Origin of the sequence: Mesorhizobium sp. M0011, from assembly GCF_040324155.1 — a bacterium.
Classification (GTDB): domain Bacteria; phylum Pseudomonadota; class Alphaproteobacteria; order Rhizobiales; family Rhizobiaceae; genus Mesorhizobium.
In genome coordinates, this window is the sequence record NZ_JAMYVQ010000001.1 from 452,287 (window position 1) to 506,919 (window position 54,633).

General features: G+C 63.0%; 45 protein-coding genes (1 of these 45 only partly in view). 34 read left to right on the forward strand and 11 right to left on the reverse strand.

Annotation, left to right across the window (positions count from 1 at the left end):
• A protein-coding gene (locus tag NKK51_RS02185; RefSeq protein ID WP_023808707.1) for a TetR/AcrR family transcriptional regulator crosses the window boundary here: on the reverse strand, positions 1-270 show its 5' portion. Its footprint begins 321 nt before the window's first position; only the first 270 of its 591 coding nucleotides appear in the window; it begins with the start codon at positions 268-270; its stop codon lies beyond the left edge, outside the window.
• Positions 271-513: 243 nt separating this feature from the next.
• Here NKK51_RS02185 and NKK51_RS02190 point away from each other — a divergent pair, with 243 nt between their 5' ends.
• The 3 genes from NKK51_RS02190 to NKK51_RS02200 are packed head-to-tail and all read left to right on the forward strand — an operon-like array spanning position 514 to position 5,105.
• Complete coding sequence (locus NKK51_RS02190; protein WP_023808708.1) at positions 514-768, forward strand: hypothetical protein; 255 nt, start codon at positions 514-516, stop codon at positions 766-768.
• Positions 762-3,938, forward strand: coding sequence for an efflux RND transporter permease subunit (locus NKK51_RS02195; RefSeq protein WP_352550919.1), 3,177 nt, complete (start codon positions 762-764; stop codon positions 3,936-3,938). The genes NKK51_RS02190 and NKK51_RS02195 overlap by 7 nt, the downstream gene beginning before the upstream one ends.
• Positions 3,939-3,953: 15 nt before the next feature.
• A complete protein-coding gene (locus NKK51_RS02200) occupies positions 3,954-5,105 on the forward strand; it encodes an efflux RND transporter periplasmic adaptor subunit (RefSeq protein ID WP_352550921.1) in 1,152 nt (383 codons plus the stop codon).
• Positions 5,106-5,127: 22 nt separating this feature from the next.
• On the opposite strand, the gene NKK51_RS02205 is transcribed toward NKK51_RS02200, so the two are convergent.
• Positions 5,128-6,060, reverse strand: coding sequence for a LysR substrate-binding domain-containing protein (locus NKK51_RS02205; protein ID WP_352550923.1), 933 nt, complete (start codon positions 6,058-6,060; stop codon positions 5,128-5,130).
• Between the two features lie 102 nt (positions 6,061-6,162).
• Here NKK51_RS02205 and NKK51_RS02210 point away from each other — a divergent pair, with 102 nt between their 5' ends.
• From NKK51_RS02210 to NKK51_RS02245, 8 genes are all read left to right on the forward strand, one after another.
• On the forward strand, positions 6,163-6,951 hold the full coding sequence (locus tag NKK51_RS02210) for a HalD/BesD family halogenase (RefSeq protein WP_352550925.1): 789 nt from the start codon (positions 6,163-6,165) through the stop codon (positions 6,949-6,951).
• Between the two features lie 106 nt (positions 6,952-7,057).
• On the forward strand, positions 7,058-7,750 hold the full coding sequence (locus NKK51_RS02215; protein WP_023808713.1) for a GntR family transcriptional regulator: 693 nt from the start codon (positions 7,058-7,060) through the stop codon (positions 7,748-7,750).
• Positions 7,751-7,785: 35 nt separating this feature from the next.
• Positions 7,786-8,892 carry a mandelate racemase/muconate lactonizing enzyme family protein gene (locus NKK51_RS02220; protein WP_352550927.1) on the forward strand — a complete coding sequence of 369 codons (1,107 nt, stop codon included), beginning with the start codon at positions 7,786-7,788 and terminating at the stop codon, positions 8,890-8,892.
• A gap of 1 nt (position 8,893) precedes the next feature.
• Positions 8,894-10,078 carry a mandelate racemase/muconate lactonizing enzyme family protein gene (locus NKK51_RS02225; RefSeq protein WP_352550928.1) on the forward strand — a complete coding sequence of 395 codons (1,185 nt, stop codon included), beginning with the start codon at positions 8,894-8,896 and terminating at the stop codon, positions 10,076-10,078.
• Between the two features lie 237 nt (positions 10,079-10,315).
• Positions 10,316-11,980, forward strand: coding sequence for an ABC transporter substrate-binding protein (locus NKK51_RS02230; protein ID WP_352440022.1), 1,665 nt, complete (start codon positions 10,316-10,318; stop codon positions 11,978-11,980).
• 71 nt (positions 11,981-12,051) lie between these two features.
• Positions 12,052-13,005, forward strand: coding sequence for an ABC transporter permease (locus tag NKK51_RS02235; protein WP_352440115.1), 954 nt, complete (start codon positions 12,052-12,054; stop codon positions 13,003-13,005).
• Positions 13,002-13,880 (forward strand): ABC transporter permease, encoded by an 879-nt coding sequence (locus tag NKK51_RS02240; RefSeq protein WP_352440023.1) that lies wholly within the window; start codon positions 13,002-13,004, stop codon positions 13,878-13,880. The genes NKK51_RS02235 and NKK51_RS02240 overlap by 4 nt, the downstream gene beginning before the upstream one ends.
• Complete coding sequence (locus NKK51_RS02245) at positions 13,873-15,903, forward strand: dipeptide ABC transporter ATP-binding protein (RefSeq protein WP_352550930.1); 2,031 nt, start codon at positions 13,873-13,875, stop codon at positions 15,901-15,903. Before NKK51_RS02240 ends, NKK51_RS02245 begins: the two co-directional genes overlap by 8 nt.
• Positions 15,904-15,929: 26 nt before the next feature.
• Here NKK51_RS02245 and NKK51_RS02250 read toward each other — a convergent pair whose 3' ends face one another.
• Positions 15,930-16,832, reverse strand: a complete 903-nt coding sequence (locus NKK51_RS02250; RefSeq protein ID WP_023808720.1) for a LysR family transcriptional regulator — start codon at positions 16,830-16,832, stop codon at positions 15,930-15,932.
• Between the two features lie 113 nt (positions 16,833-16,945).
• On the opposite strand from NKK51_RS02250, the gene NKK51_RS02255 reads away from it, so the two are divergent.
• The 6 genes from NKK51_RS02255 (at position 16,946) to NKK51_RS02280 (ending at position 24,870) form a co-directional block, all read left to right on the forward strand.
• A complete protein-coding gene (locus NKK51_RS02255; RefSeq protein WP_023808721.1) occupies positions 16,946-18,601 on the forward strand; it encodes an ABC transporter substrate-binding protein in 1,656 nt (551 codons plus the stop codon).
• Between the two features lie 89 nt (positions 18,602-18,690).
• Positions 18,691-19,488, forward strand: coding sequence for a DUF427 domain-containing protein (locus tag NKK51_RS02260; protein WP_245273042.1), 798 nt, complete (start codon positions 18,691-18,693; stop codon positions 19,486-19,488).
• A gap of 79 nt (positions 19,489-19,567) precedes the next feature.
• The gene (locus tag NKK51_RS02265; RefSeq protein WP_127291028.1) at positions 19,568-20,332 is read left to right on the forward strand and encodes an SDR family oxidoreductase; all 765 of its coding nucleotides are present in this window, start codon (positions 19,568-19,570) and stop codon (positions 20,330-20,332) included.
• Between the two features lie 420 nt (positions 20,333-20,752).
• Positions 20,753-21,727, forward strand: a complete 975-nt coding sequence (locus NKK51_RS02270) for an ABC transporter substrate-binding protein (protein WP_127291030.1) — start codon at positions 20,753-20,755, stop codon at positions 21,725-21,727.
• Positions 21,728-21,805: 78 nt separating this feature from the next.
• Positions 21,806-22,891, forward strand: coding sequence for a quaternary amine ABC transporter ATP-binding protein (locus NKK51_RS02275; RefSeq protein WP_352550932.1), 1,086 nt, complete (start codon positions 21,806-21,808; stop codon positions 22,889-22,891).
• On the forward strand, positions 22,888-24,870 hold the full coding sequence (locus NKK51_RS02280) for an ABC transporter permease (RefSeq protein WP_352550934.1): 1,983 nt from the start codon (positions 22,888-22,890) through the stop codon (positions 24,868-24,870). Before NKK51_RS02275 ends, NKK51_RS02280 begins: the two co-directional genes overlap by 4 nt.
• A gap of 11 nt (positions 24,871-24,881) precedes the next feature.
• On the opposite strand, the gene NKK51_RS02285 is transcribed toward NKK51_RS02280, so the two are convergent.
• Complete coding sequence (locus tag NKK51_RS02285) at positions 24,882-26,240, reverse strand: trimethylamine monooxygenase (RefSeq protein WP_128302438.1); 1,359 nt, start codon at positions 26,238-26,240, stop codon at positions 24,882-24,884.
• Positions 26,241-26,556: 316 nt separating this feature from the next.
• Between NKK51_RS02285 and NKK51_RS02290 the strand changes: the two genes are divergently transcribed.
• Entirely contained in the window at positions 26,557-27,273 is a 717-nt protein-coding gene (locus NKK51_RS02290; protein ID WP_127270283.1) for a helix-turn-helix domain-containing protein, read from the forward strand.
• A 166-nt stretch (positions 27,274-27,439) separates the two neighbouring features.
• Here NKK51_RS02290 and NKK51_RS02295 read toward each other — a convergent pair whose 3' ends face one another.
• Genes NKK51_RS02295 through NKK51_RS02310 form a run of 4 tightly spaced genes read right to left on the reverse strand, consistent with a single transcriptional unit; the run spans position 27,440 to position 31,223 of the window.
• Positions 27,440-28,480, reverse strand: coding sequence for a heme-dependent oxidative N-demethylase family protein (locus NKK51_RS02295; protein ID WP_352550937.1), 1,041 nt, complete (start codon positions 28,478-28,480; stop codon positions 27,440-27,442).
• 9 nt (positions 28,481-28,489) lie between these two features.
• The gene (locus tag NKK51_RS02300; RefSeq protein WP_352550939.1) at positions 28,490-29,455 is read right to left on the reverse strand and encodes a PDR/VanB family oxidoreductase; all 966 of its coding nucleotides are present in this window, start codon (positions 29,453-29,455) and stop codon (positions 28,490-28,492) included.
• Positions 29,452-30,048 carry a dimethylamine monooxygenase subunit DmmA family protein gene (locus NKK51_RS02305; protein WP_128302436.1) on the reverse strand — a complete coding sequence of 199 codons (597 nt, stop codon included), beginning with the start codon at positions 30,046-30,048 and terminating at the stop codon, positions 29,452-29,454. The genes NKK51_RS02300 and NKK51_RS02305 overlap by 4 nt, the downstream gene beginning before the upstream one ends.
• A 41-nt stretch (positions 30,049-30,089) precedes the next feature.
• Positions 30,090-31,223 (reverse strand): aminomethyl transferase family protein, encoded by a 1,134-nt coding sequence (locus NKK51_RS02310; protein ID WP_352550941.1) that lies wholly within the window; start codon positions 31,221-31,223, stop codon positions 30,090-30,092.
• Positions 31,224-31,509: 286 nt separating this feature from the next.
• Here NKK51_RS02310 and NKK51_RS02315 point away from each other — a divergent pair, with 286 nt between their 5' ends.
• The 16 genes from NKK51_RS02315 to NKK51_RS02390 all read left to right on the forward strand — a co-directional run bounded on the left by NKK51_RS02315 (position 31,510) and on the right by NKK51_RS02390 (position 49,080).
• On the forward strand, positions 31,510-31,797 hold the full coding sequence (locus NKK51_RS02315) for a hypothetical protein (protein WP_128302434.1): 288 nt from the start codon (positions 31,510-31,512) through the stop codon (positions 31,795-31,797).
• A 12-nt stretch (positions 31,798-31,809) separates the two neighbouring features.
• Entirely contained in the window at positions 31,810-32,187 is a 378-nt protein-coding gene (locus NKK51_RS02320) for a hypothetical protein (protein ID WP_013532899.1), read from the forward strand.
• A 35-nt stretch (positions 32,188-32,222) separates the two neighbouring features.
• The gene (locus NKK51_RS02325) at positions 32,223-32,384 is read left to right on the forward strand and encodes a hypothetical protein (protein WP_013532900.1); all 162 of its coding nucleotides are present in this window, start codon (positions 32,223-32,225) and stop codon (positions 32,382-32,384) included.
• Between the two features lie 14 nt (positions 32,385-32,398).
• The gene (locus NKK51_RS02330) at positions 32,399-33,802 is read left to right on the forward strand and encodes an APC family permease (protein ID WP_352550944.1); all 1,404 of its coding nucleotides are present in this window, start codon (positions 32,399-32,401) and stop codon (positions 33,800-33,802) included.
• Positions 33,803-33,847: 45 nt separating this feature from the next.
• On the forward strand, positions 33,848-34,537 hold the full coding sequence (locus tag NKK51_RS02335; protein WP_352550946.1) for a hypothetical protein: 690 nt from the start codon (positions 33,848-33,850) through the stop codon (positions 34,535-34,537).
• Positions 34,534-34,857 (forward strand): hypothetical protein, encoded by a 324-nt coding sequence (locus NKK51_RS02340; RefSeq protein WP_352550947.1) that lies wholly within the window; start codon positions 34,534-34,536, stop codon positions 34,855-34,857. Before NKK51_RS02335 ends, NKK51_RS02340 begins: the two co-directional genes overlap by 4 nt.
• Before the next feature lie 103 nt (positions 34,858-34,960).
• Positions 34,961-35,857: a class II glutamine amidotransferase gene (locus tag NKK51_RS02345; protein WP_352550949.1), complete on the forward strand. Its 897-nt coding sequence runs from the start codon at positions 34,961-34,963 to the stop codon at positions 35,855-35,857.
• 4 nt (positions 35,858-35,861) lie between these two features.
• Positions 35,862-36,587, forward strand: coding sequence for a GltB/FmdC/FwdC-like GXGXG domain-containing protein (locus tag NKK51_RS02350; protein WP_128302431.1), 726 nt, complete (start codon positions 35,862-35,864; stop codon positions 36,585-36,587).
• A 6-nt stretch (positions 36,588-36,593) separates the two neighbouring features.
• The gene (locus NKK51_RS02355; protein WP_023808740.1) at positions 36,594-37,922 is read left to right on the forward strand and encodes an FMN-binding glutamate synthase family protein; all 1,329 of its coding nucleotides are present in this window, start codon (positions 36,594-36,596) and stop codon (positions 37,920-37,922) included.
• A gap of 63 nt (positions 37,923-37,985) precedes the next feature.
• The gene (gene glnT, locus NKK51_RS02360) at positions 37,986-39,293 is read left to right on the forward strand and encodes a type III glutamate--ammonia ligase (RefSeq protein ID WP_023808741.1); all 1,308 of its coding nucleotides are present in this window, start codon (positions 37,986-37,988) and stop codon (positions 39,291-39,293) included.
• Positions 39,294-39,329: 36 nt separating this feature from the next.
• A complete protein-coding gene (locus NKK51_RS02365) occupies positions 39,330-40,583 on the forward strand; it encodes a sarcosine oxidase subunit beta family protein (protein ID WP_352550950.1) in 1,254 nt (417 codons plus the stop codon).
• Positions 40,584-40,600: 17 nt separating this feature from the next.
• Positions 40,601-40,876 carry a sarcosine oxidase subunit delta gene (locus tag NKK51_RS02370; protein ID WP_352550951.1) on the forward strand — a complete coding sequence of 92 codons (276 nt, stop codon included), beginning with the start codon at positions 40,601-40,603 and terminating at the stop codon, positions 40,874-40,876.
• On the forward strand, positions 40,876-43,857 hold the full coding sequence (locus tag NKK51_RS02375) for a sarcosine oxidase subunit alpha (RefSeq protein ID WP_352550952.1): 2,982 nt from the start codon (positions 40,876-40,878) through the stop codon (positions 43,855-43,857). The genes NKK51_RS02370 and NKK51_RS02375 overlap by 1 nt, the downstream gene beginning before the upstream one ends.
• Positions 43,835-44,479 carry a sarcosine oxidase subunit gamma gene (locus NKK51_RS02380; protein WP_352550954.1) on the forward strand — a complete coding sequence of 215 codons (645 nt, stop codon included), beginning with the start codon at positions 43,835-43,837 and terminating at the stop codon, positions 44,477-44,479. The genes NKK51_RS02375 and NKK51_RS02380 overlap by 23 nt, the downstream gene beginning before the upstream one ends.
• Positions 44,480-44,616: 137 nt before the next feature.
• The gene (locus NKK51_RS02385; protein ID WP_352550956.1) at positions 44,617-46,986 is read left to right on the forward strand and encodes a trimethylamine N-oxide demethylase; all 2,370 of its coding nucleotides are present in this window, start codon (positions 44,617-44,619) and stop codon (positions 46,984-46,986) included.
• Positions 46,987-47,370: 384 nt separating this feature from the next.
• Complete coding sequence (locus NKK51_RS02390; protein ID WP_023808746.1) at positions 47,371-49,080, forward strand: trimethylamine N-oxide permease; 1,710 nt, start codon at positions 47,371-47,373, stop codon at positions 49,078-49,080.
• A 68-nt stretch (positions 49,081-49,148) separates the two neighbouring features.
• Here NKK51_RS02390 and NKK51_RS02395 read toward each other — a convergent pair whose 3' ends face one another.
• The 3 genes from NKK51_RS02395 to NKK51_RS02405 all read right to left on the reverse strand — a co-directional run bounded on the left by NKK51_RS02395 (position 49,149) and on the right by NKK51_RS02405 (position 54,310).
• On the reverse strand, positions 49,149-52,295 hold the full coding sequence (locus NKK51_RS02395; RefSeq protein WP_352550958.1) for an efflux RND transporter permease subunit: 3,147 nt from the start codon (positions 52,293-52,295) through the stop codon (positions 49,149-49,151).
• A 199-nt stretch (positions 52,296-52,494) separates the two neighbouring features.
• Positions 52,495-53,646, reverse strand: a complete 1,152-nt coding sequence (locus NKK51_RS02400; RefSeq protein ID WP_352550959.1) for an efflux RND transporter periplasmic adaptor subunit — start codon at positions 53,644-53,646, stop codon at positions 52,495-52,497.
• Between the two features lie 58 nt (positions 53,647-53,704).
• Positions 53,705-54,310 (reverse strand): TetR/AcrR family transcriptional regulator, encoded by a 606-nt coding sequence (locus NKK51_RS02405; protein ID WP_352550961.1) that lies wholly within the window; start codon positions 54,308-54,310, stop codon positions 53,705-53,707.
• Positions 54,311-54,633 lie beyond the last annotated feature (323 nt).

Consider the following 54,633-nt stretch of genomic DNA (forward strand, 5'->3'; position numbering starts at 1 on the left):
GGCATGCAGCTGGGCAAGCTTGTCACCAGGAAATTCGGCATCGAACGCATCCCACATAGCGCCGGCCTTGGCCGCATTGGCGCGCAGGCATTCGACGATCAGTTCGTCCTTGGATTCGAAGTGACGATAGAGCGTCATCTTGTTCGTGCCGGCAGCTTCGGTGATGGCGTCGACGCCGACGCCCTTGATGCCATGCTTGTGGAACATGTCGCGTGCCGTCTCCAGGATCCGATCCCGGGGACGAGAGCGCTCCACGATGCCGTCTGTCATCATGATCTCCTTTCGTTTCCAAAAAACCCTCGGCCACCTCTTGACTAGGGTGTTACCGGTCTGTAACTTCCAGAATGTTACTTACTGGTAACACCTATATCGTCCACCGTCAATAACAAGGCCGTGAACGGCCCTGCCAGACGAGAGGGGCGAGAAACTGCCAATCATGCGGCCTCGGCCGGTGAAGAGATTAAAAACGGTTCGCGAGCATGGGCTGCGAATCGACAGACAAGGAGCCGGCCAATGCCACAGCGCCGCGATCTTACCATAGATGAGGCCGTCCGGGATCCGATGATCCGGCTGGTCATGAAAGCCGATGGCGTCGACCCGCGCGCCTTCGAGACGATGCTGCGCTCGCTTGCCGATGCGCAGCGCAACGAGGTGCCGTTGCTGCATTCGCGGGACGACCTCGGTGACAAGCGCGGTCAAAGACTGTCCAGCGTCGCCAGCGCCTTCGGGCGGGCAAGAGCAGCCGGGGAGGCTTGCGTCTCGTGGTAAACTTTTTCATCCACCGTCCGATCTTCGCCTCGGCGATCGCCATCATCATGGTGCTCGCCGGGTCGATTTGTTATTTCCTGCTGCCCGTCTCGCAGTTTCCCGACATCACGCCACCGCAGGTCGTGGTCAGCGCCCACTATCCAGGCGCCAGCGCACAAGTGGTGGCCGATACGGTGACGACGCCGCTGGAGCAGCAGATCAACGGCGTGCAGGGCATGACCTACATGTCGTCGACGAGCTCCAATGACGGCTCCTCGACCATCACCATCACCTTCGATGTCGGCTATTCGCTGAGCACCGCCGCCGTCGACGTGCAGAACCGCGTCTCGCAGGCGGCTTCGTCGCTGCCGGCGATCGTCAACCAGGGCGGCGTGACGATCAAGAAGCAGAATCCGAACTTCGTCCTCATCGTCAACCTGACCTCGCCCGACAGTTCGGTCGATCCGGTGGCACTGAGCAACCTTGCCTATCTGCAGGTGGTCGATCCGCTGAAGCGGCTGCCCGGCGTCGGCGATGTGCAGATCTTCGGCGAGCGGCGCTATTCGATGCGCGTCTGGCTCGATCCCGACAAGCTCGCCAATCTCGGCATCACCGCCGTCGATGTGCAGAACGCCATCGCCGAGCAGAATGTCCAGGTGGCGGCCGGCAAGATTGGCCAATCGCCGGCCCCGGCCGGCACCGCCTTCGAGATGCAGGTCAACGCCGTCGGCCGGTTGAGCGATCCAAAGGAATTCGGCGACATCGTCGTGCGCGCCAATACCGACACCGGCTCGCTGGTCAGGCTGCGCGACGTCGCCCGCATCGAGCTCGGCGCGCTGCAATATTCGTCGTCGGCCTTCTTCGGCAAGGACCCGACCGTGGTGCTTGCCGTCTACCAGATGCCCGGCTCCAACGCGCTCGATCTGCAGCAGCGCGTCAAGGACAAGATGCAGGAGCTGTCGGGCCGCTTCCCGAAGGGCGTGTCCTATGCGATGCACTACGACACGACGCGCTTCGTCTCGGCATCGATGCATGACGTGCTGATCACGCTCGGCGAAGCGCTGGTGCTGGTCGTCGCCGTGGTGTTCCTCTTCCTGCAAAGCTGGCGCACGACGATCATCCCGACCATCGCCATTCCGGTGTCGCTGGTGGCGACGCTGGTCGTCATGGAGATGCTCGGCTTCTCGCTCAACATGCTCTCCCTGCTCGGCATGGTGCTGGCGATCGGCCTCGTCGTCGACGACGCCATCGTCGTGGTTGAGAATGTCGAACGACAGCTGGAGGCCGGGCTCAAGCCGCTTGCGGCGACCAAGGCCGCAATGCGCGAGGTCACCGGACCGATCATCGCCACCACCGCGGTGCTGATGGCGGTGTTCGTGCCGGTCGCCTTCATTCCCGGCGTCTCCGGCAAGCTCTACAACCAGTTCGCGCTGACCGTGGCGATCTCCGTCGGCATCTCCGCCTTCAACTCATTGACGCTCAGTCCCGCGCTCAGTGCGGCCTTCCTGCGCCATCGCGGCGAGACGCAGTTCGCCCCGTTCCGCTGGTTCAACGCCGGCTTCGACAGGCTATCGCACGCCTACGCCAATGGCGTACGCATTCTCGTCCGCTTGCGCTGGATCATGCTCGGCCTGTTCGCGGCCGGCCTGGTCGCCACCTACTTCGTCTGGCAGCGGCTGCCCTCGACCTTCCTTCCGGTCGAGGACCAGGGCTATTTCTTCGTCGTCATCCAGTTGCCCGACGGCGCGTCGCTGGAACGCACCGACGCGGTGGCGCAGAAGGCGCGCGACATCCTGCAGGCGACGCCCGGCGTCGAGATTGTCGGCTCGATCAGCGGCCTGAATTTCCTGACCAGTGCGGCGCAGTCGAATTCGGCGGTCGAATTCGCCATCCTGAAGCCCTGGGAGGAGCGCGGCCCCGACCAGAGCGCGTCGAAGCTCGTCGCCGATGTGCGCGGCAAGCTGATGCAGATCCCGGAAGCTTTCGCGCTGAGCTTCGATCCGCCGTCTATCCCGGGTATCGGCACCACAGGCGGCTTCGAATTCGTCGTCGAGGATCTGACCGGCCGCGGCAGTTCAGCCCTCAACGATGCGACGCAAGCCGTGATTGCCGAGGCGCGCAAGCAGCCGGAAATCAACCCGCAGCAGCTGTTCTCGCCGTTCTCGACCTCGACGCCGCAGTTCAACTACGACCTCGACCGCAGCAAGGCCAAACTGCTCGGCCTCAACCTGCCCGATGTCTTCAACACGCTGCAGATCTATCTCGGCTCGCTCTACGTCAACGACTTCAACCTGTTCGGCCGCACCTTCCGGGTGACCATCCAGGCCGACAAGGATGCACGTGCGGGTGCCGCCGACATTTCGCGGCTCTATGTGCGCAATGCCTCCGGCGGCATGGTGCCGCTCTCGACGCTGGGCAAACTCGTGCCCTTCGTCGGCCCGGAGACCGTCCCGCATTACAACAACAATGCCTCGGCCTCGATCAATGGCGGTGCCGCACCCGGCTTTTCCTCAGGCCAGGCGGTTGCCGCGATGGAACGGGCCGCTGCCATTGCGCTGCCAAGGGATTTCGGTTTCGAATGGACCGGCATCACCTTCCAGGAGCTCAAGGCAGGATCGATCGCGTCCGTCGTCTTCGGCCTCGCCATCGTCTTCGTCTTCCTGATCCTGGCGATGCAATATGAGAGCTGGGCGATGCCGTTCATGGTGCTGTTGGCGGTGCCACTGGCCCTGTTCGGCGCCTTCGTAGCCTTGTTGCTGCGCGGCATGCAGATCGACGTCTACTCGCAGATCGGCTTCGTCATGCTGATCGGCCTGGCGGCCAAGAACGCGATCCTGATCGTCGAGTTCGCAAGGCGACGGCGCGAGGAAGGCCTCAGCATCGTCGACGCGGCGATGGAGGCGGCACGGCTCAGGCTGCGGCCGATCCTGATGACGGCCTTCGCCTTCATCCTCGGCGTGCTGCCGCTGATGTTTGCGACCGGCGCCGGTGCGGCAAGCCGGCAGTCGATCGGCACCACTGTGTTCGGCGGCATGGTCGCGGCGACCATCCTGTCGCTGGTGTTCGTGCCGGTGTTCTACGCGGTCATCGAACAGCTGCGCGAACGCCGCGGCAGTGACGAGCCCGCCTCTCAAGATAATGAACCAACGACTGAGCACGCTATCCCGCCCCTGGCGGAAGCGGCCGAATAAGATTGGAGACTGATCATGCGTAAATGGAAAATCGCGTTGGGAACGGCTGTCGCGCTGGGAGCGATCTCGGTGGCCAGCGTCCATCTGCTCGACATGGGCAACCTCAGCCTCAATGCCGGCACGGCCGCGGCGACGCCTGCTCCGGCGGCATTCGTCATGCCTGTGCCGGTGGTCAGTGTCGTCAAGAAGACGATCCCGATCTACCTGGACTATGCCGCGCGGACGGAACCGATCCGCAGCATCACCTTGCAGGCCAGGATTCCGGGCTATCTGCAGGAGCAGACCGCAGCCGACGGCGTCGACGTCCGGCAAGGCGACCTTCTCTACAAGATCTCGCCTGACGACTTCCAGGCGGCTCTCGACCAGGCCAAGGCGCAAGTGCAGCGCGACACGGCGACGCTCGACTATGCCCGGTCCAATCTCGGTCGCGGCACCGAGCTCGCCAAGAGCGGCTACCTCGCCAAGGACGGGTTCGACCAGCGCACCAGCACCTTGCGCGAAGCGCAGGCGTCGCTGGCGGTCAACCAGGCGGCGGTCCGCACGGCAGAGCTCAATCTGGGCTATGCCGAAATCCGCGCGCCGTTTGGCGGGCGCCTGGGCCGCAACCAGGCCTCGGTCGGAACGCTGGTCAGCGTTGCCGGTACCGTGCTCAACACGCTGGTGCAGCTCGACCCGATCTACGTCACCTTCAACCCGAGCGAGACGGATCTGGCCGAGATCGAGCAAGCCCGTGCCAACGGCCCGATCGAAGTGGAGGTCCTGCTCCCCGGCCAGACCGAGGCCAGCCAAAAGGGTGAGCTTACCTTCATCGACAATTCGATCGACCGCTCGACCGGCACCATCACAGCGCGCGCGACGATCGGCAATGGCAAGTTCACGCTGCTGCCGGGCCAATATGTTCGTGTCCGGCTGCATGTGAGAGAGCAGGCCGACGCGCTGATGGTGCCGCAGACGGCGCTGGGCTCGAGCCAGCTCGGCAAATATCTCTATGTCGTCGGCAAGGGCAACACCGTCGACCAGCGGCTGGTTTCGCTAGGACCGACGAGCGGCGATCAGGTCGCCATCCTCAGCGGCGTCGCCGAGGGCGACCAGGTGATCACGGGCAATCTGCAGAAGATCGGACCCGGAGCGCCTGTATCGCCGATACCGGAAAAGCCGGCCACCTGAACACCCCCGTCAGGACCCGGCTTCAGCGCGGCGCCCCGACCTTCCCCCCGGTCGCGGGCGCCCCTCGACTGAGCAGTTCCACCAGACCGGCAACATCGGCGCGGTCGGCCTTGGCCGGCGGCATAAACGCACAGTAGGGATGCCCGAGGCGCACCGAGACGGAGGAGAGCGCAATCAGCCGACCGGCCTCCAGATCGGCGCGCGCCATGACCCGCTGGCCAAGGGCGATGCCCAGACCCAGTCTTGCCGAGGCGATCGCCAGGCTGGACAGGCCGACGCGCCGCCCGTGCGACGGGTCGGGCGAGCGACTGCCGCCGGATGCCGCGAACCAGTCCGCCCAGGTCGGGTGCGAGGCATAGTTCGGCCCCCAATTGGTGTGGATGAACTGGCTCTCGTGCAAATCCGCCAGACTGGGATCGCCATTGCCGTGCCGGTGCCAGAATTCCGGTGCACAGACCGGCAGGACATCGTCATGGACGAGACGAACAAGTTTCAGCCCGGGATAGTGATAGTCGCCATAGCTGATGCGCAGATCGACGTTCTGGCGCATCAGGTCGACCGGATCGTCCTCGACCCGAACGTCGATCGCCATCTGCGGAAAGGCATCGAGAAGTACCGCCAGCCTCGGCGCCAGCCACAGTTCGGCCAACGAGAATGGCACACTGACGACCAGACGCGTCCGCACCCCGCCCTCCAGCATGCGCTGGCCTATGGTGGCGATGTCTCCCAAAGCTTTCGCTGTCTGCGGATAGATGGCGTGGCCGGCGTCGGTGAGCGCGATGCGATTGCCGCTACGCACAAACAGCTGCTTGCCGAACCAGCTCTCGAGGTTGCGGATCTGCTGGCTGACCGCCGCCGACGATACGCCGAGTTCAGAGGCGGCCAAAGTGAAGCTGCCGGCACGCGCCGCAACCTCGAAAGCCTTGATCGCATTCAGCGGCGGCAACCGTTCCACATCGAGTCCGTAAGTTTTTCTTGGCCAATCCTAACTATTTTCGACGTTGAGAGAAAGATTTTTTTGCCGTCTCATAAGCTCACAACCTTCGGAGCCATGACGATGAAAGACATCCTCGATCTCAACCGCTATCCGCTCGACCGCGAAGGCAGCGCCGAATGGCAGCGCCTTGTCGAACAATCCGTCGCCGCGCTCGAAGCCGCCGGCATGTTCAATCTGGAAGGGTTTTTGCGCCCCGGCGTGGCGGAACAAGCCGTGCGCGAAATCCAGCCGGTGATGGCCGCGCGCTCGCATGCGCACAAGCGCATGCACAACATCTACTTCAAGCCTGACATTCCCGAGCTTGCACCCGACCATCCGGCGCTGCGCAAGGTGGAGACCATCAGTCACACCGTCTGTGCCGACCAGATTCCTGGCAGTGTCGTGCTCGCCATCTACGAATACGAACCGCTACTGCGCTTCCTGGCAGCGACGATGGGCAAGCCCAGATTGCATGTCATGCAGGATCCCCTGGCCCGTACCAACGTCATGGCCTATCGCGCCGGCGAGGCTTTGAACTGGCATTTCGATCGTTCCGAATTCACGACGACGCTGTTGTTGCAGGCAGCGGAGCGTGGCGGCGACCTCGAATACCGCACCGATCTGAGGTCGGACGACAATCCCAACTATGACGGCGTCGCAAGGCTGCTGGAAGGGCGCGACCCCGATTCCAAGATCCTGTGCATGAAACCGGGCACACTCAATGTCTTCCGCGGCAAGAACACCGCGCATCGCGTCACCACCGTCGAAGGCGAGCGAGAGCGCATGATCGCGGTGTTTTCCTACTATGAGAAGCCCGGCGTGATGTTTAGCGCCGAGGAGCGCGTCGGCTTCTACGGCCGCGCCGCCTGAGACCGAAGAGGCAATATGCCAGCGGCCCCAAGAATCCGAAGATGACCTCTTGTTAGATTGTCGACAATCTGCTTGTCTTGCTTTCGATTTCCCTGGGAGCGGCCGAATGGCGAAAGCGGATTTCAGTCCGATTGCGGACACGACGCGACGCGCCGAGATCGTCGCGCTGTTGCGGCGCGCGATCCTGACCGGGCAGCTCGCACCCGGCCAGAAGCTCAACGAGCTGCGGATTTCCGAACAAATGCGGGTCAGCCGCGCGCCGTTGCGCGAGGCAATGCGCGAGCTGGTGCAGGAAGGCATCCTGACCAGCATTCCCTATGCCGGCACCTTTGTCATCGAGGTCACAGCCAAGGACATCGACGATGCCTATTCGTTCAACAAGGTGATGGACGAGCTGGCCATCGAGCGGGCGTGGCCGCTGCGCGACCAGCGCTTCTTCGACGAGCTCGACCGGCGCCACGAAGCCGTGAAGCAGGCGACCCGTGCGTTGGACACGACACGCCAAATCGAAACCGCGCTGCAACTGCATGGCCTGATCTACGAATGGGCCGACAATTCGGTGCTGCTGGAAACCTGGCAACGGCTGACCAGCCGGCTGCAGATGTATTTTGCGCTCCACCAACATGCCCGCAATGAGCCGGTTCCGGCCGAAGACGTTCACGAAACCTATGTGCGGTTGCTGAAGGGCAAGGACATGCGTGCCGCCCAGCGCCATGCCAGGGAGCACATCGATCTCGATTTCGAGGAGTTGCTTGCCTACGCGCGCGGCCTCGAACAACGCCCGTCGAGGGGCGCCTGACCCGTTCCCAACATCACAGACAGCGGACAAGACACGTGCAGATCGAAACCATCAAGGCCTACCATGTCGTGCAGCCCTTCGTGGACGGGCCATACCGCATGTCGAAGGGGCGCGAGGCCAACGCTTTCGACGCGGTGATCGTGTCGATCACCTCCGACAGCGGCCTTACCGGCTGGGGCGAGATGGCGCCGCTCGGCAATTTCTATTCGGCAGCCTTCCCGGCCGGCACCCGCGCCGGCGTGCCCGAAATCGCGCCGCACCTTATCGGCCACGATCCGCGCGGGCTGGCAAGCATCGGGCGGCTGATGGATACGGTGTTCAAGGGCCATTCCTACATCAAGTCGGCGCTCGACATGGCCTGCTGGGATCTGGCGGCACGAGCCGCCGACGTGCCGCTGGTAACGCTGCTGGGCGGCAAGGAGAGCGAGACGGCCGAACTCTACAAGGTCGTCACGCACGGCAGCGTCGACGCCATGGCCGCGCTGGCCAAGCGCATCGTCAAGGATGGTTTCCACCGGCTGCAGGTCAAGGTCGGCGGCAATGTCCATGACGACATCGAACGCGTCGCCGCGGTCGCCGCCTCGGTGCCGAAAGGCACGGTCATCTTCTGCGATGCCAACGCCGGCTGGACCCCCTACCAGGCGCGCCAGTTTGCCGACGCGACGCGCAGCATCGACTACACGTTCGAGCAGCCCTGCACGACGATCGAGGAGAACATGTCGGTTCGCCGCATGCTCGACAAGCCAATGGTGCTCGACGAATCCGTCACCTCGCTCGAGGAGATGCTGGAAATCCATCGTCGGGGCGCGGCCGACGGGCTAACGCTGAAGATCTCGCGGCTGGGCGGCGTGACGAAGACCCGTCAGATCCGCGATGTTGCCGTCGATTTGGGCTTCATGATCACGGTCGAGGACACTGGTGGCGCCGAGATCGACACCGCTGCGATGGCACACCTGTCGCTGTCGACGCCCGAGGAGCGCCGGCTGCATGCGATCGCCTTCCATGAGTGGGTGACGGTGCGCACGGCGTCGAACATGCCGCCGGTCACCGGCAGCCGCATGGGCATTCCGGACGGGCCGGGCCTTGGCATCGATGTCGTTCCCGATCTGCTCGGTGCACCTTTCTTCGAAGTCGGCCGCTGAGATGAAAATCCGAAGCATCAAAGCCACGCCGATTAATCTGCGCCTCGAGGCGCCCTACGCCTGGGTGTTCGGCGAGCTCGACGGATTTTCGCCGACCATCGTCGAAGTCGAGACGGAGGATGGCCTGATCGGCCTTGGCGAGGCGCCGACGCCAGCGGCGGCGGCGATCATCAACGATGTCCTGGCGCCACGGCTGGTCGGGCGCGATGCCTTCGACATCGCCGGCGCCGAGCATGTCTGCCTGCCCTTCTGGACCGGCGTGCAGTCGATCAATGACCGCACCCGCATCATGGCTTTCGGCGCCATCGAGATGGCGTTGTGGGACCTGCGCGGCAAGGCGTGGAACCAACCGCTCTACCAGTTGCTTGGCGGCGCCGTGCGCAAGGACATCCCGTTCACCGACTATTTTTCGCTGCGCGGTGATGGACCAAAGGTGAAGGGCGAGACGACGCCGGAAGAAGTCGCCGATTATTGCGTCGAATTGCACGAGACGCACGGAACGACCTTCTTCGAAGGCAAGTTCTCGACCGATGATCCGAAAGTCTCGCTCAGGATGGTCGAGCTGATCCGCAAGAAACTCGGCGACGATGCGATGATCCGTATCGATTCCAACCAGGCCTATTCGCTCAGCACCGCGCGGCGGCTGGCGCGGCCGCTGGAAGACCTCGGCGTGCGCAACTGGGAGGACCCGGTGGCGACGATCGAGGAGATGCGCGAATTGCGGCGCCATTGCTCGATCCCGTTCTCGACCCACAACATCGACATTGCGCGCGCCATGGAAACCAAGGTTCCGGACGCGTTCGTCGGCAACCCGACGACGCATGGCGGCATAGGCCGGCTGCTGCGCTTCGTGGGCGCCTGCGAGCACGCCGGCATCGATTTCTGGTGCTACAGCGGCGACAGCGGTATCGGCAGTGCCGCCTATCTGCACCTGTGCGCGGCACTCGGCTGGATCAGGGAGCCGAACCAGTCGCTGTTTCGCATGCTGCCCATGGATGTCACCGAGGAAGGGCCGTTTTCGCCGAAGAACAATTTCGTGCGCGTTCCGGAAGGTCCCGGTCTCGGCGTCACCTTGTCGCGCGAAAACCTCGCTGCCTGTCACAGAGACTTTACCGAGAAAGGACCGTGCAACAAGTATCATGACCCGGCAAAGCCCGGAACCTATCGCCGTTTGCCGCTGAACTAGATGACGGCAAGACCGACGGCCAGGCACGAGAAGCCAACCACCGCGACTTCGGCCGGGAAGGTTGGACAAAGACGATGGAAGCAGTGCAGCCAGCAATCCGGCGCGTCCGTGCCACGACTAGATACCGGGCAAAACCGCATGCTAAGATTCCGATCGACAGGCCTCTCTGGCGATCCGAAATGGAGCAATCCACGAAATTTCGTCAACCATAAGAAATAGGGGAAAGGGTAAAAACCCATGAGCAAGAACTACACCATTCTCGACCTGATCCGGCGCAATCGCACGCCGCTTGAAAATCACCTGATCGACGGCCTTGTCGACGGTCGTGTCAGCCGCCGCGACTTCGTCCGTCACGGCAGCCTGCTCGGCCTGTCGCTGCCGCTGCTCGGCCGTATCGGCATGGCAGCCGGCCTCAGCGGCATGCCGTCGCTGGCGCGCGCCCAAGGCGCGCCCGGCGCCACCATCCGCGTCGCCAGCAGCGTGCCGGCGGCAACCATCGACCCGGTCACCATCGCTGACGCAGGCGGCCTGCTGGTCATGCAGCAGGTTGCCGAATTCCTTTGCGTCGACGGCCCTGACCTCGTTCTTCAGCCGGCCTTGGCCGAAAGCTGGAAGCCGAACGACAATGGCACCGTTTGGACCTTCAAGCTGCGCAAAGGCGTAAAATTCCACAGCGGCGGCGAGATGAAAGCCGACGATGTCGTGGCCAGCATCGACCGCCTTGCCGATCCGGCCAATTCGTCCAATGCGCTGTCGGTGTTCACCGGCATCCTGCAGAAGGGCGCCTCGAAGAAGGTCGACGACTACACGGTGGAATTCCACCTCGATGCGCCGAACGGCAACTTCCCCTACATGCTGTCGTCCGACAACTATAACGCCGTCATCATCCCGGCGAGCTACAAGGGCGACTATGAAAAGAGCTTCGACGGCACCGGGCCGTTCAGAATAGAGAAATACACGGCAAAGGTCGGTGCGTCCTTCGTCCGCAACGAGGACTATTGGGGGCCGAAGGCGCTGCCGGAACGCACCGAGTTCACCTTCTTCACCGACATGCAGCCGCAGATCCTGGCGCTGCAGGGCGGCCAGGTCGACATCATCAACCAGATGCCGGTGCTGGCCGGCGTCGCTCTGCTCAACGATCCGAACGTCGACATCATCAGCTTGAAGTCGTCAGCCCATCAGCAACTGCACATGCGCTGCGACGAGGGCCCGTTGAAGGATGCGCGCGTGCGCCGTGCCATTGCGCTCTGCCTCGATCGCGACAAGCTGGCCGCCGGCCTCATGAAGGGACGCTCCGCTCTGGGCAATGACAGCCCATTCGCCGCCGTCTATCCTTCGACCGATACGAGCGTGCCGCAACGCAAGCAGGATATCGCCCAGGCCAAGCAGCTCATGGAAGCAGCCGGCTTTGGCCAGGGCTTCAAGATAACCCTGACCACCGAACGCTACCTAGAAATCCCTGAATACGCCCAGCTCATCCAGAACTGGGTCAAGGAGATCGGTGTTCAACTCGACCTCAATATCCTCGACCAGAGCGGCTATTACGGAGACGCGGTGTTCGGCAAGTCGAACTGGCTGGATTCGGTGATGGGCATCACCGACTATGGTCACCGCGGCGTGCCGAATGTCTATCTCGCGGCACCGCTGAAGAGTGAAGGCACCTGGAACGCGGCACACTTCAAGAACAAGGACTATGATGCGCTGGCGACCAGCTACATCGCGGCCCTTGACCTCGAGGCGCAGAAGGCCGACGCCGGCAAGATCCAGAAGCTGCTGCTCGAGGAAACGCCTGTCATCTTCGGCTATTTCTACGACTATCTGACGGCGACGGCGAAGGGCGTGGCCGGCGTACAGCCGACCGCCATGTCGCAGCTGTTCCTCGATAAGGCATCGAAGGCCTGAGCGGAAAGGAAAAGCCAATCCTCTAACAGCCAGCTCCCGCATGGGGGCTGGCTCCACAAGGAGTCCTAGCCATTCTCTCCTTCCTTGTCCGGCGTGTCTCGCTGTCGCTCGTCACGCTGTTCCTGCTCAGCATCATGGTGTTCCTGGGCGGCCAGGTGCTGCCCGGCAATGTCGGGCGCGCAATATTGGGTCCGTTCGCAGACCAGCGCGCGGTCGACACGCTCAATCACACGCTCGGTGTCGATCGTCCGCTGCTGGCGCAGTATTGGAGCTGGATCTCCAATTTCGTCCAGGGCGACATGGGCACGTCCTACATCTTCCGCTCGCCGGTCGCGCCTTTCGTCATCGATGCGCTCGGCAATTCGATGAAGCTGGCGGCGGTCGCCTTCGTTCTGGTGGTGCCGATCGGCATTCTCGGCGGCGTCATTGCAGCGCTCAACCTCAACCGGCCGCTCGATCGCATCATCAGCCTTGGCGGCCTGTCGGTGACGGTGCTGCCGGAATTCGTCACCGGCATCATCCTGATCCTGATCTTCGGCGTGTGGCTGCGCTGGCTGCCGATCTCGGCCGCATGGCCGCGCGATGCCGGCTTCTTCACGCAGCTCTATTACCTGATCCTGCCCTCGCTGCCGCTGTTCCTGGTGCTGTTCGGCTACATCGCCCGCATGGCACGCTCCGGCATGATCGAGGCGCTCGATTCCGACTACACGCGAACGGCCGTGCTGAAGGGCCTGCCGTGGCGCACGGTGATCTGGCGGCATGTGCTGCGCAACGCGCTGCTGCCGACCATCACCGTCATCGCGACGCAGACCGGCTACCTCATCGGCGGCCTTGTCGTCATCGAAACGCTGTTTCGCTATCAGGGAATCGGGTCGCTGATCTTCACCGCCGCGCGCGGCAAGGATTTCCCGATGCTGGAGTCGGGCATCCTCACCATCGGCATTGTCTATGCCGTGGCCACCCTTGTCGCCGACTTCCTCTATTCCGTGCTCAATCCGCGTATCCGTCTGGGGTCAGATCAATGAGCGCCGTCCAAACCAGCTCTCCGACACCAGACGACACGCGCAGGCGCGGCCCGCTGGCGGAGGTCTTTTTCTCGCTGTTGCGCTCGCGAACATTCCTTGTCGGTTTCGCCATCGTGCTGTTCTGGGTTGCCTGTGCGCTGTTCGGCGAGCATTTCGCACCTTATGATCCACTTGCGGACGACATCATCAACGCGCTGGCGCCGCCCTCTTCCGAACACTGGTTCGGCACCGACCAGATCGGCCGCGACGTCTTCTCGCGCGTCATCGTCGGTTCGCGCGACATCCTGACCGTCGCACCGCTGGCAACCTTGCTGGCGACAGTGGCCGGCACGGCGCTTGGGTTGTTGACCGGATATTTTCGCGGCCTCGTCGACGATGTCGTCAGCCGCATCCTCGAAGCTTTCATGGCGATCCCGGTGGTCATCGTCGCGCTGCTGGCCATCGTTGCGCTCGGCACCTCCAAGACGACCGTCATCGTCGTCATCGGCCTGAGCTTCGCGCCGATCATCGCGCGCACCGTGCGCTCGGCGGTGCTGGCCGAGCGCGAGCTCGACTATGTCGCCGCCGCACAGCTTCGGCATGAAAGTGCGCTGCATACGATGTTCGTCGAGATCCTGCCCAACGTCATCCCGCCGATCCTGGTCGAAACCACCGTGCGGCTCGGCTATGCCATTTTCGCCGTCGCCACGCTCTCCTTCATGGGCTTCGGCATCCAGCCGCCCTCGCCCGACTGGGGGCTGTCGATCTCCAACAATTACGGCATGATCGGCGGCGGCTTCTGGTGGACGGTGCTGTTCGATGCGCTCGCCATCGCTTCGCTGGTGATCGGCGTCAATCTGGCGGCCGACGGCGTTCACGGAGCGCTCAATGACTAACTCCGCCAAGGCCGAAAACGCACTCGAACTCACCGATCTTTCGGTTGCCTACCGCGTCGCCGGCCGCAATCGCGCCGTTCTGCGCAACCTCAGCCTCACCATCGGCCAGGGCGAAGCCTATGGGTTGGTCGGCGAATCCGGTTGCGGCAAGTCGACAGTGGCGCTCACTGTCGTGCGTTATCTTCCTAGAAACGGTTCCATCACCGGCGGCGCCATCTCCCTCGATGGCCAGAATGTGATGAAGCTGGACGCCGAGGCGCTCAGGCGGGCGCGCGCGGAAAGCGTCTCCATGGTCTATCAGGACCCGGGCAAGGCGCTGAATCCGTCGATCCGCGTCGGCCGTCAGCTGACCGAGATTTTTGAACTCGGCGGCATTTCGGGACAAGCGGCCACCGACCGGGCGATTGCGATGCTGAACCGCGTGCGCATCTCCGACCCCGTCAGCGTCATGCAGCGCTACCCGCACCAGCTTTCCGGCGGCATGCAGCAACGCGTGGCGATTGCCATGGCGCTGGCCAACGATCCGTCGATGCTGATCCTCGACGAGCCGACCACCGGCCTCGATGCGACGGTGGAGGCCGAAGTGCTCGACCTGATCGCACAGCTCAGGCAGGAACTGTCGGCCTCTATCCTGTTCATCAGCCACAACCTCGCGGTCGTTTCCAACATGTGCGACCGGGTTGGCGTGCTCTATGCCGGCATGCTGGTCGAGGAAGGGCCGACGGAGATCGTGTTCAACGATCCGCGCCATCCCTATACAGTCGCGCTGCTGCGCTGCCTGCCGCGCGGCGGCCAACGCAAGGATCAGGGCCGGCTCGATACCATTCCGGGTTTTTTGCCGGGCATCGGGGCTGACATCAAGGGCTGCGCCTTCGCCGACCGCTGCGCGCTCGCCGACGACCGTTGCCGCACCGAATTGCCGCCGCTCTACGATCTGGGCGGCCGGCTGTCGCGCTGCTTCCATCACGACAAGGCGCAGGCGCTGCCGCGCGCGACACCGAGCGATGTGGCGCCCGCACCAAAGGCGGCAGCCGCACCGGTGCTGCGCGTCGCCGGACTGAACAAGACCTATGCCAGCCATGGCCATGCACTGCGCGCCGTCAAGGACGTGTCGCTCGATTTGCGACCCGGCGAAACGCTCGGGCTGGTCGGCGAGTCCGGCAGCGGCAAGACGACCTTCGCCAGGCTGCTGCTCGGCCTGGTGCCGCCCGACGACGGCGGCACCATCGAGCTGGAAGGCAAGGCGCTGGCGCCACGGCTGGAGAACCGCAGCGACGACCAGATCAAGGCGATGCAGATCGTCTTCCAGAATCCGGATTCCGCACTCAACCGCTCGCATTCGATCCGCCACCTGATCGGCCGCGCGCTGAAGCGGCTGGCGGGCCTCTCCGGCAAGGCGCTGGAGGCTCGTCTCAACGACCTCGTCCGCTCGGTGCGGCTCACAGACCGGCATCTTGCCGTCAAGCCACGCCAGCTTTCGGGCGGCCTGAAGCAGCGCGTTGCCATCGCGCGCGCCTTCGCTGGCGATCCGCGCATCGTCGTCTGCGACGAGCCGACCTCGGCGCTCGACGTGTCGGTACAGGCAGCGATCCTCAATCTGCTCGCCGACCTGCAATCCAAGGAAGACGTCAGCTACATCTTCATCTCGCACGACCTTGCCGTGGTGCGTTACCTCTCCGACAAGATCGCCGTACTTTATCTCGGCCGCATCATGGAACTAGGACCGTCGGAAGACGTCTTTTCCGGCCCGCATCATCCCTATACCGAAGCGCTGCTGTCGGCCGTGCCCAAACTCGACCAGACCGAGACGGCGCGTATTCGTCTCGATGGCGAAATCCCCAGCGCCACCAACCCGCCGTCGGGCTGCGTGTTCCACACGCGTTGCCCGCGCAAGATCGGCCCGATCTGCGAACAGCAGGAGCCGCCACTCAGCGAAGCCCAGCCCGGCCATTCGATCCGCTGCCACATTCCTTACGCCGAACTGGCTAGGCTGCAGAGGGCGGTCGCAACCGAGCCGGCATAGCGCTGTCGCTCGCGTGGCTTGGCCGGTCAGATCTGCCCGGCCATGCCGAGGGAACGGTCACCTTCCGAAAAGCCCTGAACTTCAGCCCAGTCCCTGGCCAGCGTGCGCAGCCCGGTGAGCGCGACATCCAGGACATCCGAAGACACGGGATTCGAGGGATAGGCGAGGTAGATTGGCCGCTGGAATACCGGTGTGTTGTCGATGCGCCGCATCTCACCGCGCTCGATATGGCCGCTGACGGCGCTGAGCGGCAGATAGGCGGCGGCTTGCTGCGACAGGACATGCTGGAGGCCGATGAAGACCAGCCCGGCCGATATGGCCGGCTTGACCATGCCGGCAAAGGCGCGGTCGTGCTCGATGCGGAATTCCAGTCCCCAGTCCATCAGGATATAGTTTTCGGTCCATGGCTTGGTCTGTGCGGCGTGCTGGACGAGCACGACCTGATCGACGGCCAGCGTCTCGTAGACAATGCCGGGATGCGGTCGCGGAAGATAGAGGATGCAGATGTCGAGCAGGCCTTCTGCCAGCTGGTCGATCGCCAGATCCGGGAAACTGCCTTCAAGCCGCAGCGCCACGTTCGGCCGCCTGGCGCGCATCCACTCGACCCAGGGCGAGGTGATGCGGTCCCAGAGATAGGCCGGCGCGGTCAGCCGCAGCAAGGTTTCGTAGCCATCGGGAACGGCGATATCCTGCCGTGATTGCTCCCAGGTGCGGGTGATGGACGATGCGTGCGGCAGGAATTGCCGGCCGGCCGGCGTCAGCGTGACGCCATCGCGGTCGCGCACGAACAGCCGGCGTCCCAACTGATCCTCCAGTCCCCTGATCCGCGCACTGACCGTGGACTGGGCGAGGTTGAGCCGGCTGGCCGCGACGGTAAAGCTGCCATGGGTGGCGACTTCGAGAAAGCTGCGCAGATTCTCAGTGTCCATACCCACCTCTTGCATCGAAAATTTCGATGACCCCTATCAAAAAATATCGCTTTCCGGCGGCAGTCAACAATGAACTAGATGACTGAATCCCAAGACAAGCGAGGAATCCAGCCATGCCCAAGCATTTCCGGATGATCGACAACGCTCGCAGAACGCTCACTGCAATCGAAAATTCCGCTGTCGACGAATTGCTGGCCGGCAGGATGGGCCGGCGCGACTTCCTGCGCCATGGCAGCGTGCTTGGCCTCTCCCTGCCGTTCCTGGGCAGCCTTGTCGCAGCAGTTGGCTTCGGTACACAGCAGGCACGCGCCGAGGGCAAGCCGGGCGGCACGGTGCGCGCCGGCGTAGCGACGCCGGGCGGCGCCATCGATCCCGTCACCTACTATGACAGCGGCAGCTATCAGCTGGTTTTCCAGACCGCCGAGTTTCTCTGCATCACGCAGCCGGACCTCACCTTGAAGCCGGTGCTGGCGGAAAGCTGGGCGCCGAACGAGGACGGCAGCATCTGGACCTTCAAGCTGCGCAAGGGCGTGAAATTCCACAATGGCGAGGACTTCAAGGCCGACGACGTCGTCGCAACCTTCGATCGGCTGGCCGACCCCAACGGTGCCTCCAACGCGCTGTCGGTGTTCAAGGGGCTGCTGTCGAAGGGCGGCACCCGGAAGGTCGACGACCACACCGTCGCCTTCCATCTCGATGCGCCGAATGGCAGCTTTCCCTATTCGGTGTCGATCGACAACTATAACGCCGTCATCCTGCCGGCGAGCTACAAGGGCGACTACGAAAAGACATTTGAAGGCACCGGGCCGTTCCGGCTGGAGACCTACACGCCGAAGGTCGGCGCGACCTTCATCCGCAACCCAGACTATTGGGGTGAGAAAGCGCTGCCCGACCGGCTCGAGTTCAAGTTCTACGGTGACGTGCAACCGCGCATCCTGGCGCTGCAGGCGGGCGAGGTCGACATTCTCGATGCTGTTCCGCTCGATGTCAGCCAGGTCGTGCTGAACAGTCCTGATATCACCGTGTTGCGTGTCGCTTCGACCGCGCACCGCCAGCTTCACATGCGCTGCGACACCGGCCCGTTCACCGACAAGCGCGTACGCCAGGCGCTGGCGCTGTGCATCGACCGCTCCAAGCTGGTCGACGGCTTGTGCCGCGGCATGGCGGCGACCGGGAATGACAGCCCGTTCGCGCCGGCCTTCCCTGCGACCGACAAGTCGGTGCCGCAACGCGTCCAGGAGATCGCCAAGGCCAAGCAGTTGCTCGAGGCGGCGGGTCTCGCCGAAGGCTTCGACATCACGCTGACCACGCTGCGCTATTCCGACATTCCGGGCTATGCGCAATTGTTCCAGAATTTCGCCAAGGAAATCGGTGCCCGCATCTCGCTCAACATCGAGGACCAGGACAAATATTACGGCAAGGCGGTGTTCGGCCAGTCGGACTGGCTGGACAGCCCGCTCGGCATTACCGACTACGCGCATCGCAGCGTGCCGAACGTGTTTCTCAAGAGCCCGCTGGTCAGCGACGGCCCGTGGAACGCGGCGCATTTCAAGAGCCCGGCCTATGACGGCATGGTCACCAGCTATCTCAAGGCGCTCGATGTCGGCGCGCAGCGCGCCGCCGCCTCCGACATCCAGAAACTGCTGCTCGACGAGACGCCTGTCATCTTCAGCTATTTCCCCGATCTGCTGGTGCCGGTGCGCAAGAATGTCAGCGGCCTGCCGCCGATCGCGGCCGGCCTGCTGCTCGACCGCGTGTCGTTGAGCTGATCGTGCCCCAACGCCCGATGACAAAAGAAACAAAACGGGAGACTACCATTCGCAAGCCTCATTTGCGCGGCCGTGGGCCGCATTTTCCCTTGCTGGACACCCTCGTGCAGTATGAATTCGAGCCGGGCTACATAGCCTTCACCATGCCGACGCAGAAGCGACTGCGTGTGCAGGTGGGGTCGATGACCGTGGCCGATACGACCAATGCCTTGGTGTTCTACGAATCCGATCACCTGCCGGTCTACTATTTCCCGATCGGCGACGTTCGCGAGGAATTCCTGCTGCCGAGCAAGACCACGACAGAGGATCCGTTCAAGGGCACAGCCACCCACTACTCGCTCAACACCGGCATCACGCTGGTCGAGGACGCGGCCTGGCGCTATCTCGATCCGGTCAAGGGCTGTCCGCCTATATCGGACTACATGTCGTTCACCTGGAGCAAGATGGGCCACTGGTTCGAGGAGGACGAGGAGATCTTCGTCCACGCCCGCGATCCGTTCCGCCGGATCGACTGCCTGCCGTCGTCGCGGCGCGTGCAGGTCATCCTCGACGGCGAACAGGTCGCCGATTCACGCCGCGGCGTGTTCCTGTTCGAGACCGGCCATCCGGTGCGCCACTATCTGCCGATCGCCGACACGCGGCTCGATATGTTCGCGCCCAGCCGCTACATCTCGCGTTGTCCTTACAAGGGCATCTCCAGCTATTATCACGTGACGACGAAGGCCAAACGTCACGAGAACCTCGTCTGGTATTATCCGGAACCGGTGCACGAGGCAGAGCGCATCAAGGGGCTGGTCTGCTTCCACCACGAACTGGTCGACAAGATCCTGGTCGACGGCGTCGAAATCCCGAAGGAAGCCACGGCCGCGTCGAGCGGTTATTTCTGAGCATCGACGCCGCCTGCGCGCGGGCGCTTGATCGAAACACGGCTCAGCCATACCCTCTCCGAGGCAGGGAGGGCACTCGATGGATCTTTTCAAGCTGGATGGCGATGTCGCGCTGGTCACCGGCGCCGGTAGCGGCATCGGCCAGGCAATCGCGATCGGGCTCGCCGAGGCAGGTGCCGACGTCGCCTGTTTCGGCCATACATCGAAGGGTGGGCTGGACGAGACCGCGCACCGAATCGCGGCACTCGGCCGCAAAGCGCTGGTGCTGACCGGTACAGTGACATCGCAGAGCGATCTCGCGGCTGCGATCGATCGCGTTGAGAGCGAACTCGGTGCGCTCACCGTCGCCGTCAACAATGCCGGCATTGCCGGCTCCGAACCCGCCGAGACGATGCCGCTGGAGACATGGCAGAAGGTTCACGACGTCAATGTCGCCGGCGTGTTCCTGTCCTGTCAGGCCGAAGCGCGCAAGATGTTGGTGCGAGGCAAGGGCTCGATCATCAACATCGCCTCGATGTCGGGCACCATCGTCAACCGCGGCCTGACGCAGGCGCACTACAACTCTTCGAAGGCCGCCGTCATCCACATGTCGAAGAGCTTCGCCATGGAGTGGGCCGATCGCGGCCTGCGCGTCAATGTCGTCAGTCCGGGCTACACGCTGACGCCGATGAACAAGCGGCCGGAGGTGGCGGAAGAAGTGAAGATCTTCAAGCGCGACACGCCGATGGGGCGCATGGCGGCGCCGGAGGAAATGGTCGGGCCGACGGTGTTCCTCGCCAGCCGCGCAGCGAGCTTCGTCACCGGCCTCGACCTGATTGTCGATGGCGGCTACGTCTGCTGGTAAGAGCTCAGCTTCGCCTGCAGTCTGAATTTGTACGTCTCGCGAAGCGTTAGTCGTTGCGCGACATGAACCTTGGTATATATAATTTCATCCTATGAAACGGCCTTGGCGAGATGGGGCTTACCAGGCGGGTAGCCGAGATCATAGGACCTTGATGGCTCGCACCTTGCAGGGGCGCCGCAGGACTGGCAATCGATCCGCAGATGACCGCTCCCGCAGCGATCCGTCGGCAGCCATGACGCCGACACTCCAATCCTGTCCCATCATCACCAGAATTGAGCACCATCTTGCCTGCGCTGGCCAAAGCCGGGGCAACAATTTGGCGCCGACGGCCTTGCGCAAAGACCAGCCTTTCCAACACAATCAAGAAAAGCCGCAAGAAGGGAACGAACGATAATTTTCACAGCTTGAAGGAGAACAAGCATGTCACTTCGCAGTGTGATTTCGAACTTAACAATGGGAGCCTTCGCGCTTGCCGCCGCAAGTGCGCTTACATCACCGGCTTACGCAGCCGCGCCGGAATCGAACGACCCGATCAAGATCGCGCTGTTCGACTGGACCAGCGTCAACCTGAACGCCAAGATCCTCGGCGGCATCCTGGAAAAGCTCGGCTACACCGTCGAGTATCCGACCGCCGACTACCTCTCCAGCCTGACCACAGGCCTCACCAATGGCGATCTCGATGTCGGCATGGAATTCTGGGACACGACCGCCGGCGAGGCCATGAAGGCCTCCGATGCGACAGGCCAGACCGAACGGCTGGGCAAGCTCGGCCCGAAGGCCAAGGAAGAATGGTGGTTTCCCGAATACATGAAGGAGAAGTGCCCCGGCCTACCCAATTGGGAAGCGCTGAAGGACCCGAAATGCGCCGAAGCCTTCTCGACGGCCGAGACCGCACCGAAGGGGCGCTATCTCGGCGGCCCGGTGACCTGGGAAGGCTTTGACGACGAGCGCGTCGAGGCACTGAAGCTGCCCTTTACCGTCATCCATGCCGGCACCGACGCGGCGATGTTCGCCGAACTGGACTCGGCCTATCAGCGCAAGGCGCCGATCATGCTGTGGATCTATTCGCCGCACTGGGCGCCGGCCAAGTACAAGGGCGAGTGGGTGGAATTCCCCGAATACACGCCCGAATGCTACAACGACCCGAAATGGGGCACCAATCCCGACGCCAAATATGATTGCGGCAAGCCGCATGGCGAGATCTGGAAGTACTCCTGGTCCGGCATGAAGGACAAATGGCCGGTCGCCTACAAGGTGGCCAAGGCCTACACGGTCGACACCGACGAACTCAACAAGATGAGCGGCGAGATCGATCTCGGCGGCAAGACGCCGGAAGATGTCGCCGCAGCCTGGATCGCCGCCCACGAGGCCGACTGGAAAGCCTGGGCGCAGTGATCGTTCCAACTGGAAAAATGAGACCCGGCTGCTTGATCAGCCGGGTCTCAATTCTTGATGTTCCAGAAGGACGTTTGAATGACGGGCAAGACTGAACGGGAGCCAAACGTGGTGGGCACGCCAAAGGATGCCCGTCCGATAAAGCTCGCCTGCCGCAACGTCTGGAAGCTGTTCGGATCGAACGCGGCCAACTTCATCCGCGAACGCGACGGCAAGGCCAGCATGGCAGACGTCACTGCTGCCGGGCTGGTCGGCGCGGTGCGCGCCGTCGACCTCGAAATCCGCCAGGGCGAGATTTTCATCATCATGGGCCTGTCGGGCTCCGGCAAGTCGACGCTGGTCCGCTGCATGTCGCGGCTGGTCGAGCCGACCCATGGCAAGGTCGAATTCGAAGGCAATGACCTCCTGAAAATCTCCGATGCAGCACTCATCGAATTGCGGCGGCACCGCATGGGCATGGTGTTCCAGAACTTTGCCCTGCTGCCGCATCTCAACGTGCTGGAGAACATCGCCTTCCCGCTCGGCATCCAGGGTCAGGACCGGGCGACACGCGAAGCGCGGGCGCGCGAGGTCATCGAACTTGTCGGCCTGCGTGGCCGCGAGCATTTCTATCCGCGCGAGCTGTCCGGCGGCCAGCAGCAGCGTGTCGGCATCGCCCGGAGCCTGGCGACAAAACCGGAAATCTGGTTCCTCGACGAGCCGTTCTCGGCGCTCGATCCGCTGATCCGCCGCGAAATGCAGGACGAGCTGATGCGGCTGCAGACCATGCTGCACAAGACCATCGTCTTCATCACCCATGATTTCGACGAGGCCATCCGGCTGGCCGACCGCATCGCCATCATGAAGGATGGCGAGGTCATCCAGATCGGCACGCCGGAGGAGCTGGTGGTCAATCCGGCGACCGACTATGTCGCCGAGTTCACCCGGGACGTCGACCGCGCCAAGGTTATTTCAGCACGCAGCCTGATGCGCGCCTGCGACGGCTCGGAACATGGCGGCACCGTTGCCCCGGATGCCAAGATCGCCAGCTTCTCGGCCGGCATCGTTGCCGCCAACAAGCCGTTCGCGGTGGTCAACGGCACCGGCAAGCCGATCGGCGAGGTGACGCCGCAAGCGGTGATCGATCTGCTGGCCGGCATCGATCGCTCAAGGGTCGGCGCATGACGGTGACAGCAAGCGCCAGCGAGGCAAGGCCACGGCCGATTCAGGTATGGCTGCTGATCTGGGCGGCAGCGCTTACCGTTGTGCTTGTCGTGCTCCTGCTGCAGGATCGCCTGCCCTGGGCCGTCAATTATCCGGCCAGCGCCGTCGTGCCGGTCGCCGATTGGGTCAGCGCGCTGATGCGCTGGATTAAGTCGAACCTGTCCTGGTTGACCCGCTCGATCACCGCTGTGCTCGGCGTTCCCCTCGATTTCGCGCTCAATCTGTTGGCCAAGAATTTCAAGATCGGCCACGGCGCTGACGCCTATATCCTGCCGCGCCTGTCCTGGGTCGGCGTCTGCGCCGCCGCCTTCCTCGCCGGTCATGCCGTTGGCGGCAGAAAACTCAGCCTGCTGGTAGGCGGCTGCTTCCTCTACATCGCCCTGTTCGGCCAATGGACCAGTGCCATGCTGACGCTGGCGCTGATTTCCATCGCGGTGCCGTTCTGCATCGTCACCGGCCTGTTCGCCGGCATCTGGGCGTGGCGCAAGCCATGGGCGGAAAGGCTTGTCGTCTCCCCTGCCCTTGACCTGATGCAGACGATCCCGACTTTCGCCTATCTGATCCCGATGCTACTGCTGTTCGGCAACAGCCCGGTCTCGGCGATGATCGCGACCGCCATCTTCGCCACCCCGCCGATGGTGCGGGCGACGATGCTGGGCCTATCGCGGGTGCCGTCAGAGATCGACGATTTCAGCGAAATGGCTGGCTGCACGGCGCGGCAGAAACTGTGGCGGGTGCTTTTGCCGTCGGCGCGGCCGACACTGATGATCGGCGTCAACCAGGTCATCATGCTGGCGTTGAACATGGTGATCATCGCCTCGATGATCGGCGCCGGCGGCCTCGGCTACGACGTGCTCCTGGCGCTGCGCGCACTGAAGGTTGGCGAGGCGATGGAAGCCGGCCTTGCCATCGTGGCACTGGCCATTGCGCTCGACCGGCTGAGCCAGGCCATCGCGCACAGCCAAGCAAAGGGCCATGTCCATCAGGCGATCAGCCCGAGCCTCTGGCGGCGCTACCCCAACCTGACGCTGGCGATCGCCATTCTCGTCGTGACGACGCTGCTTGGCCTGTTCGTGCCCGCCTTCGCGGCGGTGCCAAAAGCGATCACCTTCACCACCGCACCGCTGTGGAAGGCGGCGGTGAACTGGGTGACGATCAATTTCTTCGACATGATCGAAGCGTTTCGCGTGGCGCTCATCCTCAATCTGCTGAACCCGCTGCGCGCCTTTTGCGAGGGCTTTCCCTGGCTGGGCGCGGTATTCCTGCTCGGCCTCGCCGGCTATCAACTCAGCGGCTTCCGCCTCGCTGTATTGGTCGCCGCATTGACTGCCTTCTGCGCCATCACCGGCCTGTGGGAAAAGACCATGGCGACGGTCTATCTCTGCGGTATCTCTGCCTTCATCGCCTGCCTGATCGGCATTCCCATCGGCCTGATGGCTTCACGCAGCGATAGTTTCGAGAAGATCGTCACACCGGTCATCGATACGCTGCAGGTGCTTCCATCCTTCTGCTTCATCATCCCGGTGGTGATGCTGTTTCGGGTCGGCGACGTCACCGCGATGATCGCAACGATAGCCTTCGCCGTGGTACCGGCGATCCGCTACACCAATCACGGCATCAGGCAGGTGCCGCCGGCGCTGATCGAGGCAGCCAAGGTTTCCGGGTGCACGCCACGCCAGACCTTCTTTCGCGTGCAACTGCCGCTGGCGCTGCCGGAGATCATGCTTGGCGTCAACCAGACGATCCTGATGGCGCTGGCGATGATCATCATTTGCGCCATGGTCGGCACCCGCGATCTCGGCCAGGAAGTGTTCATCGCGCTGTCCAAGGCCGATTCCGGCCGCGGCATCGTCGCGGGCTTGGCAATCGCTTTCATCGGCATCGTCGCCGACCGACTGTTCGGCGCCTGGACGGCGAAGGCCAGGGCGAGGCTGGGATAGCAGGCGCCGCCCTACTCCGCCGCGACGCCCTTCATCTCGAGATAGCTCTCCATCGAATCGTCCAGCGCCTGCAGCCACGGCGTATGATGCAGCGGCGCCATGGTCCCGGTCATCAGCGAGCGGTAGGCGTGGTCGCGGAAGCCCATGATGTTCTCCGCCTTGTGATGTTCCCATTCCATGAAGGTCTGGTTGACCGCCTCGACGTCGAAGCCCGGATAGTCGGTCTGGTCCATCAATTCCTTGGTGTAGTCGCCCTGGAACCAGATCATCTGCTCGGCGTCTTCGAGCGTTTCCTCACGCGTCCTCCATTTCGCGCCGTGCTCGGCCATTGCCTTGGCCGACGGCAGCTTGATGCGGCCCATGATGACGTCGCGGGCGAACCAGGCCTGCGCGTCGAACATGTTGAAGGTGTAGAACTGGTCCTGCATGCCGATGAAGGACAATTTCGGGTTCTTTTCCCAGACGACGCCCTCATAGAGCCCGTCCGGCCACATGCGGTTGGCGGTCTTCAGCTTCAGGTCCTCGGTGAGGAACGGGAAGGAGTGCAGGTAGCCGGTGCACAGGATGATGGCATCGACATCCCTAGTGGTGCCATCCTTGAAATGCGCGGTCTTGCCGACGACCTTCTGCAGCAGCGGCACCTCTTTCCAATTGTCGGGCCATTTGAAGCCCATCGGCTTCGAGCGGTAGCTGGAGGTGATCGATTTGGCGCCGTATTTGTAGCATTGCGAGCCGATGTCCTCGGCCGAATAGGAGCGGCCGATGATCAATATATCCTTGCCCTTGAACTCCATCGCGTCGCGGAAATCGTGGCTATGCAGGATGCGGCCGTTGAAGGTCGAAAAGCCCTCGAAATAGGGCACGTTGGGCACCGAGAAATGCCCGGAAGCGACGACGACATTGTCGAACTCTTCCGAATAGGTGACGTCGTTGGTGCGGTCATGCGCGGTGACGGTGAATTTCTTCGTCTCGTCGGAAAACGTCACCATGCGCACCGGGCTGTTGAAGCGCACCCATTTGCGAAGGCCTGATTTCTCGACGCGTCCCTTGATGTAGTCCCACAGCACGGCGCGCGGCGGATAGGAGCCAATCGGCCGGCCGAAATGCTCCTCGAAGGTGTAGTCGGCGAATTCCAGGCATTCCTTCGGTCCGTTCGACCAGAGGTAGCGGTACATCGAGCCGTGCACCGGATCGCCATGCTCGTCGAGGCCGGTGCGCCAAGTGTAGTTCCACAGGCCGCCCCAATCCGACTGCTTTTCGAAGCAGACGATCTCGGGAATGTCGGCGCCCTTGTCGGCCGCCGACTTGAAGGCCCTGAGCTGTGCCAGGCCGGACGGGCCGGCTCCGATGACGGCAACGCGACTTTTCATGGCAGGCCTCCCGATCTGGTTTCGACTTTGTCTTGACGCAATTCCCAAGGGGAAAGCGCTATGCGCCTTTCCCGGAATTGCTCTTACGAAACAAATTTCACTCACAGGACAGTAATTGGCCCTTTCGTGCTGTCAACAGCCCGATGCTGAAACAAGGTTCCGCCGATGTGGATTTCCCGCGAAAAACCGGACGCTGCCAAACATCATTATCGTGCGCATGCGCGTTCACGCGACTTGCCGTCGCAGTTGCGCTCCTGTATCGGCACCTGACATGTTCACCTAGAGTGAAATAAATCCCAGGAGTGCCGGGGGCGACATGGCGAAGAAGGTTTCCGATCCCAAGGCTGGTCTCGCCGGTGCGACGGCCAAGCCGCTGCCAAAGGTTTCGGCCGACGGCAAGACCATCCGCGCGCCGCTGACGCAGAACCCGCATGCCATTCGCGACACGCGCGAAAAAGTGCTGGAGGTGGCGATCGGCCGCGAGGTGCGGGCGTTCCGCAAGAAACTCGGTATCACCGTCGCTGATCTCGCGGTCGCCACCGACATTTCGCTGGGCATGCTGTCGAAGATCGAGAATGGTATCACCTCGCCGTCGCTGACCACCTTGCAGGCGCTGTCGCGGGCGCTCGGCGTTCCTGTCACCGCCTTTTTCCGCCGCTTCGAGGAAGAGCGCAGCGCCGTCTTCGTCAAGGCCGGCCAAGGCCTCGATGTCGAGCGCCGCGGCACCCGTGCCGGTCATCAGTACAATCTGCTCGGCCATATCGGCTCCAACACCAGCGGCGTCGTCGTCGAGCCCTATCTGATCACGCTGACCGAGGATTCCGATGTGTTCCCGACCTTCCAGCATGAGGGCATGGAGTTCCTCTACATGCTCGAAGGCGAGGTCGTTTACCGCCACGGCAGCAACCTCTACCCGATGAAGCCCGGCGACAGCCTGTTCTTCGATGCCGACGCACCGCACGGGCCGGAGCAACTGACGAAACTGCCGATGCGGTATCTGTCGATTATCTGCTATCCGCAGAGCGCGGGGTGAGCGGGACGCAAGCAGCCCTCACCCGGATTGGCAACCGAATTGCGAAGGGCAATTCGGGGCAATCCGACCTCTCCCCGAGGGGAGAGGAGGCTGGCGCCAGCGTTGGCTATCTCTTCTCCCCTCGGGGAGAAGGTGGCCGCGTAGCGGCCGGATGAGGGGGCCTTGCTCAATCCGGCCCAAACCCCGGACTTGTCGCGCTCCCATCATCCAGCTTCGACAGCCACTCGACCAACGCGGGGCGATAACGCGTCAAGCCCTTGTAGTTGGCAAGCTCCTCGGGCAGGTCACGGATGACGCGGTGCAGGCGCCGTGCCCATTTTGGTTGCGTCGCCAGCTCGTCCATCTTGATAAGATAGCAGCGGATCGGGAAGACGATGCCGTTGGAGCGCGGCAGGCGCCAGAAACTCTGCAGCTCGACACGCAGATGTACCTTGTCGCCGACATTGTCCGGCGTCACCGTCGCCCGGTCCGGACCCCATTTGTGGTAGTTTTCCGGACTGGTGTCGAGGCGCGGATTGATGGTCATCGTCCAATTCAGGCGCCGCGCCGGCTTGCCCTGCTGGATGTTGGTGAGGAATTTCAGCGCCCTGACGAAAATCCCCTTCTCATGCGCCAGCGGCACCGGCGCATGCCATTCGAAGAAGTTCATGCCGATGTCGAAATCGAGCGACCAGTCGGCCTGGGTGGTGACCATGCCGGCATCCATCCACAGATTGCCGTCGCGCTGGTCGAGGATGCAGAAATCGCCCTGGCTCTGCCGGGTGATGTATTCCATCGGGCCGTAAGGCAACGTCGAGGTGTCGCCGAAGGTGAAGGTGTCGTCGATGCCGAGCGGCCGGTTGATCCAGCGCCAGCGATCACCATCGCGTGTCAGCGTGAAATGCTCGGGATAGCCCAGTGCCTGCTGCTCCATCAGAAGTTCCAGCAGGTCCCAGCCGGCCAGCGTCATGTGCGGCAGCGATTGACAGCGCAGCGGATCCTCGGCCAAGACCAGCGCGCGATCCTGCATCTCGGCGACATAGTGCTCGTCGACGTCGATCAGGTTTTCCAGCACGCTGCCCTTCGGCCCGACGACATGCGGCTCGATGTTGACCGCATACATGTAGGCGTCTTCGTGGAACGGAAACGGAAACCGCCTTATGTGCTCCGGGCTGTTCTTGAAGGTGAAATCGTCGCGGAACGTTTCCTTGCGAAAGGTGATGCCCATGATTTTCTCCTACCGTTCCAGGACCAGCGACCGGCCCTCGAAGCGCGACACGCACGGCATGATCTTCTTGCCCGAACGGTGCTCTTCCTCGCTTAGCCAGTGGTCGTTGTGGATGAACTTGCCGTCGCAAGAGATGACGTTGGTTTCGCACTGGCCGCAGACGCCGCCGCGGCAGAGGTAAGGCGGATCGACGCCGGCCGCCTCGATCGCTTCCAAGAGGCTCTGCTGTTCGTCGACGCGGATCGCCTTGCCGCTGACGGCAAGCGTCACGTCGAACGGCAGCCCGGGCTGGGGTGCCGCGAAATGCTCGAAATGCACGGTCTCCGGCGGCCAGCCCAAGGCAGCAGCCCGATAGCGCACCCAGTTGATCATGCCGGCCGGGCCGCAGACATAGAGATGCGTGCCGAGCGGCTGCGTCGACAGCAACCGGTCGAGTTCGATGCGCTCGTCGAGGTCATCATGATAGAGCCTGACCCGCCTGTTGTAGCGCTCGCGCAGCACGTCGGCATAGGTGCCGAGTGCAGCGGTGCGGCAGGTGTAGTGCAGTTCGAAATTGCCGCCTTCCGCCGCCAGTTGCGCGGTTTGCGCCATGAACGGGGTGATGCCGATGCCGCCGGCCAGCATCAAGTGCTTTTTGGCGCGCAGGTCGAGCGAGAACAGGTTGACCGGATAGCTGACCACCATCTCCAGCCCCGGCCTGACATTCCGATGCATGAACAGCGATCCGCCGCGGCCGACATCGTCGCGGCGTACCGAGATCGTGTATTCGCGCGTATCGAGCGGCGAGCCCATCAGCGAATAGGGATTGAGCCTAGCGCGTTCGCCGTCGCGCATCTCGACCACGACATGGGCGCCACCGGAAAAAGTCGGCAAAAGCTGCCCGTCGCGCCGGCGAAAATGGAAGCGGGTGACGAGGTCGTTGACCGGGACGACGTCGCTGACAACGACATCGAGTTTTGTTGTTCCGGTGCTCATCGAAAAATCTCCTCCATCGGAGGAATCTCCGAGCGATCTTCCGCATTGATGCAGACGCCCTGGAAGGCTGCGATGCGCCTGGAATAATGGTCGCGCACCAGAAGCAGCAGGCCGCAATGCGCGCAGGTCGCGGGCTGCGTCGTGACATTTTCGGTGATGCCCTTGCAGTGGACGCATTGCATGCGCCGCGCCAGCGAGCCGCGGTGCTCGGTCTGGATCGAGGTGTGGTCGATGCCGGCTTCAAGCGCCACCTGCATCGCCTGGCCGATCAGGCCCTCGGTGCCCGAGAGATAGAGGCGCAGGCCCATATGCGCGTTGGCCAGTGTCTGCCGGAGCCGTGGCAGCAGGCTGGCAAAGGACGGCGCCTGGTGGAACTGTGCCGGCTTCAACGCTTCGAGGGCAGCGACATGTTTGCCGTCGGGCCCGGGAATGAAGACGATTTCGGCGTCGTCGAAAAACCCGGGCGGCGCGCTCCCGGCCATCTCCGCTATTGCCAGCGCCCCTTCCGCATCCGCGATGAAAAGATGATGCTTGCCGGGCTGCGGAGACAAGGTTCCGTAAACCGGCCGGCTGATGATGCTTTTGGCTGCCATTTAAGTCTTCGTGCCTCGAACCGCTCGCCGTTGACTATGCCTCAACCTTTCGCCGTGCGCTTGGTCTTCTTGGGATCGTCGAATGGCAGTGGCTGCGCCGTGGCCTTGATGGCACCGTTCTTGTTGCGGATTTCGAGCTTGGTGTCCTTGACCGCGCAGTCGACATCGAGCCGGGCGATGCCCATCGATTTCTCGACCAGCGGCGAATACAAGGCGCAGGTTACCACGCCGACCTTTTTGCCGTCGCGATAGACCGGCGCACCCTCATCGGCCGGCTCCTTGCCGTCGAGCAGGACGCCATAGATCTTGAAGCGTTCCTTGCCTTTCAGGCGGTAGTGCTCCTCGGCGCCGCGAAAGCCGGTCTTGCCGGGACTGACGGTGAAGTCGAGGCCGAGTTCCCACAGCGTGTCGCCTGGGCCTTCGTTCTCAAACGGATACTTTTGGGAGTTGTCGTAGGGATAAAAGAGCAGATAACTTTCGACGCGCAGCATGTCGAGCGTGGTGAAGCGGCACGGAATGATGCCGGCGCTCTTGCCCTCGCCGAGGATCCTGTCCCAGATCGTGCCGGCATCCTGGCCGCGGCAGAAGATCTCGTAGCCGCGCTCGCCGGTATAGCCGGTGCGCGAGATCATCACCGGAAGACCGAACAGCTGCGTCTGCATGTGATGGAAATAGTTGAGGTCGCGAATACCCGGCACGTGCTTGGCCAGATAGTCGACCGCTGTCGGACCCTGCAGCGACAGATCGTGCAGATTGTCGTCGAAGCGCAGCGAGACGTCGCGTCCTACCGAAGCACGCTGCAACTCCTCATGGCCGGTGCCCGAACCATGCACGACCATCCATGCATTGGGGCCGGTGCGGTAGAGGATGCAATCGTCGGTGAATTTCCCCGCCTCGTTCAGCATGCAGGCATAGGCCGACTTGCCGGGATAGATCTTTTCGACATCGCGCGTCGTCGCCAGATCGATCAGGTGTGAGGCATGCGGCCCGGTGATATGGACTTTCTTGAGGCCGGAGACATCCATCAGACCAGCCTTGGTGCGGATGGCGATGTACTCCTCGTCGGCATCCTTGTCGTAGGTCCAGGCGGTTCCCATGCCGCTCCAGTCTTCGAGCTTCGAACCGAGCGCGCGATGGCGATCCGCCAGGGTCGAAAATCTCCAGGATGCCGTCATCCGCTCGTCCTCCGTTTCGATAATGCTCTGCTGTTCCCTGCCCCCTGCGCAGCGGCGGGAGCTTTGGCCGAATATTGATCGCAAACCTCCGGGCGCCGCAATACCCATAAGCAATTAATTTCATTGTCAGGCAAAATCCGTTGCGCCAAGCAAACGGTTAACCCCGCGTAAATCGCGCTTGACAATTGCAGGATTCAGACAGAACTTATGAAAAAAATTTCACTCTGTTGAAAGAGGACGGCGGACGGAAGATTCGGAACCGGACGGCGAAAAAGGGGAGAAACCGATGTCAGACATGCAGCAGCGCATCGAAGCGCTGTACCGTTCCGACCTGCGCGGAGCCGCGCTCCTGATCGTCTGCCTGTGGGCGACGATCCTCTTCGTCCTCCTCATGACATGGCCCTACATCCCGCACAGCGGCATCAAGGCCGTCGTCGCGATCGCCGCCGCCGCCGTGCTGATCTTCAACACCGCGGCCATCCTGGCGATGGTCAAGCACTATAAGGAAGACAAGGAATTCATCTACGGGCTCGACATCAAGAACGCCGACGCATTCCGCAACCACAAGTCCTGAGGGGTAGAAGAGATGTCCCGCTACACGCCGCCGGAGCAAAGCAAGGCCGGGCAGGTTTTCGACATCGCCGTCGTCGTCGTCGCCATTTTCGTGGCACTGTGGCTACCGCTCAAGCTGGGCCTCGCCGGCGCGGCGAAATCCATCGACGCGCTCGACGCCAAGACCTGGGAAGCGCTAGGCCAGAACCCGACCATGGCGTCTATCTGGGAAAAGCTCGGCTATACGCCCGAGACCGCGCACGACATCATCCAGAACCGCTTCCACTATGTCATCGACTGGCCGACGCTGATCATCATGGCGGCGGTGCTGATCGGTTATTTCGTCTTCCTGTTTCGTGCATCAGACCGCGAATATCGCGACGTCATCAACGAAAAATTCGACGACAAATAAGAGTTCTGAGGACGATCTAATCGGGGGACACGATCATGTGGGTAGCACTCTCTTACGCATGCTGGGGCATCTCGATCGTGCTCGCTTTGTGGATGCTCTACGACTGGTTCAAGGTCGACACGACCTTCTCCGAAGAGGTGCTGACCTCCTCGCGCGAAGGCGAACTGGAAGCCACTTCCGAAAAACACCGGATCTGAGTGAGGATTGAACAATGACGATCGCACTTGAACCGGCTGCCCCGGCTGCCCAAGGGGACAGAGTTTCACTCCTGCGCGTGCTCGGACCGGCCCATGTCTGGGCGCTCGGCGTCGGCATCGTCCTGGTCGGCGAATTCACCGGCTGGAATTTCTCGGCCGACAAGGGTGGCGCACTGGCTGCGCTGATCGTCTGCTGGGTCGTCGGATTGCTCTACACCTCGGTCGCCATGATCGATTCCGAGGTGACATCGACCGTCGCCGCCGCCGGCGGCCAGTATGCGCAGGCAAAGCACATCGTCGGACCGCTGATGGCGTTCAACGTCGCGCTGTTCCTGGTCTTTGCCTACACCATGCTCGAAGTGTCCGACGCCATCCTGCTGGGCGACACCATCGTCGCCAAGGCGGGGGTCGAAGGGCTCACCCACAATTCCTTCATCGCCGCCACCATCGTCGTGCTGGCGTGGCTGAACTATCGCGGCGTGCTGATGACGCTCAACGTCAACTTCGTCATCACTGCGATCGCCTATATCTCGATCGTCATCCTGTTCTTTTCGGTCAGCCCGTGGACGCAAGGCGCGGTGCTGAAGCTCAACGAGTTGGTCACGCCGGGCAATGCGCTCCCCTATGGCTGGATCGGCGTCATCGCCGCCTTCCAGTTCGGCATCTGGTACTATCTCGGCATCGAAGGCACCACGCAGGCTGCAGAGGAAGTGCGCTCGCCGGCGCGCTCGCTGCCTTACGGCACCATGGCCGGCATGATCACGCTTTTGATCGCAGCCGCCATGACCTGGTATGTCTGCGCCTCGATGATGCCATGGGAGTATCTCGGCATCACCTATTATCCGCTGTGGGACGCCGGCAAGCTGACTGGCAGCCCGCTGCTCGAGAACCTGTTGTTCGTCGCCACGCTGCTTGCTGCAATGGCCTCCGCCAATGGCTGCATCAACGATGCGGCGCGCGCCTGGTTTTCGCTCGGCCGCGACCGCTATCTGCCGACATGGTTCTCGGCTGTGCATCCGAGATATCGCACGCCCTATCGTTCGATCCTGTTCCTGCTGCCGATCGCGCTGGCCTTCGCCTTCATCGCCGACCTCAACCAGGCGATCACCTTCTCGATCCTGTCGGGCGTGCTGCAATATACCTTCATGAGCATCAACATCATCATGTTCCGCAAGAAGTGGCCGCTGGGCTCGATCCGGCGCGGCTACACGCACCCCTTCCACCCGATCCCGGCCATCGTGCTGTTTTGCCTGTGCGTGGTGACCTTCTTCGCCATCTTCCTCGGCTTCGGCTCGCAGCTGATCGCCATGGTCGCCTTCTACTTCCTGATCTCACTGTGGTTCCATTTCTATCGCTACAAATTCGTGCGGCGCGGCGATCAGTTCACCATGCCGTGGCCGAAGCCGCAGGGTTATTGATGGGAGAAGGCCCGTCCATAGCCTGGGCGGGCCTGGCATGAGAAAATGTCCGAGGTGACATCAGCACTGCTGGCAGGGGCCATCGTCCTGGCTGTCGTTCTCCACTTTGCCCGGCAGGCGCGTGCCAGCCGCAGCAGGGCATCGATGGCGCTCGCCGTTGAGCAAGGCCGCATCCGCACAGTCATCGCCGACGCTGCCAATGTTTCGGATGGCACCGCCGGCGTCATCACCTGGGAAGGATCCTGGAACAGCAAACGTGTCCAGGTGCGCACCATCGTCGATACGCTGGCGACGCGAAAACTGCCGGCGCGCTGGCTCAGTGTTTCGATCACCGAAGAGGTCGCGGTGCCGGCGACGTTCGACATGATGATGCGGCCGGGATCGCCGACGACCTTCTCCAATTTCGATCATCTCGAGCACACGCTGCCGAAGAGCTCAGCATTTCCGGCTGAGGCCGTGTTGCGGACCGATCGCAGGGGCGTCCACTTCCCACTGGAGACCATCGCCGGCCACCTCGGGATTTTTTCCGAAGGGCGCGCCAAGGAACTGCTGATCACCCCGAAAGGGGTACGCATCGTGTGGCTGCTGGCCGAAGCCGAACGGGCGCGTTATGGCGTCTTTCGGCAGGCCGAATTCGGCGACGCCACACTCGATCCCGCGCTGATCGAAAGACTGCTGGTGTCGGTGTCGGCGCTTCGCGACGCCATCAACAAAAGCGAACGGCAAGCCGCATGACCATTCCCACCACGGCACCCACCAACCCCTATCTGGTTCTCGGCGCCGCAATCGTGCTGCCGGGAAGCGGGCACGTCATTCTCGGCGTGCCGGTGCGCGGCCTGCAGTTCCTTTTCTTCATGGTGATCCTGGCATGGGTGACGGCCAAGATCGCACCGTCGGATGCCAGTTTCGTCGGCCGTCATGCCGGCGGCTTTCTCATCTATGCCTTGTCGATCCTCGACGCCTACAAGATTGCGCGCATTCGCACCGCCAAATGGGTTCACAATGCCGGGCGAGACGGCGACAGTGCGCAGAGCGGCATTGGGCCGCATACGTAACTAGAGGAATATTTTTTTCATATGATTGAATTTATGGGACTCATTCGATACATCATCTCTTAGCTACAAACGATCTCTCCGCTACAAACACCGGGAGGCTGACATGTGTGGAATTGTCGGACTGTTTTTGAAGGACAAGTCGCTGGAACCCCAGCTTGGTGCGATGCTGTCGCAGATGCTGATCTCGCTCAGCGATCGCGGTCCCGACAGCGCCGGCATCGCCATTTATGGCGCGCCTTCCAAAAATGAGGCCAAGATCACCATCCAGTCGGCCAGGCCCGACCGTGATTTCCGCGGCCTCGAAGCCGAACTCGCCAAGGCTATCGGCACACCGGTGACGATCGCGGTGAAATCCACCCATGCGGTCGTCAGGACCACGCCCGCCAAGATCGATGAAGCGCGCGAGGCCATCCAGACGCTGCGTCCCGACATCCGCATCATGGGCGCCGGCGACGTTGTCGAGATCTACAAGGAAGTCGGCCTGCCCGAGGCGGTCGTCGATCGCTTCGACGTCCGCAAGATGACCGGCACGCATGGCATCGGCCACACCCGCATGGCGACCGAATCGGCGGTGACGACGATGGGCGCGCATCCGTTCTCGACCGGCGCCGACCAGTGCCTGGTGCACAATGGCTCGCTGTCCAACCACAACAATGTCCGCCGCGAGCTGATCCGCGAAGGCATGACCTTCGAGACCGAGAACGACACTGAAGTGGCCGCCGCCTATCTTTCGTCGCAGATGGCGCATGGCAAGAATCTCGGCGAGGCGCTGGAAGGCACGCTCTCCGATCTCGATGGCTTCTTCACCTTCGTCGTCGGCACCAAGAACGGTTTTGGCGTGGTGCGCGACCCGATCGCCTGCAAGCCCGCCGTCATGGCCGAAACCGACCAGTATGTCGCCTTCGGCTCGGAGTATCGCGCGCTGACCAAGCTGCCTGGCATAGACAATGCGAGGGTCTGGGAACCCGAACCCGCAACCGTCTATTTCTGGGAGCATTGAATTCATGCCGGCAACCACGCTTTCAAAGACCGCGGCGCACGACCCTCGAGTCTTCGATCTCGACCAGCTGTCGTTGCGCGAACTCAACCAGGCGCTGCACAATCTGGCGCCCGGCTCGAACGAAACGGCATGGGAAGTGCTGAACCCGAAAGGCAGCCACTCGGTCGCCGTCGGCGTCGACCAGCCTGTTGCCATCGATGTGCGCGGCAGCGTCGGCTATTACTGCGGCGGCATGAATTCCGGCAGCACCATTACCGTGCATGGCTCGGCAGGCCCTGGCGTCGGCGAGAACATGATGTCGGGCTCGATCACCATCAAAGGCGACGCCAGCCAGTATGCCGGCGCCACCGGCAAGGGCGGCCTGCTGGTCATCGAAGGCAATGCCTCGTCGCGCTGCGGCATCTCGATGAAAGGCATCGACATCGTCGTGCACGGCAATATCGGCCACATGTCGGCTTTCATGGCGCAGTCGGGCAATCTGGTGGTGCTGGGTGATGCCGGCGACGCGCTGGGCGATTCCATCTACGAGGCGCGGCTCTTCGTGCGCGGCAAGGTCGACAGCTTGGGTGCCGACTGTATCGCCAAGGAGATGAGGGCCGAGCATCTGGAATTGCTGCAGGGCCTGCTCGACCGCGCCGGCGTGACCGGCGTCAAGCCGGCGGAGTTCAAGCGCTACGGCTCGGCGCGTACCCTCTACAATTTCAATATCGACAACGCCGACGCGTATTGAGGCAGCATGACCTATCGCAACCCGCCGACGACGCCGCGCAAATCCGCGACCTTCGACGACTACACGCTTTCCGAGATCCGCCGCGCCGCGGCGACCGGCATCTATGATATCCGTGGCGCCGGCGCCAAGCGCAAGCTGCCGCATTTCGACGACCTCCTGTTCCTCGGCGCCTCGATCTCGCGCTATCCGCTCGAAGGCTACCGCGAGCGCTGCGACACATCAGTCGTGCTCGGTTCACGCCATGCCAAGAAGCCGATCGAGCTGAAGATCCCGATCACCATCGCCGGCATGAGCTTCGGCTCGCTGTCGGGGCCCGCCAAGGAAGCGCTCGGGCGCGGCGCCACACTGTCGGGCACCTCGACCACTACCGGCGATGGCGGCATGACCGAGGAAGAGCGCGGCCATTCCAAGCAGCTGGTCTATCAATACCTGCCGTCGCGCTATGGCATGAACCTGCGCGATCTGCGCCGTGCCGATGCGATCGAAGTCGTCGTCGGCCAGGGCGCCAAGCCGGGTGGCGGCGGCATGCTGCTTGGCCAGAAGATTTCCGACCGCGTCGCCGAAATGCGCACGCTGCCGAAGGGCATCGACCAGCGCTCGGCCTCGCGCCATCCGGACTGGACGGGTCCCGACGATCTCGAGATCAAGATCCTTGAATTGCGCGAAATCACAGACTGGGAAAAGCCGATCTACGTCAAGGTCGGCGGTGCCCGGCCCTATTACGATACCGCGCTTGCGGTGAAGGCCGGCGCCGATGTCGTCGTCGTCGACGGCATGCAGGGCGGCACCGCAGCCACCCAGGAAGTGTTCATCGAAAATGTCGGCATGCCGACGCTTGCCTGCATCAGGCCGGCGGTGCAGGCGCTGCAGGATCTCGGCATGCACCGCAAGGTGCAGCTGATCGTCTCCGGCGGCATCCGCAACGGCGCCGATGTCGCCAAGGCGCTGGCGCTCGGCGTCGACGCGGTCTCGATCGGCACGGCGGCACTCGTCGCGCTCGGCGACAATGACCCGCGCTGGGAGGCAGAGTACAACGAGCTCGGCACCACGGCCGGCGCCTATGACGACTGGCACGAGGGGCGCGACCCCGCAGGCATCACCACGCAGGACCCCGAACTGATGAAGCGGGTCGACCCGGTGGCCGCCGGACGCCGGCTGGCGAACTACCTCAAGGTGATGACGCTGGAAGCGCAGACCATCGCGCGTGCCTGCGGCAAGAACAGCCTGCACAATCTTGAACCCGAGGACCTCGTCGCCCTGACGATCGAGGCAGCCGCCATGGCCGGCGTACCGCTGGCCGGCACCAACTGGATACCGGGGAAGAACGGCTTCTAATCAATGAAGGGCCGAAGCCCACACGCTCTGGGGCCACAATCGACAAAAAAATGGGGAACTTCCGTGACAGTTGATCTTGCTGAATTCGCAAGGGCGAAAAACGTCAAATATTTCATGATTTCCTACACTGACCTGTTCAGTGGCCAGCGTGCCAAGCTGGTGCCGGCGCAAGCCATCGCCGACATGCAGAAGGATGGCGCCGGCTTTGCCGGTTTCGCCACCTGGCTTGATCTGACGCCAGCGCATCCCGACATGCTGGCGGTGCCGGACCCGGACTCGGTGATCCAGCTGCCGTGGAAGCCGGAGGTCGCCTGGGTCGCCGCCAACTGCATCATGGACGACAAGGAGGTCGACCAGGCGCCGCGCAACACGCTGAATCGGCTGATCGCGGAAGCTGCCAGCGACGGCATGCACGTCAAGACCGGCGTCGAGGCCGAATTCTTCCTGATCTCGCCCGACGGCAAGACGATTTCCGACGAATACGACACGGCCTCAAAGCCCTGCTACGACCAGCAAGCGGTGATGCGCCGCTATGACGTCATCGCCGAGATCTGCGACCACATGCTGGCGCTCGGCTGGGGCGCCTACCAGAACGACCACGAGGATGCCAACGGCCAATTCGAGATGAACTGGGCCTTCGACGACGCGCTGGCGACCGCCGACAAGCACTCGTTCTTCAAATTCATGGTCAAGTCGATCGCCGAGAAGCACGGCCTGCGCGCGACGTTCATGCCCAAACCCTTCCAGGGCCTGACCGGCAATGGCTGCCATGCCCATATCTCGGTCTGGGACAAATCGGGCAAGACCAACGTCTTCGCCGACAATGCGATGGAGCTTGGCCTGTCGGCCAAGGGCCGGAATTTCCTCGGCGGCATCATGAAGCATGCTTCCGCGCTGGCCGCGATCACCAACCCGACGGTCAATTCCTACAAGCGCATCAACGCGCCGCGCACCATTTCGGGCGCGACCTGGGCGCCGAACACGGTGACCTGGACCGGCAACAACCGCACCCACATGGTGCGCGTGCCCGGCCCCGGCCGCTTCGAACTGCGGCTGCCGGATGGTGCTGCCAACCCTTATCTGCTGCAGGCGGTTATCATCGCCGCCGGCCTCGACGGCATCCGCTCGAAGGCAGATCCCGGCAAGCGCTACGACATCGACATGTACCAGCATGGGCACACGGTGAAGGGCGCGCCAAAACTGCCGCTCAATCTGCTCGACGCGCTGCGCGAGTTCGACAAGGACAAATCGCTCAAGGCGGCGCTGGGTGAGGAATTCTCGTCGGCCTACCTAAAGCTGAAGCACCAGGAATGGAATTCCTATGCTTCGCACTTCACGCAATGGGAGCGCGACCACACGCTGGATATCTGACCACCAGCGCGGTGCGAGCGACCTCGGAATGAACTGATGAAATATTCGATCTTCTCGCTCGCCCGTGCTGCCCTCTCCGGCCACAAGAACTGGCAACGCACCTGGCGTGACGCCACGCCGAAGGATCGCTACGATGTGGTGATCATCGGCGGTGGCGGCCATGGCCTTGCCACCGCCTGGTTTCTCGCCAGCGAGTACGGCATCAAGAATGTTGCCGTGCTCGAAAAAGGCTGGATCGGCTCCGGCAATGCCGGCCGCAACACCACCATCATCCGCTCCAATTACGGCCTGCCAGGCAATACCGGCTTTTACGAATTGTCGATGAAGCTGTGGGAGCGGATGGAGCAGGACCTCAACTACAATGCAATGGTCAGCCAGCGCGGCGTCATCAACCTCTACCACTCCGACGCGCAACGCGACGCTTATGCGCGGCGCGGCAACACCATGCGCATCAACGGCATCGACGCCGAACTGCTCGACCTCGCTGCCGTCAAGAAGATGATACCGTTCCTGAACTTCGACAATGCGCGCTTTCCCGTGCAAGGCGGGCTGTTGCAGCGACGCGGCGGCACGGCGCGGCACGATGCTGTTGTCTGGGGCTATGCGCATGCGGCGAGCGAACTCGGCGTCGACATCATCCAGAATTGCGAAGTCACCGGCTTCGTCAGGGACGCCAATGGCAAGGTGACCGGCGTCGAGACGTCGCGCGGCAAGATCGGCGCCGGCAAGGTCGGTATGGCTGTTGCCGGAAGTTCATCGCGCGTCGCGGCGATGGCCGGCCTGCGCCTGCCCATCGAAAGCCATGTGCTGCAGGCTTTCGTCTCCGAGGCGATCAAGCCGCTCATCCCCGGCGTCATGACCTTCGGCGCCGGTCATTTCTACGTCAGCCAGTCCGACAAGGGCGGGCTGGTGTTCGGCGGCGACATAGACGGCTACAATTCCTACGCCCAGCGCGGCAACATGCCTGTCATGGAGGACGTCTGCGAGGGCGGCATGGCGCTGATGCCGATGATCGGCCGCGTGCGTCTGCTGCGCCAGTGGGGCGGCATCATGGACATGTCGATGGACGGTTCGCCGATCATCGACAAGACGCCGGTCGACGGGCTCTATCTCAACGCCGGCTGGTGCTATGGCGGCTTCAAGGCGACGCCAGGCTCCGGCTTTGTCTTTGCCCACCTTCTGGCCCGCGATGAATCGCACGAAGAAGCCGCGCGGTTCCGCCTCTACCGGTTCCGGACTGGCGCCGTGATCGACGAAAAGGGCCAGGGCGCCCAACCGAACCTGCATTGAAGGCGGTCTAGAAGAGCATGCGCATTGTCTGTCCCTTCTGCGGCGAACGCGAACTCGGCGAGTTCACCTATCTCGGCGACGCCAAGCCGGTGCGGCCGGTGGCCGGCGCCTCCGAAGACGAAGTCTTCGACTATGTCTATCTGCGCGACAATGTCGCCGGCGAGACCAGCGAACACTGGTACCATGGCGGCGGCTGCCGGGCCTGGCTGAAGGTCACCCGCAACACGCTGACGCATGAGATTTCCGCGGTTGAGCCGGCGGCTGGCGCCGGCGCCGCCAAGGTTGGTGCGTGATGGCCGGCGCGCAGACACACCGGCTCGGCAAGGGCGGTCTGATCGACCGCTCGGCACCGCTGAACTTCCGTTTCGACGGCAAGGCTTTCTCCGGCTTCCAGGGCGACACGCTCGCCTCGGCGCTGGTCGCCAACGGCGTCAAGCTGGTCGGCCGTTCGTTCAAGTATCATCGCCCACGCGGTATTCTCACCGCCGGTTCGGAAGAACCCAACGCGCTGGTCGAGTTGCGCACGGGCGCGCGGCGCGAGCCGAACACCAAGGCGACGACGGCCGAACTCTATGACGGGCTCGAGGCCGCCAGCCAGAACCGCTGGCCGTCGCTGCGCTACGACGTGATGTCGGTCAACCAGCTGTTCGCGCCGATCTTCGTTGCCGGCTTCTACTACAAGACCTTCATGTGGCCGGCGAAATTCTGGGAAGCGATCTACGAGCCGGCGATCCGCCGCGCCGCCGGTCTTGGCCGTGCCGCCGGCGTCGCCGATCCCGACCACTACGACAAGGCCTGGGCACATTGCGATGTGCTGATCGCTGGCTCCGGCCCGACAGGTCTGGCCGCGGCATTGGCAGCCGGCCGCGCTGGCGCCCGCGTCATCCTGTGCGAGGAAGATTTCACGCTCGGCGGCCGTCTGCTGTCGGACGGCGGCACCATAGACGGCCTGCCGGCAGCCGCATGGCTTTCGAAGACGTTGGACGAACTCGCGGCAATGTCTGATGTCCGCATCATGACCCGCACGACGCTGTTCGGCGTCTATGATGGCGGCACCTATGGCGCGATTGAGCGGGTCAGCGATCACCTGCCCTCACCGCCCGAGCACCAGGTGCGCCAGCGCCTGTGGCGGATCGTGGCCAAACGTTGTGTGGTCGCGGCCGGCGCCATCGAACGGCCTATCGTCTTTGCCGGCAACGACACACCCGGCGTGATGATGGCCTCCGCCATGCGCACCTATGTCGCGCGCTACGCCGCAACGCCGGCCAAACGCATCGCGCTGTTCACCAACAACGAGGATGGCTGGCGCACGGTCGAGACGGCACTCGGTGCCGGCCTGCAGATCGCGGCGGTCATCGATGCACGGCCCGAAGTATCGCCGGCGCATCGTTCGCTGGCCTCCAAGGGCGGCTTCCCGGTGCTGCACGGTTCCGTCAGCGGCGTCGATGGCGGCAAGGATGGCGTCAGGAAAATCGCGGTCTCGCTCACCGGCGGCGCGCGCGCCGAGGTCGAAGCCGACGGCCTCGCCGTTTCAGGCGGCTGGAACCCGGCGGTCGGGCTGACCTCCTTCCATCGCGGCCGGCCGAAATGGAGCGACGACATCTCCGCCTTCGTGCCGGATGGCGCCCCTCCAGGCATGGTTGCCGTGGGCGCCGCCAATGGCGATTTCGGCCTCGGCGCCTGCCTGAGCCACGGGTTTGCAGCCGGCGCGGCAGGGGCGCGTGACACGGGGCACAACGACAAGGCGGGCATCGCACCTGTCGCCGACGACGAGGCTTTTTCGCTGACGCCGCTCTGGCATGTCGCCGGCAAGGGAAAAGCCTTTGTCGATTACCAGCACGATGTCACCGCTTCCGATATCGAGCTCGCCCAGCGCGAAGGCTTCGAATCGGTCGAGCACCTGAAGCGCTACACGACGCTTGGTATGGCCACCGACCAGGGCAAGACCTCGAATGTCGCCGGCCTCGCCATCATGGCTGCGGTCAGCGGCCGTTCGATCCCCGAGACCGGCACGACGATCTACCGGCCTCCTTACGTGCCCGTCGCCATCGGCGCCTTCGCCGGCCATCACCGCGACGAGACTTTCCATGCGACGCGGCTGACGCCGTCGCATCACTGGGCGGCCGAACAGGGCGCCGTCTTCGTCGACACCGGCCTGTGGAAGCGGGCGCAATGGTATCCGCGCGCCGGCGAGAAGGACTGGCTGGAATCGGTGACCCGCGAGGTCAAGGCGGTGCGCGGCGGCGTCGGTTTCTGCGATGTCTCGACGCTGGGCAAGATCGACGTGCACGGCCCCGATGCCGGCGCCTTCCTCGACCGCGTCTATATCAACACCTTCTCCAGTCTTGCGGTGGGAAAAGCCCGCTACGGGCTGATGCTGCGCGAGGACGGCATCGTCTATGACGACGGCACGACGTCGCGGCTGGCCGAGGACCACTATTTTCTCACCACCACCACGGCCAAGGCCGGGCTGGTGATGCAGCATCTCGAATTCTGCCGCCAGGTGCTCTTCCCGGAGCTCGACGTGCAGCTCACTTCCGTCTCCGACCAGTGGGCGCAATTCTCGATCGCCGGGCCGAAGACACGCGACCTGCTCAGGGAAATCGTCGACCCGGCCGAGGACCTTTCCAACGAGGGTTTTCCCTTCATGGGCGCACGCGAAGTGACATTGCGCGGCGGCCTCAAGGCGCGGCTGTTCCGCATCTCGTTCTCAGGCGAGATGGCGTTCGAGATTTCGGTACCGGCGCGCTTCGGCGATGCCATGGCGCGCAATCTGATGCTGGCCGGAGCGCCATTCGGCGTGACGCCCTACGGCACCGAGGCGCTCGGCGTCATGCGCGTCGAAAAGGGCCACATCGCCGGACCGGAACTGAGCGGCACGACGACGGCGGCCGATCTCGGCCTCGGCAAGATGATGTCGACCAAGAAGGATTATATCGGCCGCGTCATGGCCGGACGCGAGGCGCTGGTGGCGCCGGATCGCCAAGTCGTCGTCGGCATCAAACCGGTCGACAAGGCACGCCGGCTGCGCTCCGGCGCACACATCATCCCGAAGGGGCAGACGCCCGGCCCCGGCAACGACCAGGGCTATGTCACCTCGGTCTGCTTCTCGCCGACGTTGGATCAGTGGATCGGGCTCGCGCTTGTCGAACGCGGCCGCGAGCGCATCGGTGAGATCGTCCATGCGCATGACCCGCTGCGCGGTGAAGACTATGACGTCGAACTCTGCAATCCCGTCTTCTACGACCCGGATGGAGGACGCCAGCGTGGTTGATTTTTCCTGGACTCCTCGCAGTCCGCTAGAAAAGGCGCTTGTCACCGGTGCGCATGGTGCACGCGGTATCGAGGCCGGAGTCTCGCTGACCGAGATCCGGAACTTCGATCTCGTCCAGGTGATGGCGCGGCGCGGCACAGCGGCCGATCTGGCGAAAGCGGCCAAGGCCCGCTTCGGCGTTGCGCCACCGGATGCGCCAAAGGCGTTGCAAACTCCGGACGCCACGCTGATCTGGTCAGGGCCGGATCAGTTCTTCGTGCTGTCGAAGGGCGGCAAGCACGCGATGGACACACTGGCGCCTTCATTATTCGGTCCCGCCTCGCTGTCCGACCAGTCGCATGCGCGCGCCCTGATCAGCATTTCCGGATCGAAGGCACGAACCATGCTGGCCAAGCTGTCGTCGATCGATCTGCACGCGGGAGCATTTCCGATTGGTGCCGCCGCTGCGACGTCGATGGATCACACCAGCGTCACGCTCTGGCGCGGGAATGATCGGCCGGATGGGCAGGCGGTGTTCAACGTTCTGGTGTTTGCGACGTTTGCCGAGAGCCTTTGGCATACGATGCTGGATTCGGGCGCGGAGTATGGTGTGGCGATCAGCCATTCTGAAGATTTGGCGTAGCGCTGCGCTCTTCCTTCTCTCCTTGTGGGAGAAGGAAGAAGTGCGCTTCGCCTTGCCAAACGCACGCGCACTGCTATTCTTGCAGCTAAAATAATTTCACACACAGGCAAACTTGTTTCTCGAACCGCAAGGCTGAGATGAGCCAGTCGCCCTACCCCGCAATTGCTGCCGGACCGCCCCGGCCGAGCCTCATCCTGAGGCCCGGCCAGATCGCGCTGCCGCCGGGCATGGAGCGTTATACGATCCAGGGCAATGGCGCGGTGCTCATCGAGATCGAAGCCGGTGACACGATCACCGTGCGCAATGTCGAGGGTGGCCAGGCCTGCGAGCTGCTGGCCTGGGACAGGACCGGCGCGACCGATCCCGGCATTTTTGGGGAAGCATCAAACAGCAACGCTGCCGGCATCAAGGCGTTGCTCGTAGAGAGTGACGACAGTCTCGCCTCGCTGCGGGGCGGGCTCGCGCGCCGGCAGGTGCAGCTTGACCATGCCAAGGCGGTGCGGGTGTTCGGCGCCACTACGCCTGCCGGTACAGAACAAACATTCACGGTCACGCGTGACGGCTCAATGCTGATTGCGGCCCCCGGCGGGCCGATGCTGGTCGACGGTCACGACACGGCGACGCCGCTGACCGCCATCGTTCGCCGCGCCACGATCCGCCCGGCGGCGAAATCGCAGTTGGCGGACCCGCTGGCCGACCCGGTGCTCGATTTGCGTGTCCATTCGGCGACGGCGGAGGCCTATTTCGTCAAGGCCGGTGACTATCTGCAGATCATCGATGTCGACGGCCGCCAGTGCACCGACTTCCAGTGCTTTTCGGCGCGCAAGCTGGACAGGGGACTGGATCATCCGCTCGACGTGACGACAACGCGCACGCTGGTGGGTGCGAGCTACCCGATGCCCGGCCTGCATTCCAAATACTATGACCAGGACATGGAGCCGCTGGTCGAGGTGGTGCAGGACACATGCGGTCGGCACGACGCCTTCGCGCTCGCCTGCGCCGCCAAATATTACGACGACATCGGCTATCCCGGCCACACCAACTGCTCTGAGAACTTTAATCGCGCGTTGTTGGACAAAGGCGTCACGCCCCGCGCCGGCTGGATGGCGATCAACTTCTTCTTCAACACCGCGATCGACGCGCATGGCGTCATGGTGTCCGACGAGCCGTGGTCGCGGGCGGGCGACTACGTGCTGCTGCGGGCGCTCACCGACATCGTCTGCGTTTCCTCCGCCTGCCCCGACGACACGACGCCGGCCAATGGCTGGAACCCGACCGACATCCATGTGCGGACCTATTCCGGCCAGCACAAATTCTCGCGAGCGATCGCCAGACGCATGACGCCCGATTCGGAACCGAAAATGACCCGCGAGACAGCTTTTCATTCGAGCTTTGCCAAGCACACCCGCAACTTCGGCGAGTACAGGGGCTATTGGCTGGCCAATTCCTTCGCCAAGGACGGGCCGATCGCCGAATACTGGGCCTGCCGGCAGGACGCGGTGATCATGGACCTGTCGCCGCTGCGCAAGTTCGAGGTTACCGGTCCGGATTCCGAAGCGCTGCTGCAATACACGCTGACCCGCGACGTCAAGAAGCTGGGCGTCGGCCAGGTGGTCTACTCGGCGATGTGCTACGAGCATGGCGGCATGGTCGACGACGGCACCCTGCTGCGGCTCGGCAAGGACAATTTCCGCTGGGTCGGCGGCGACGATCTGTCCGGCGAATGGCTGCGCGAGACGGCCGCCAAGCTGGGTCTCAACGTGCTGGTGCGCTCGTCGACCGACCAGATGCACAATGTCGCCGTGCAGGGTCCGAAGAGCCGCGACATCCTGCGAGAAGTGATCTGGACTTCGCCATTGCAGCCATCGATCGACGAACTCGAATGGTTCCGCTTCGCCGTCGCCCGCATTGGTGGCGGCAACGGCATTCCGGTCGTCGTCTCGCGCACCGGCTATACCGGCGAGCTCGGCTACGAGATCTGGTGCCATCCGCGCGACGCCGGAAAAGTGTTCGACGCCATCTGGGAGGCCGGCCAGCCGCATGGGCTGAAGCCGATGGGGCTGCAGGCGCTGGACATGGTGCGCATCGAGGCCGGGCTGATCTTCGCCGGCTACGAATTCTCCGACCAGACCGACCCGTTCGAGGCCGGCATCGGCTTCACCGTGCCGCTGAAGAGCAAGACCGACGATTTCATCGGCCGCGAAGCGCTGATCCGCCGCAAGGAGCACCCGCAGACGAAGCTGGTCGGCCTCGACATCGAGGCCAATATCGACGTCGGCCATGGCGACTGCGTGCATGTCGGCCGCGCCCAGATCGGCGTGGTCACGTCGGGCATGCGTTCTCCGATGCTGAACAAGACCATCGCGCTGGCCAGGCTCGACGTCACCCATTCAGCTGTCGGTACCGAGGTTGAGATCGGCAAGCTCGACGGCCATGCCAAGCGGCTGCCGGCGCGCGTCGTCGCCTTCGCCCACTACGATCCGCAAAAGACCAAACCACGCTCCTGACGGCCTTCCAAGACGGTGAGGCCGTGCTGGCAGTCGGTGATAGGAATTTTTTCTTGACCCGCTGAGGGCAGCTATGCTACATATTCGTCCATGGTGCTGATTTGCGCCGCGACCCGCCTCCGGCGGGTTTTTCGTTTCCAGACCCCTGGTCCTTTTCCGAACAATCCTGCCCGCCAGTGTGAAGCTGACATGTTTCGCAAGCGGGATGTGCACGGCGCGACAATTCGCTTGACGTGAAAGCGCGCCGGATCAATCTTCACTGTTAAGAAAAAAATACGACTGAGTGGAAACACCGGCAGTCGATCAATGCATGCGTCGATGGTGAAGCCTCGCGAAGCCGCGGCGGTCACGAACGGGGAACATCAAAATGGGGAACAAAGACATATGAGCACGATAGTGACTGTCCTGGAGCCGCTTGCCGAAGGCAAATTGCACCGAAATATCGACTGGCGGGGCGCCTTCTGGGTGGCGAGCGGCGTGCCTGCCCTCGTCCTGTTCTCGATCGGCGGCATTGCCGGCACGACCGGCACGCTGGCCTTCGCGATCTGGATCTTCTCCATGATCATGGGCTTCCTGCAATCCTTCACCTATGCCGAAATCGCCGGCCTGTTTCCGAACAAGTCGGGCGGCGCGTCGATCTACGGCGCCACCGCATGGCTGCGCTATTCCAAGTTCATCGCGCCGCTGTCGGTGTGGTGCAACTGGTTCGCCTGGTCGCCGGTGCTGTCGCTCGGCTGCTCGATCGCCGCCGCCTATATCCTCAACGCGTTGGCGCCGGTGCCGCTGTTCACCGATGCCTCGCCCGAAGTCGTCGCCTATATCGCCGCGCATGCCGGGACGAGTGCCGCCGACGCCATCACCGCGGTGACCGCCGCGGCAACGCCGGTGATCCGCAACTGGACGCTCTACAGCCACACGCTGGGGCCGGTCTCGTTCACCCTCAACGCGACCTTCTTCATCGGTGCGGTGCTGATGCTGATCATCTTCGCCATCCAGCATCGCGGCATCCTCGGCACTGCCAACGTGCAGAAATATATCGGCCTGCTGGTCATCATCCCGATGCTGATCGTCGGCGTGGTGCCGATCGTCACCGGCCAGATCAACTGGGCGAATTTTTCGCCGCTGGTGCCGCTGGCGGCCGCCTATGCGCCCGAACCCGGCGCCTGGAACATTGCCGGCTGGACGCTGGTGCTTGGCGGCATGTTCATCGCCGCCTGGTCGACCTACGGTTTCGAGACCGCCGTCTGCTACACCTCGGAGTTCAAGAACCCGGGCACCGACACGTTCAAGGCGATCTTCTATTCCGGCCTTTTGTGCATGCTGCTGTTCATCCTGGTGCCGTTCACCTTCCAGGGCGTGCTTGGCCTCAACGGCATGCTGGCGACACCGATCGTCGACGGCTCCGGTGTCGCCGACGCGCTGGCCGGCATGGTCGGCGGCGGCGCACTGATCCACAGCCTCTTGGTGATGCTGATGATCCTGGCTCTGGTTCTGTGCATCATGACCGCCATGGCCGGCTCTTCGCGCACGCTCTACCAGGGCTCGGTCGATGGCTGGCTGCCGCGCTATCTCAGCCACGTCAACGAACATGGCGCGCCGACGCGGGCAATGTGGACCGATCTCGTCTTCAACCTGATCGTGCTGGCCATCGCCTCTGCCGACGCGACGAGCTTCTTCTTCATCCTCGCCGTGTCGAACTGCGGCTATATCATCTTCAACTTCCTCAACCTCAACGCCGGCTGGATCCACCGCATCGACAACGGCCATATCGCCCGGCCCTGGAAGGCGCCGAGCTGGTTGCTCGGCGTCGGCGCGATCTTCGCCTATGTCAACATGATCTTCATGGGCGCGGGCGCCAAGGTGTGGAACCCGATGGCGCTGTGGGCCGGCCTGATCACGGCGGCCCTGATCATCCCGGTGTTCTGCTTCCGCCACTATATCCAGGACAAGGGCAAATTCCCCGACCATATGCTGGCCGATCTCGGCATGACGGGGGCCGACCTCTCGGTCAAAAAGGCGGGCATACTGCCCTATCTGACCCTGGTCGCCGGCGTGGTGGTGATGCTGCTCGCCAACTGGTTCTTCGTCATCTGACCTCGTAAAAATGACAAGGATCGGGCGCGCTTCGGCGCGTCCGATCCTTTTCGACTGGCGTGATCGATCTATTCGGCGGCCAGCGCCAGTTGCGGCTTTTCGGCTTCCTGGCTCAGTTCCAGATCGTCCGTCCGTCCCTCCGCGCCGCGCTTCTTCGGCTCCCGGCCGAAGAACAGGGCGTAACCGGCCGGCAGGACCAGGATGGTCAGCACCGTGGCAACCAGGATGCCGCCCATCATGGCGTAGGCGAGCGGACCCCAGAAGACACCGCGCGAGATCGGGATCAGCGCCAGCACCGCCGTCAGCGCCGTCAGCGTGATCGGCCGGAAACGGCGAACGGCCGAACCGATGATCGCCTCGTAGCGGTCCATGCCCGCGGCGATGTCCTGGTCGATCTGGTCGACCAGGATGATCGAGTTGCGCATGATGATGCCGAGCAGCGCGATGACGCCGAGAATGGCGACGAAGCCGAACGGCGCGCCGCTGATCAAGAGTGCCGCGGCAGCACCGATAATGCCAAACGGACCGGTCGCCAGCACCAGCATCGCCTTGCCGAAGTTCTGCAGCTGGATCATCAAAAGCACGACGATGACGGCCAGCATGATCGGCGCCTTGGCGGCGATCGAAGCTTGGCTTTCCGCCGAATCCTCCGCACCGCCCTGGATCTCGACCTTGTAGCCGGGCGCCAATCCGTCACGCAGGCCCTGCATATCCTTGTACAGTTTGGTGACGACGTCATTGGACTGCACGCCGTCGGGCAGCGTTGCCCGCACACTGATGGTCGGCAGACGGTCGCGGCGCCACTCGATGCCTTGCTCCAGCACCGGCACCACCTTGGCAACCTGCGACAGCGGCACGAAGCCACCGAAGTCGGTCGGGATATAGACCGAGTCGACCGAGGACAGCAGGCTGCGGCTGGCATCCGGCTCGCGGGCGACGATGGACACCGTCTCCTCGCCGTCGCGGAAGTCGTCGAGCGGCGCGCCGGACATCGCCGCCTGCAGCATCTGGCGGATGCGCTGCGAGGTGACGCCGAGTGCGCGGGCACGATCCTGGTCGATGACCAGCTTCATCGCCGGAACCGGCTCCAGCCAGTCATCATGCACGGCGCCAAGCAGCGGATCCTCGCGGAACTTCGCCTTCACCTGGTCGGCGATGCGGCGCACCTCCTGGCGATCCGGCCCCATGACGCGCATCTGCACCGGCCAGCCGGTCGGCGGGCCGAGGAACAGACGATCGACTTTGGCACGGATGGATGGGAAGTCTTGCGCCAGGACGGTGCGCAACTTGACGATCAGCCGTTCGCGGGCCGGTTCGTCATTGGCCATGACGAGCAGCTGGGCGAAGTTGGGGTTGCTCAGCTGCTGGTCGAGCGGCAGGAAGAAGCGCGGCGCGCCTTCGCCGATATAGGTGGCGATGAAACGCTTGTCCTTGTCGTCCATCATCTTGGTTTCGAGCGCCTTGGCCTGCGCCTCGACTTCCTTGATGCTGGTGCCTTCCGGCAGCCAAAGGTCGACAAGGATTTCCGGCCGCGACGATTGCGGGAAGAAGTTCTGCGGAATGAACTGGAAAGCCCACAGGCTGGTGCCGAAGGTGACCAGCGTCATCACCAGGACGATGATGCGATGGCGCACGGCCCAGCTGACGGTAGCACGAAGCCGGCGGTAGAAACGTGTGTCGAAGACATCGTGATGGCTGCCGGCATGCTTGCGCTGCTTGAGGATCATGTTGCCGAGCCATGGCGTGAAATAGACCGCGACGAACCAGGAGACGATCAGCGCGATGCCGACGACATAGAACAGGGTGCGGACATATTCGCCGGCGGTGGAGGCCGCGAAGCCGACCGGAATGAAGCCGGCTGTGGTGATCAGCGTGCCGGTCAGCATCGGGAAGGCGGTCGAGGAATAGGCGAAGCTCGCCGCCTCGACCTTGACCATCCCCTCCTCCAGTTTGCGCTCCATCATCTCGACGACGATCATCGCGTCGTCGACCAGAAGACCGAGCGCGATGATCAGCGCGCCGAGCGAGATGCGCTGCAGGTCGATGCCGAGTTCGTACATGATGGCGAAGGTCGCAGCCAGCACCAGCGGGATGGCGATGGCGATGACCAGGCCGGAACGCCAGCCTATCGACAGGAACGAGACGACGAGCACGATCAGCAGCGCTTCGCCAAGCGCATGCATGAACTCGGCCACCGCATCGGTGACGACGCCGGGCTGGTCGGAGATCTGGTCGACCGCAACGCCGTAGGGCAGCGCCTCTTCGAAGCGCTTGTAGGTGGCCTCGACATCCTTGCCGACGTCGGTAACCTTGAAGCCCTTGGCCATGACGACGCCCAACTGGACGCTGTCGTGACCGTTGAAGCGGTATTTGCGCTGGAACGGATCTTCCAGCCCCGAGGTCACCGTGGCGATGTCGCCCAGCCTTGTGACCTGTCCGCCGGCGCGCAGGCGCAGGTTCCGGATATCCTCGACCTTGCCGACATCGCCCTCGACGGAGATGCGCACCGAATTGGTGCCGGTATCGACGGAGCCGGCCGGGTCGACATTGTTCTGTCCCTTGATCGCATTCTGCAGATCGGTCAGCGTCAGGCCGCGTTCGGCCAGGGCCTTGGACGAGACGTCGATATAGAGCTTTTCCGGCTGGTCGCCGATGATGACGGCCTTCTCGACGCCGGGCGTCGTCAAAAGCATGTCGCGCGCCTGGATGGCGAACTTCTTCAGCTCGGGATAGCTGAAGCCATCGCCGCTGATCGAATGCAGGGTGATGAAGGTGTCGCCGAATTCGTCGTTGAAATACGGGCCGAGCAGGCCCTGCGGCAGGTCGCCCTGGATATCGCCGACCTTCTTGCGCACCTGGTAGAAGGCGTCGTTCACCTCGGCGGTGTTGGTGTCGCCCTTGATCTGCACGGTGATGATGGCGCTGCCGGCGCGGGTGAAGGAGCGCACGAAATCGAGATGCGGCGTTTCCTGCAGCTTGCGTTCGATCTTGTTAACGACCTGGTCTTCCATCTCCTTGATCGAGGAGCCCGGCCAGATTGCCTGGACGACCATGACCCGGAAGGTGAAGTCGGGATCTTCCTTCTGGCCCATGCGCATCAGGCCGAGCGCGCCGGAAATGATGATCAGGCCGAACAGGAACCGCGCGATGGCGGGATGGCCGATTGCCCAACGCGACAGGTTGAAGGGCCGCTTCTCTTCCGTGGAATTGGTCATCGACGCTGGTCCATCTATCTAGCGCAACAAAATCGAGGGTTCGTAGTGGCTTCCGGGCGGCAAGGCTCTCCGAGCGGAGAAGCACTCATCGCGGTGGGACGCGAAATCGATGTGGGGGTTACATCAATCGAGCGTCTCGGTCGGGCGCCTGCCGCCCGGAAACCAGCGACTGCGGGAACGCGCAGCCGGTTGTCTGTCGTCAGCGCACCTGCTTGGCGTCGCCGTCTGCCGCGGATGCCGATTGCAGCGCCGTCTCACCGGCGAGCTTCACCTTCAGGTTTTCCGTCATGAATTGCGTGCCGGCGGCGACCACGACATCGCCGGGGTTCAAACCCTCTGCGACACGCACCCCATCGGCGGCGAACTCGGCGACCTTGATCGGGCGGGCATGAACGGTGTCGGCGCCACGATCGACGGTCCAGACGATCGATTGGGTGCCTTGCTCGGCCAGTGCGCTCAGCGGGATCGAGACCAGCTGCCGCTCATTGGCCGCCGAGGCTTCGATGCTGGCGGTCATGCCGAGCAGCACACGCGGATCGTTGGGCAGGCTGACGCGGACGGCAAAGGTGCGTGACTGCGGATCGGCGCTGCCGGCGACTTCGCGGACCTTGCCATCGAGCGCCAGCGCATCGTCGGACCAGAAGCCCGCCTTGACGGCCTTGCCCGGCTTGAATTCGGCGATTTCCATTTCGGGGACGGCGATCAGCACTTCCTTTTCCCCGTCGACAGCGACAGTAACAACCGGCGTGCCGGAACCGACCACCTGGCCGACGTCGGCGCTGACCGTGGTGACGATGCCATCCCTGTCGGCCTTGAGATCGGTATAACCGACCTGGTTTTTCGCCTGAGCAAGTGTCGAAAGGGCGGAATCACGCGTGGCGACCGCTTGGTCATAGGTCAAGATCGCCTGTTCGAGTTGTGATTTCGGGGCAAAATTCTTGGCAAAAAGCTGCTCGGCACGCTTGCGGGCAAGCTCCACGGTCTCGACCTGCCGCTCGGCGGCATCGAGCGCTGCCTGCGCGCTCTTGACCGAAAGGTCGTAGTCAATGGGATCGATGCGGGCGAGCACATCGCCCGAGGCCACATGCTGGCCGATATCGACGAGGCGCTCGGTGATCTTGCCATTGACGCGGAAGGCCAGAGCGCTCTCGGTGCGGGCCCGCACCGAGCCGGAATAGGAGAGCGTGCGGGTGTCGTGCACCTTCGCGATCTCGACAACCTTGACGGGACGGATGATATCCTTGACTTCGGCTTTTTCCTGGCTGCAGCCGGCAAGCCCGAGAGTGGCGGTGACAAGCAGCACCGGGCCTACAGCCGGCAGCCTGCCGATGATTGAACTGAACGAAGACACGCGCGTACTCCCGAAAAATGGAGATGAATCGTTGAAACCGGCGCCCGGCGGGCGGAGGCTACTTCAAGGCCTTGATTGCATAGTCGATGAGGTCGTCAGGCATTGCCCGGTTGGTCTTGGCAAGGCATTGCGCCACCATCTGCGGATGACACAGGATGACGGTCGCGGCGCCGAAACAGCGAGACGCGATCACCGGATCCTGTTTTCTGAACTCACCGGCCTCGATGCCGTCACGAATGATTTCCGCAAACAGGTCGTGAATGCTGTCGACATGCTTGTCGATCACACCCCAATCCCGTTCGAGGGCGACGATGACCATCTCGTGGACCTTCTGGTCGTCGAGCATGACCTCCATCGTCATCTTGTATTGCGCATGCACGTAACGCCGGAGCCGCTCCTCGGCGCTGATCGGCAGGCGCGAAATCTCGAAGGCCATCTTGTAGCTGGCGCCGAGCATCCGGCCGCAGACGGCCTGGTGGATTTCGACCTTGGAGGCGAAGAAACGATAGATGTTGGCCGGCGACATGCCGAGCTCACGCGCGATGTCGGCGACATTGGTCTTGCCGTAGCCATAGTGCCGGAACAGGCGCTCGGCGCAATCGAGAATGCGCGTTACATTTTCCTGTCGGGCGGCTTCGGCGACTATGGTGGCGGCTTCGGACATGATCCTCTGTCAATTTACGAGTGACGAATTTCGATTTTCGTCACTCGTAAATTGAAAAGAGCGGCCTGTCAATGCGGATTCGATGTACGCGTACGAATGGTGACAGATGGTGACAGATGGTGACAGTGAGAAGGTGGAATCGACGATCGCTATTAGCGGCTGGCCCTGATGAATTCGTCATCCTAGGGCGAAGCAAGGAGCGAAGCGACGCGGCGCAGACCCTAGAGCGGTTCACGGCTTGATGGAATCGAAGGGGATTCCCGATTTGTCTGTTTTGTGATTCAAGATGCTGGCTGGAGTGGAGGCCAGCATCTGATGACCCG

Coding starts and splice junctions, on each gene's coding strand:
- NKK51_RS02190 (WP_023808708.1), top strand. CDS start 514: ATGCCACAGCGCCGCGATCTTACCATAGATGAGGCCGTCCGGGATCCG.
- NKK51_RS02200 (WP_352550921.1), top strand. CDS start 3,954: ATGCGTAAATGGAAAATCGCGTTGGGAACGGCTGTCGCGCTGGGAGCG.
- NKK51_RS02210 (WP_352550925.1), top strand. CDS start 6,163: ATGAAAGACATCCTCGATCTCAACCGCTATCCGCTCGACCGCGAAGGC.
- NKK51_RS02215 (WP_023808713.1), top strand. CDS start 7,058: ATGGCGAAAGCGGATTTCAGTCCGATTGCGGACACGACGCGACGCGCC.
- NKK51_RS02225 (WP_352550928.1), top strand. CDS start 8,894: ATGAAAATCCGAAGCATCAAAGCCACGCCGATTAATCTGCGCCTCGAG.
- NKK51_RS02230 (WP_352440022.1), top strand. CDS start 10,316: ATGAGCAAGAACTACACCATTCTCGACCTGATCCGGCGCAATCGCACG.
- NKK51_RS02240 (WP_352440023.1), top strand. CDS start 13,002: ATGAGCGCCGTCCAAACCAGCTCTCCGACACCAGACGACACGCGCAGG.
- NKK51_RS02245 (WP_352550930.1), top strand. CDS start 13,873: ATGACTAACTCCGCCAAGGCCGAAAACGCACTCGAACTCACCGATCTT.
- NKK51_RS02250 (WP_023808720.1), bottom strand. CDS start 16,832: ATGGACACTGAGAATCTGCGCAGCTTTCTCGAAGTCGCCACCCATGGC.
- NKK51_RS02255 (WP_023808721.1), top strand. CDS start 16,946: ATGCCCAAGCATTTCCGGATGATCGACAACGCTCGCAGAACGCTCACT.
- NKK51_RS02265 (WP_127291028.1), top strand. CDS start 19,568: ATGGATCTTTTCAAGCTGGATGGCGATGTCGCGCTGGTCACCGGCGCC.
- NKK51_RS02270 (WP_127291030.1), top strand. CDS start 20,753: ATGTCACTTCGCAGTGTGATTTCGAACTTAACAATGGGAGCCTTCGCG.
- NKK51_RS02275 (WP_352550932.1), top strand. CDS start 21,806: ATGACGGGCAAGACTGAACGGGAGCCAAACGTGGTGGGCACGCCAAAG.
- NKK51_RS02280 (WP_352550934.1), top strand. CDS start 22,888: ATGACGGTGACAGCAAGCGCCAGCGAGGCAAGGCCACGGCCGATTCAG.
- NKK51_RS02285 (WP_128302438.1), bottom strand. CDS start 26,240: ATGAAAAGTCGCGTTGCCGTCATCGGAGCCGGCCCGTCCGGCCTGGCA.
- NKK51_RS02290 (WP_127270283.1), top strand. CDS start 26,557: ATGGCGAAGAAGGTTTCCGATCCCAAGGCTGGTCTCGCCGGTGCGACG.
- NKK51_RS02295 (WP_352550937.1), bottom strand. CDS start 28,480: ATGGGCATCACCTTTCGCAAGGAAACGTTCCGCGACGATTTCACCTTC.
- NKK51_RS02300 (WP_352550939.1), bottom strand. CDS start 29,455: ATGAGCACCGGAACAACAAAACTCGATGTCGTTGTCAGCGACGTCGTC.
- NKK51_RS02305 (WP_128302436.1), bottom strand. CDS start 30,048: ATGGCAGCCAAAAGCATCATCAGCCGGCCGGTTTACGGAACCTTGTCT.
- NKK51_RS02310 (WP_352550941.1), bottom strand. CDS start 31,223: ATGACGGCATCCTGGAGATTTTCGACCCTGGCGGATCGCCATCGCGCG.
- NKK51_RS02315 (WP_128302434.1), top strand. CDS start 31,510: ATGTCAGACATGCAGCAGCGCATCGAAGCGCTGTACCGTTCCGACCTG.
- NKK51_RS02320 (WP_013532899.1), top strand. CDS start 31,810: ATGTCCCGCTACACGCCGCCGGAGCAAAGCAAGGCCGGGCAGGTTTTC.
- NKK51_RS02325 (WP_013532900.1), top strand. CDS start 32,223: ATGTGGGTAGCACTCTCTTACGCATGCTGGGGCATCTCGATCGTGCTC.
- NKK51_RS02330 (WP_352550944.1), top strand. CDS start 32,399: ATGACGATCGCACTTGAACCGGCTGCCCCGGCTGCCCAAGGGGACAGA.
- NKK51_RS02335 (WP_352550946.1), top strand. CDS start 33,848: ATGTCCGAGGTGACATCAGCACTGCTGGCAGGGGCCATCGTCCTGGCT.
- NKK51_RS02340 (WP_352550947.1), top strand. CDS start 34,534: ATGACCATTCCCACCACGGCACCCACCAACCCCTATCTGGTTCTCGGC.
- NKK51_RS02345 (WP_352550949.1), top strand. CDS start 34,961: ATGTGTGGAATTGTCGGACTGTTTTTGAAGGACAAGTCGCTGGAACCC.
- NKK51_RS02350 (WP_128302431.1), top strand. CDS start 35,862: ATGCCGGCAACCACGCTTTCAAAGACCGCGGCGCACGACCCTCGAGTC.
- NKK51_RS02355 (WP_023808740.1), top strand. CDS start 36,594: ATGACCTATCGCAACCCGCCGACGACGCCGCGCAAATCCGCGACCTTC.
- NKK51_RS02365 (WP_352550950.1), top strand. CDS start 39,330: ATGAAATATTCGATCTTCTCGCTCGCCCGTGCTGCCCTCTCCGGCCAC.
- NKK51_RS02370 (WP_352550951.1), top strand. CDS start 40,601: ATGCGCATTGTCTGTCCCTTCTGCGGCGAACGCGAACTCGGCGAGTTC.
- NKK51_RS02375 (WP_352550952.1), top strand. CDS start 40,876: ATGGCCGGCGCGCAGACACACCGGCTCGGCAAGGGCGGTCTGATCGAC.
- NKK51_RS02380 (WP_352550954.1), top strand. CDS start 43,835: ATGGAGGACGCCAGCGTGGTTGATTTTTCCTGGACTCCTCGCAGTCCG.
- NKK51_RS02385 (WP_352550956.1), top strand. CDS start 44,617: ATGAGCCAGTCGCCCTACCCCGCAATTGCTGCCGGACCGCCCCGGCCG.
- NKK51_RS02390 (WP_023808746.1), top strand. CDS start 47,371: ATGAGCACGATAGTGACTGTCCTGGAGCCGCTTGCCGAAGGCAAATTG.
- NKK51_RS02395 (WP_352550958.1), bottom strand. CDS start 52,295: ATGACCAATTCCACGGAAGAGAAGCGGCCCTTCAACCTGTCGCGTTGG.
- NKK51_RS02405 (WP_352550961.1), bottom strand. CDS start 54,310: ATGTCCGAAGCCGCCACCATAGTCGCCGAAGCCGCCCGACAGGAAAAT.